32 protein-coding genes, 1 tRNA gene and 1 riboswitch are annotated in these 42233 nt (G+C 68.8%); of the genes, 14 read left to right on the top strand and 19 right to left on the bottom strand.

Translation table 11 applies throughout. From position 1 onward, the window contains the following. Positions 1–146: 146 nt before the first annotated feature. A riboswitch (S-adenosyl-L-homocysteine riboswitch) is annotated at positions 147–244 on the top strand. A gap of 16 nt (positions 245–260) precedes the next feature. From ahcY to NON22_RS01275, 4 genes are all read left to right on the top strand, one after another. Continuing rightward, positions 261–1688 carry an adenosylhomocysteinase gene (gene ahcY, locus NON22_RS01260; protein WP_257385076.1) on the top strand — a complete coding sequence of 476 codons (1428 nt, stop codon included), beginning with the start codon at positions 261–263 and terminating at the stop codon, positions 1686–1688. A gap of 241 nt (positions 1689–1929) precedes the next feature. Beyond that, the gene (locus NON22_RS01265) at positions 1930–3348 is read left to right on the top strand and encodes a circularly permuted type 2 ATP-grasp protein (protein ID WP_306673579.1); all 1419 of its coding nucleotides are present in this window, start codon (positions 1930–1932) and stop codon (positions 3346–3348) included. Then, the gene (locus NON22_RS01270) at positions 3348–4340 is read left to right on the top strand and encodes an alpha-E domain-containing protein (protein ID WP_257385078.1); all 993 of its coding nucleotides are present in this window, start codon (positions 3348–3350) and stop codon (positions 4338–4340) included. Before NON22_RS01265 ends, NON22_RS01270 begins: the two co-directional genes overlap by 1 nt. Positions 4341–4465: 125 nt before the next feature. Next, complete coding sequence (locus NON22_RS01275; RefSeq protein WP_257385079.1) at positions 4466–5200, top strand: proteasome-type protease; 735 nt, start codon at positions 4466–4468, stop codon at positions 5198–5200. 55 nt (positions 5201–5255) lie between these two features. Here NON22_RS01275 and NON22_RS01280 read toward each other — a convergent pair whose 3' ends face one another. From NON22_RS01280 to NON22_RS01295, 4 genes are all read right to left on the bottom strand, one after another. Next, positions 5256–6713, bottom strand: coding sequence for a choice-of-anchor Q domain-containing protein (locus NON22_RS01280; RefSeq protein WP_257385080.1), 1458 nt, complete (start codon positions 6711–6713; stop codon positions 5256–5258). 282 nt (positions 6714–6995) lie between these two features. After that, on the bottom strand, positions 6996–8033 hold the full coding sequence (locus NON22_RS01285; RefSeq protein ID WP_257385081.1) for a hypothetical protein: 1038 nt from the start codon (positions 8031–8033) through the stop codon (positions 6996–6998). Further along, a complete protein-coding gene (locus NON22_RS01290; protein WP_257385082.1) occupies positions 8033–9409 on the bottom strand; it encodes a DUF2235 domain-containing protein in 1377 nt (458 codons plus the stop codon). The genes NON22_RS01285 and NON22_RS01290 overlap by 1 nt, the downstream gene beginning before the upstream one ends. 101 nt (positions 9410–9510) lie before the next feature. Beyond that, complete coding sequence (locus NON22_RS01295; protein WP_257385083.1) at positions 9511–10629, bottom strand: GGDEF domain-containing protein; 1119 nt, start codon at positions 10627–10629, stop codon at positions 9511–9513. Between the two features lie 107 nt (positions 10630–10736). On the opposite strand from NON22_RS01295, the gene NON22_RS01300 reads away from it, so the two are divergent. The 3 genes from NON22_RS01300 to NON22_RS01310 all read left to right on the top strand — a co-directional run bounded on the left by NON22_RS01300 (position 10737) and on the right by NON22_RS01310 (position 13841). Beyond that, positions 10737–11399 carry a phosphoribosylanthranilate isomerase gene (locus tag NON22_RS01300; protein ID WP_257385084.1) on the top strand — a complete coding sequence of 221 codons (663 nt, stop codon included), beginning with the start codon at positions 10737–10739 and terminating at the stop codon, positions 11397–11399. Positions 11400–11518: 119 nt separating this feature from the next. After that, positions 11519–12385, top strand: a complete 867-nt coding sequence (gene metF / locus NON22_RS01305; protein WP_257385085.1) for a methylenetetrahydrofolate reductase [NAD(P)H] — start codon at positions 11519–11521, stop codon at positions 12383–12385. 205 nt (positions 12386–12590) lie between these two features. After that, a complete protein-coding gene (locus NON22_RS01310) occupies positions 12591–13841 on the top strand; it encodes a zinc-dependent metalloprotease (protein WP_257385086.1) in 1251 nt (416 codons plus the stop codon). Between the two features lie 57 nt (positions 13842–13898). On the opposite strand, the gene NON22_RS01315 is transcribed toward NON22_RS01310, so the two are convergent. Then, positions 13899–14510 carry a hypothetical protein gene (locus tag NON22_RS01315; RefSeq protein ID WP_257385087.1) on the bottom strand — a complete coding sequence of 204 codons (612 nt, stop codon included), beginning with the start codon at positions 14508–14510 and terminating at the stop codon, positions 13899–13901. A gap of 137 nt (positions 14511–14647) precedes the next feature. Between NON22_RS01315 and NON22_RS01320 the strand changes: the two genes are divergently transcribed. Next, complete coding sequence (locus tag NON22_RS01320) at positions 14648–14935, top strand: DUF6916 family protein (protein WP_257385088.1); 288 nt, start codon at positions 14648–14650, stop codon at positions 14933–14935. On the opposite strand, the gene NON22_RS01325 is transcribed toward NON22_RS01320, so the two are convergent. The 6 genes from NON22_RS01325 to NON22_RS01350 all read right to left on the bottom strand — a co-directional run bounded on the left by NON22_RS01325 (position 14928) and on the right by NON22_RS01350 (position 25819). Beyond that, positions 14928–15473: a GNAT family N-acetyltransferase gene (locus NON22_RS01325; RefSeq protein WP_257385089.1), complete on the bottom strand. Its 546-nt coding sequence runs from the start codon at positions 15471–15473 to the stop codon at positions 14928–14930. The two genes, NON22_RS01320 and NON22_RS01325, sit on opposite strands and share 8 nt — an antisense overlap. Beyond that, on the bottom strand, positions 15473–16045 hold the full coding sequence (locus NON22_RS01330) for a hypothetical protein (protein ID WP_257385090.1): 573 nt from the start codon (positions 16043–16045) through the stop codon (positions 15473–15475). The genes NON22_RS01325 and NON22_RS01330 overlap by 1 nt, the downstream gene beginning before the upstream one ends. A 69-nt stretch (positions 16046–16114) precedes the next feature. Then, positions 16115–16639, bottom strand: coding sequence for a phage tail protein (locus NON22_RS01335; RefSeq protein ID WP_257385091.1), 525 nt, complete (start codon positions 16637–16639; stop codon positions 16115–16117). An 11-nt stretch (positions 16640–16650) separates the two neighbouring features. Continuing rightward, positions 16651–17154, bottom strand: a complete 504-nt coding sequence (locus tag NON22_RS01340) for a phage tail protein (protein WP_257385092.1) — start codon at positions 17152–17154, stop codon at positions 16651–16653. A gap of 10 nt (positions 17155–17164) precedes the next feature. Then, complete coding sequence (locus NON22_RS01345) at positions 17165–17671, bottom strand: phage tail protein (protein ID WP_257385093.1); 507 nt, start codon at positions 17669–17671, stop codon at positions 17165–17167. Positions 17672–17740: 69 nt separating this feature from the next. Next, the gene (locus tag NON22_RS01350; protein ID WP_257385095.1) at positions 17741–25819 is read right to left on the bottom strand and encodes a tandem-95 repeat protein; all 8079 of its coding nucleotides are present in this window, start codon (positions 25817–25819) and stop codon (positions 17741–17743) included. Positions 25820–26139: 320 nt separating this feature from the next. On the opposite strand from NON22_RS01350, the gene NON22_RS01355 reads away from it, so the two are divergent. After that, positions 26140–27063 (top strand): branched-chain amino acid transaminase, encoded by a 924-nt coding sequence (locus NON22_RS01355; protein ID WP_257385096.1) that lies wholly within the window; start codon positions 26140–26142, stop codon positions 27061–27063. A gap of 29 nt (positions 27064–27092) precedes the next feature. Here NON22_RS01355 and NON22_RS01360 read toward each other — a convergent pair whose 3' ends face one another. From NON22_RS01360 to rimK, 6 genes are all read right to left on the bottom strand, one after another. Then, positions 27093–28391 carry a sensor histidine kinase gene (locus tag NON22_RS01360; RefSeq protein WP_257385097.1) on the bottom strand — a complete coding sequence of 433 codons (1299 nt, stop codon included), beginning with the start codon at positions 28389–28391 and terminating at the stop codon, positions 27093–27095. A 95-nt stretch (positions 28392–28486) separates the two neighbouring features. Then, a complete protein-coding gene (locus tag NON22_RS01365; protein ID WP_257385098.1) occupies positions 28487–29173 on the bottom strand; it encodes a response regulator transcription factor in 687 nt (228 codons plus the stop codon). Between the two features lie 398 nt (positions 29174–29571). Then, positions 29572–31347, bottom strand: a complete 1776-nt coding sequence (locus tag NON22_RS01370) for a M56 family metallopeptidase (RefSeq protein WP_257385099.1) — start codon at positions 31345–31347, stop codon at positions 29572–29574. Continuing rightward, positions 31347–31745: a BlaI/MecI/CopY family transcriptional regulator gene (locus NON22_RS01375; RefSeq protein ID WP_257385100.1), complete on the bottom strand. Its 399-nt coding sequence runs from the start codon at positions 31743–31745 to the stop codon at positions 31347–31349. Before NON22_RS01375 ends, NON22_RS01370 begins: the two co-directional genes overlap by 1 nt. Before the next feature lie 111 nt (positions 31746–31856). Further along, positions 31857–32333, bottom strand: a complete 477-nt coding sequence (locus NON22_RS01380; protein ID WP_257385101.1) for a hypothetical protein — start codon at positions 32331–32333, stop codon at positions 31857–31859. 200 nt (positions 32334–32533) lie between these two features. Beyond that, positions 32534–33430 (bottom strand): 30S ribosomal protein S6--L-glutamate ligase, encoded by an 897-nt coding sequence (gene rimK, locus NON22_RS01385; protein WP_257385102.1) that lies wholly within the window; start codon positions 33428–33430, stop codon positions 32534–32536. 464 nt (positions 33431–33894) lie between these two features. Between rimK and NON22_RS01390 the strand changes: the two genes are divergently transcribed. Further along, entirely contained in the window at positions 33895–34656 is a 762-nt protein-coding gene (locus tag NON22_RS01390) for a TerC family protein (RefSeq protein WP_257385103.1), read from the top strand. Here NON22_RS01390 and NON22_RS01395 read toward each other — a convergent pair. Then, positions 34635–36050, bottom strand: coding sequence for a toll/interleukin-1 receptor domain-containing protein (locus NON22_RS01395; RefSeq protein WP_257385104.1), 1416 nt, complete (start codon positions 36048–36050; stop codon positions 34635–34637). The two genes, NON22_RS01390 and NON22_RS01395, sit on opposite strands and share 22 nt — an antisense overlap. A gap of 346 nt (positions 36051–36396) precedes the next feature. Here NON22_RS01395 and paoA point away from each other — a divergent pair, with 346 nt between their 5' ends. Genes paoA through paoC form a run of 3 tightly spaced genes read left to right on the top strand, consistent with a single transcriptional unit; the run spans position 36397 to position 40198 of the window. Further along, on the top strand, positions 36397–37047 hold the full coding sequence (gene paoA, locus NON22_RS01400) for an aldehyde dehydrogenase iron-sulfur subunit PaoA (protein WP_257385105.1): 651 nt from the start codon (positions 36397–36399) through the stop codon (positions 37045–37047). Continuing rightward, positions 37044–38000 carry an FAD binding domain-containing protein gene (locus NON22_RS01405; RefSeq protein ID WP_257385106.1) on the top strand — a complete coding sequence of 319 codons (957 nt, stop codon included), beginning with the start codon at positions 37044–37046 and terminating at the stop codon, positions 37998–38000. The genes paoA and NON22_RS01405 overlap by 4 nt, the downstream gene beginning before the upstream one ends. Beyond that, positions 37997–40198, top strand: coding sequence for an aldehyde oxidoreductase molybdenum-binding subunit PaoC (gene paoC / locus NON22_RS01410; RefSeq protein ID WP_257385107.1), 2202 nt, complete (start codon positions 37997–37999; stop codon positions 40196–40198). Before NON22_RS01405 ends, paoC begins: the two co-directional genes overlap by 4 nt. A gap of 102 nt (positions 40199–40300) precedes the next feature. On the opposite strand, the gene NON22_RS01415 is transcribed toward paoC, so the two are convergent. Further along, positions 40301–40374 (bottom strand) — tRNA-Gly (locus NON22_RS01415). A 218-nt stretch (positions 40375–40592) separates the two neighbouring features. Here NON22_RS01415 and NON22_RS01420 point away from each other — a divergent pair. Continuing rightward, positions 40593–42233 (top strand): DUF6600 domain-containing protein (locus NON22_RS01420; RefSeq protein WP_257385108.1); only part of this gene is annotated, 1641 nt, incomplete at its 3' end.

Raw genomic sequence — 42233 nt, forward strand, 5'->3', positions numbered from 1 at the left:
GCCGTCGCCGCGGCGCCGTCCCGCTCCGGCCGGCGGCCTCGAGCCGCCGCGAAGCGCCCCGGCGGTCGTACCGCAGGCCCGCACGGACCAGCCCGCCTGCAACATATCCTTCCATCCGGAATCGGCGATATAATCCGCGCCCTCTCGCCGCCGAGGGGCGCTGCAAGTCCGTTCGCTGGGTCATCGCGAAGCGGAATCAGGCTCGGCGGAATCGGGTTCCAATCCGACACCGCGCCCGCCCTAAAGCACTGGAGTTCACCATGAATGCCGTCGCAAAGCCGCAGCACGACTACAAAGTCGCCGACATGTCCCTGGCCGACTGGGGCCGCAAGGAAATCGAGATCGCCGAGCACGAGATGCCGGGCCTGATGTCGATCCGCAAGAAGTACGCCGCGGCCAAGCCGCTCAAGGGCGTGCGCGTGACCGGCTCGCTGCACATGACCATCCAGACCGCGGTGCTGATCGAGACCCTGGTCGACCTCGGCGCCTCGGTGCGCTGGGCCTCCTGCAACATCTTCTCCACCCAGGACCATGCCGCCGCCGCGATCGCCGCCGCCGGCGTGCCGGTGTTCGCCTGGAAGGGCGAGACGCTCGAAGAGTACTGGGACTGCACGCTCGACTGCGTGATCCATCCGAACGGCAAGGGCCCGGAGCTCGTCGTCGACGACGGCGGCGACGTCACCCTGCTGATCCACAAGGGCTACGAGCTCGAACAGGGTTCGGACTGGGTCAACACCGCCTCGTCCTCGCATGAGGAACAGGTCATCAAGAACCTGCTCAAGCGCGTCGCCAAGGAGCGCCCGGCCGGCTTTTGGACCGCGATCGTCAAGGAATGGCGCGGCGTCTCCGAAGAAACGACGACCGGCGTGCACCGCCTCTACCAGATGATGGAGGCCGGCAAGCTGCTCGTGCCGGCGATCAACGTCAACGACTCGGTCACCAAGTCGAAGTTCGACAATCTGTACGGCTGCCGCGAATCGCTGGCCGACGGCCTCAAGCGCGCGATGGACGTGATGCTCGCCGGCAAGGTCGCCGTCGTCGCCGGTTACGGCGACGTCGGCAAGGGCTCGGCCCACAGCCTGCGCGCCTACGGCTGCCGCGTGATCGTGACCGAGATCGACCCGATCAACGCGCTGCAGGCCGCGATGGAAGGCTTCCAGGTCGATACGCTGGAATCCTCGCTCGGCATCGCCGACATCTACGTGACGACGACCGGCAACAAGGACGTCATCACCGTCGCGCACATGCAGCAGATGAAGGACCAGGCCATCGTCTGCAACATCGGCCATTTCGACAACGAGATCCAGGTCGACGCGCTGAACACGCTGCCGGGTGTCAGGAAGGTCAACATCAAGCCGCAGGTGGACAAGTACGTCCTGCCGAACGGCCGCGAGATGTTCCTGCTGGCCGAAGGCCGCCTCGTGAACCTCGGCTGCGCCACGGGCCACCCGAGCTTCGTCATGTCGAACTCGTTCTCGAACCAGACGCTCGCGCAGATCGACCTCTGGGCCAACAAGGATGTCTACGAGAAGACCGTCTACCGCCTGCCGAAGAAGCTCGACGAGGAAGTCGCGCGCCTGCATCTGGAAAAGATCGGCGTGAAGCTGACCAAGCTCACGGCGGAACAGGCCGCCTACCTCGGCGTCGACGTCGACGGTCCGTACAAGCCGGAGCACTACCGCTACTGAGGTCGCCGCAGGCCGCCGCCTGCCGCGCCGCACGATGCGAAGCCGCCGGGAAACCGGCGGCTTTTTCGTATCGGCGCCTTCGCATCCGCACCACCGCCGGCGGCCGGCAACCGCACGACGGCCGATGCAGCCCCTACTAATAGCCAAGCCCCTGCTGCATCGCAACATCTAGGCAGGCCGCCGTCGCCGTGCTATCACGAAGCCGGAGGGTGCGCCTCCGCTATCGATCGGGGGCATGGGGATGCCGAACGGCTTCGATGAAATGCACGACCGCGGCGGCGGCGTGCGCACGCACTACCACGCGTTCGACCATTGGCTGCAGTCCACGCCCGAACCGCAGATCGAACGCAAGCGGCGCGAGGCCGAAATCGCCTTCCATCGGGTCGGCATCACGTTTTCGGTCTACGGCGAGGAATCCGGCAACGAGCGGCTGATTCCGTTCGATCTCGTGCCGCGCATCGTACCGGCCGCGGAGTGGAGGCAGCTCGAGGCCGGGCTGCGCCAGCGCGTGCACGCGCTGAACCTGTTCCTCGACGACGTCTACGGCGAGCAGCGCATCCTGCGCGAAGGCCTGGTGCCGCGCGAGCTCGTGCTGCACAACAGCGAATACCGCCGCGAGATGTGCGGCATCCGCGTACCCGGCGGCACCTGGTCGCACGTGTCGGGCATCGACCTCGTGCGCGCCGGCGACGGCGAATACTACGTGCTCGAGGACAACCTGCGCGTGCCCTCGGGCGTGTCCTACATGCTCGAGAACCGGCGCATGATGGCGCGGCTGATACCGGAGCTGTTCAATCGCCAGCAGATCGCGCCGGTGGAGCGCTATCCGGACGCGCTGCTGGAAATCCTGCGCGAGGCCGCGCCGGCCGGCATCGACAATCCGGTCGTCGCCGTGCTGACGCCGGGCTCGGCGAACTCGGCCTATTTCGAGCATGCGTTCCTGGCCCAGCAGATGGGCGTGGAGCTCGTCGAGGGCGCCGACCTGTTCGTGCGCGACGCGGCCGTATATGCGCGCACGACGCGCGGACCCCAGCGCGTGCACGTGATCTACCGGCGCATCAACGACGACTATCTCGATCCGACCGTGTTCCGGCCCGATTCGCTGCTCGGCGTGCCGGGCCTGTTCGACGCCTACCGCGCCGGCCGCGTGACGCTGGCCAACGCGCCGGGCACCGGCGTCGGCGACGACAAGTCGGTCTATCCCTACGTGCCGGCGATGATCCGCTTCTACCTCAGCGAGGAGCCGATACTGCACAACGTGCCGACCTACCAGCTGCGGCGCGAGGACGACCTGCGCTACACGCTGGAACATCTCGCCGAGCTCGTCGTGAAAGAGGTCCACGGTGCCGGCGGCTACGGCATGCTGGTCGGCCCGGCCGCGAGCAGCGCGGAAATCGAGGCCTTCCGAGCGCGCATCCTGGCCGCGCCCGACAACTACATCGCGCAGCCGACGCTGTCGCTGTCGACCTGCCCGACCTTCGTCGAGAGCGGCCTCGCGCCGCGGCACATCGACCTGCGCCCGTACATCCTCTGCGGCCGGCGCATCCACGTGATTCCGGGCGGACTCACGCGCGTGGCCCTGCGCGAGGGCTCCCTCGTCGTCAATTCGTCCCAGGGCGGCGGCACCAAGGACACCTGGGTACTGGAAGGAGGCGCCTGATGCTCTGCCGCACGGCCAACGACCTCTACTGGGCCTCGCGCCACATGGAGCGCGCGGAGAACACCGCGCGCCTGATCGACGTGACCCTGCGCATCGCGCAGTTGCCCGAACGCTACGACCGCGGCAAGGCCGAGGCGGCGCCGTGGCGCCGCGCGCTGGAAGCGCTGGGCATGGCCCAGGCCGTGCGCGCGCGCTACGGCGGCATCGACGCGGAAACCGTGCTGCAACATCTGCTGCTCGCCGCGGACAATCCCTCGTCGATCTACAACTGCCTGCGCGCGGCGCGCGAAGCCGCGCGCGCGCAGCGCGTCGCGATCACCGCGGAAATGTACGAGGATCTCAACACGTCCTGGCTGGACATGCGCGGCAACAGCTGGGCGCGCATCCACGGCGAGGGCATCAGCAACCTGCTCGAATGGGTCAAGAGCCGCTCGGCTTCGTTCCGCGGCGTGACCATAGGCACACTGGGCCGCGGCGAGGGCTATCACTTCCTGCAGCTCGGCGCGTTCATCGAACGCGCCGACTGGGCCATACGCCTGCTCGACATCGCCGGCAGCGAGGACGCCGAGGGCGGCGACGGCCAGGATGCGATCGACTACTTCCGCTGGAGCGCGCTGCTGCAGTCGCTGTCGGCATTCGAGACTTACCGCCGGCTCTATCGCGAATCGGTCAGCGCCGCACGCGTGGCCGAGCTCATGCTGCTGCAGGAGACCAATCCGCGCTCGCTGGCGACCTGCACCCAGACCCTGCACCAGGTGCTGCAGACCCTGGCCGGCGGCCAACCGCTGGAGGCGGTGCGCCGGGCCGGCGCGCTGGCCGCGCAGTCGCGCTACGCGCGCATCGACGAAGTCCTCGCCACCGGCCTGGAGGCCTGGCTGCAGGATGCGATGGGCAGACTGATCCGGCTCGGCGAGGAAATCCATCGCCAGTTCATGGTGTCCACCGATCTCGCCGCTCCGCTGCCGGCGCAGCAGAACCAGGGGGCGGGCTGAGCCGTGGCGCGAAGCCGCCGCGCACCGCGGCCGGAGCGGACCGCTCCGGCCCGGCATTCCCTTTCCGCCGCCGCGGCGGGGCGGCAGAATCCGCCTCCGCCGCTTCCTGAGCCAGTGTCGAATCCATGACCTACTGCATAGGCCTGAATCTCGAACAGGGACTGCTGTTCGCCTCCGACTCGCGCACCAACGCCGGCGTCGACGATGTGCGCCGCGCGAGCAAGATGCGCGTGTTCGCCGTGCCGGGCCAGCGCCTGATCGTGACCTTGTCCGCGGGCAACCTGTCGCTGACCCAGAACGCGATGAACCTGCTCGAACACCGCGCCCGGCACGCGCCGGAACAGTCCTCGGTATACAACGCGAGCTCGCTGTTCGAGGTCGCCGGACTCGTCGGCGACGCGCTGCGCGAGATCCGCAAGCGCGACGAGCCCTATCTGCGCTCCAGCGGCATCGATCCCAGCGGCTCGTTCATCGTCGGCGGACAGATAGCCGGCGAGGCGCCGCGCCTGTTCCTCGTCTATTCCGAAGGCAATTTCATCGAGAGCAATCCGGACACGCCGTGGTTCCAGACCGGCGAGATCAAGTTCGGCAAGCCGATCCTCGACCGCATCGTGCGCTACGACACCTCGCTGGCCGAGGCGACCAAATGCGCGCTGGTCTCGCTGGATTCGACCATGCGCTCCAATCTCTCGGTAGGCCCGCCGATCGATCTGCTGCTGTACCGCCGCGACACGCTGACGATCACCCAGCAGCAGCGTCTCGGCGACGACGACGCCTATCTCAATCTCGTGCGCCGGCAATGGAACGACAGCCTGCGCGCCGCGCTGCTGGCCCTGCCCGGGCCCGACTGGACCATCTGACCGGCGCCGCGCAGGCCTGCCGCGCGCGGGCCGGCATCGTTTCCGGCCGCGCCGTTCAGCGCCGCGAGCAGCCGTAGCTGCCCTCCGGGTGGTTCTCGAAGTCGCCGAGGAAGATCGTGTCGGCGCGGTACTCGTAGGCGCCGACATCGACGACGCCGTAGCGACGCGCGAACGGCGCGCCGCGTTCGTCGTAGGACAGGCCCGTCGTGTCCTCCCCGCGCTCGCAGGCCGGGCTGCCGACACCGAGCGCGTGGGTCGGCACCGCACCGCCGTTGCCGGCGAGCGGCAGCAGCAGCGGGTCCACATCGACAAGGTTGTCGACGCTGACGCCGTTGAGCACGCCCGCTTCCGGCGCGACGCGGATCAGGCTGCGCCGGGCCGACAGCAGGCTCGGCGGACCGTCGATGTCCACGCCGCGCGCGAGCTCGCTCGGCAGCAGGGCGGAGCCGCGCGTATTGCCGGCCACGACGGTGCTGATCAGCTCCAGCGTGTGCCCGCCTTCGCCGACGTAGACGCCGCCGCCGATGCCGATGCCGTCGCCGGCCGCGTCGGCGGCCGGCGCCCGGTTGTACGCGACCGTGCTGTTGCGCAGCTGCAGCCGCCCGTGCACGAGAGCCACGCCCGAGCCGTGTCCCGCCTCGTGCCGCACCGTGTTGCCCGACAGCGTGCTGTTCTGCACGAGCAGCGCACCGGCATCGGTGACGCCGAGCAGATAGGCGCCGCCGCCGGCGTATTCCGCCGCGTTGCCGCTGAGCGTGCTCGCGGTGATCCCGACGTCCGGCACCGACAAGGCCAGTCCGCCGCCGGAATGGGCGGCCGTATTGTTCTCGACGCGGCTGGCGATCAGGTCGAAACGGGTGGTCACGCCGGTGGCGCCGGCGGCGCCGCCGAACGCGGCGTCGTTGGCGACGAACACGCTGCGCTCCACGCGCACCTGGCTTTCCTCCGCCGCCAGCGCGCCGCCGACATCCGCGGCCGCGTTCTCGCGCAGCACCGAGTCGAGCAGGGTCAGCCGGCTCTGGTACACGTACAGCGCGCCGCCCGAGGCCTGGGCGCGATTGCCGGCGAACACGCAGTTCTCCACGCGCGCTCTGGCGAAATCCAGCACCGCGACCGCGCCGCCGCCGGTGTTGCCGCTGCTGCCGCCGGTGAACGAGAGCCCGCGCAGCACGACGTCGACGGCGTCGGGATGGTTGATGTCGCCGACGATGCTCAGCGCGCGCGACGCGGCGCCGGGGTCGATCCCGCTCGTCGCCGGTCCCAGCCCCTGGATCTCGAGCGCGCCGGTGATCGTCAGCTCGCCGGCGGTCAGCGACACCGTGCCGCCGGACGCGATGAAAATGCGGTCCGCGCCCGGTGCCGCGTTGGCCGCGGCGACGGCCGCACGCAGCATGCCGGGCTGCGGTGGATTGCTGTCGTCCAGGCGCGTGACCTGGAAGTCGGACGCATGGACGCAGGAACATCCCAGCAGCAGGCCGAAACCTGCCGGGGCGAAAAGACGGGAAGCACGCATGGAACAGAAATCCTTGTTTCGATGACACCCGGGATGGCGGCACGACCGCCGCCATCGGTGCATTGCAGCGAGGCGCCGCCGGCGCTGCTTGATGCGGATTTCAAGGATTTCTCAAGCTTGGCAAGGCAGTGATCCGAAAGCCGGTTTTACCCGAGCAGCGAGAATCCCGGCGGCGCCGGCCCACCGCCCGGAATCGCTGCGCGAGCCGGGACGCGCAGCCGCCGCGCCGGCAGCGCGCCCGAGTCCCGTGCGCCTGGCTGCCGGCGAACCGGCTGGCGGCGCCTACGACTTCGCCGGCTCGGCGGGTCTGGTTCCGCTGCCGCGCAGGCCGACTACCTTGGCCAGCAGGCCGAACCAATACGGAGCGCCGAGAGTTCCGGCGAGCGCCGTCACGGCCCAGCCGAGCAGCTTCACGAGCCAGTCCGACAAGGTCCACTGCTTCGCGCGCCGGGCGAACTCGTCGCCGCAGGCCCGCGCCGCGTCCTTCAGCACGTTGCCGTCCGGCGTCGCGTTGCCCTCGGGCTTGACCGAACCGACGACGTTCGCCGCGGCGATGCAGGCATAGCCCAGCGGAATCTGCCCGGCGCCGAGCGACAGCGCCCACCGGGCCAGTTCCTGCGCCTGCTGCGGCGTGAGCGTGCCTTCGGCGATCGCGGCCCCGTCGACCGGGCCGAGACGCTTGTCGCGCACGGAATCGGCCACCTGGCCGGCGATGCGGGAAGTCAGTTCGGGGGCGCCGTCGAGCGCGCGGAAAATCGCGATCGCATCGACGTTGAACAGCGCTGCCGCCAGCAGGCCGACGACGAACAGCCGGCGCTGCGCGGCCGCCTTGTACCAGCCGCTGACACGTTTCATGCCCGCGCCGAACCAATCCTCCAGTCCCTTCAACGCGGCGGCCAGTTCGCCGTTGGCGCGATCGAGGATGGGCAGCAGGGAGTCCGCCAGCGGCGAGTTCTGGCGGGCCAGCGCCTGGGTCGCGTCGACCAGACCCTGGAACGTCAACGTGGTGGAGGCGCCCCCCGACGTCGCGGCGGCGCGGCGCAGCACCACGGCGGCCAGCGCGAGCGAGAAATTGGGCGGCTCGACGTACGACGGCGGCTTGCCGCGCGCCGCACGGTCCCGATAGAGGCCGCCGATCAGCGGATGCTGCAGCAATCGGTCGGAGATCGCCTCGTCGTCGATCAGGCGCTTCACGCCGAGCAGCAGCCATTTTCCGCGCAGGCCGCGAAACTGCGCCCACCACTCCAGGATGCCGCTGACGACGATCGAGAACACGAGGAACACGAAGACCAGGCAGGTCAGCAGGTTGAGAATGGCCATCACACGGCTCCCGCGCTGACGACATAGTTCTTTCCATCCGGAGCCGGGTCGGAAACCGCGTTGAACGAGACGTCGGTGCGGCCGGCCTGGGCGAGATTCGGCGGGCGGTAGTCGTCGTCGGCGCGCCATTTGGCGAACGCCGTCGGATCGACGGTCTGGTTGATGCCGTCGAGCCGCACGAGCATGCGCCGGTACACCGGACCGCCGCCGACGAACGGCAGCGAGCGCATCGCCTTGTAGGTTCCGCCGAGGAAACTCGCATAGCTGTCGTGCACGGGAGACAGGTGCTCCCTGCCGTCGAGCTCGAAGGACGCCGGCGCCTGCGCCAGGGACGGCGGGATCTGTCCGGCCACCGCCGTGCGCCGGTCGTTGAGGAATTCCAGGCCGCATTCGGCCGCGCGGTCGGCGATCCACTTCAGCGGCGGCGCCGGCAGCAGGCAGTTCTCGTAACCGCCGCCGACATCGGCGTGCGCGCCGGGAAACCAGCGCTGCTCCACGGCTTCGGTCGTCGGCGCCGCGTCGGTCCACAACGCCGGCGTGTACGGCAGGCGATGCTCGTCGATGGCCAGCGCATGAAACGCATTGCGCACACCGGCACCGAGGCGGGTGTCGTGAAATTCGTAGCGGTTGGAAAACCGCCACAGCCAGTCCTCGTCGAACACACGCGGAATGCCCAGCGCGCCTACCGTGTCCCAGACGCCGACGAAATGGATCCGCACCGGGTAATGGCAGTTCTGGCGAAACGCGTCGAGCCGCTTCGCGTAGGTGTCGGTGAGCCTGGCGCCGGGCTTGGGCCGGGTGCGATAGAGCTCCCACGCGTCGCGGATCTGCGGATCGTCCGCGAGGGCCAGGCTCGCGGCTTTCCTGTTCCGGCCGAGCTGCCTCGGAATGCCGAGAAAGTTGATCAGCCCGGCGAGGCTGCGCGCGGTGAACGCGCCGCGCGAAAAACCGAACAGGAAAATGTCGGGACCGGTCACGAACTCCAGTCCCTCTCGCGGCTGCGGCGTGGACGGCAGGTCGCCGTTGGCCAGGCGCTGGATGCCGGTCGCCGGCCGCGTCGCGCAGCTCGCCGCGGCGACCGGAGCCGGCGCGGGGGAGCGCACGGGCGTGGGCTGCGCGGTGAATTGCGTGGCGAGCCAGGCGTAGCCGGTGCGGATGTTGCGATCCATGCCCATGCCGAAGGCACCGCCGCGGATCCGGTCGAACTGGCCAGTGCCGACGCCCTCGTCGTAGAACTTCCGCTGCGACGCCAGCCCGCAGGTTTCGTCGGCGATCTGCGCGTACAGGTTCGATACGTTGGTATGCGATGCGAGGCTGTTCCAGGTGCCGTCGAAACAGAGCACCAGGCGCTCGCGCGTGGGATTGACGACGCCCATGTTCCTTCCCCCAGCAGACGTTGTGCAGGGAAAGTGCATCGAGGCAGCCGTTTCTCCCAGGCTGCGCGCCGGCAGGCCGGCACAGCGGTCGGGCGCCGCGCTCAGCGCTCGACGCGGCAGACGCGGTTGCGGCCTTCGGCCTTGGCGCGATAGAGCGATCGGTCGACCGCGGCGAGGAAATCGTCGCTGCGCTGGCCGCGCTCGGCGCGCAGTTCGCCGACGCCGATGCTGACCGTGACGGCGCCGCGCTCGGCGTTCGGCGCGAGCGGTGCGCGGGCCAGCCGCCGGCACAACGCCAGCGCCGCGGCGGCCGCGGCGTCTTCGTCGGCGCCGGCCAGCAGTACCGCGAATTCCTCGCCGCCGATCCGCGCGAGGCGCGCGCCGCGGCCGTCGAAGTGCTCACGCAGCTGGTCGGCGAACGCGGTCAGCACGGCGTCGCCGGCGGCATGGCCGTAGCGGTCGTTGATCAGCTTGAAATGGTCGATGTCGATCAGCAGCAGCGACAGCGGTCCGTCGGCGATCAGCGCGCGTTCGAGGTTGAACGCGAACTCGCGCCGGTTGTCCAGGCCGGTCAGCGCGTCGGTCCGGCTCTGCTTTTCGTAGAGGTCGCGCTGGTGCAGCAGCGCGAGCTCCAGCAGCAGCTGGCGCTCGTACTGCTGCCGGCTCTGGCGCAATGCCGACAGCAGGTAGACCAGGAACACGCTCAGCGCGAACGCGACGCCGCCGAAGCCGACGACGAACCAGGACAGCACGACGCTCGGCAGGAACAATAGCGCTATCGCGAGCAACGCGTAGTGCCAGCGCATCGCGAACGTGTGCGCGAACGCGGTCGCATAGGCCACGGTGCAGATCAGCGCGACGAGCCGGGCCGGCTGCATCTGCGGGTCAAGCAGCACCCAGACGGCCAGCCCGCCCCAGAGCGCGGCCGTGGTCAGCAGCAGCAGCCACCAGGCCGACAGCAGCGGCGCGATCGGCTCGGCCTGCCCCGCGCTGCGGCGGCCGAGCGCGAGACGCAATCCGGCGAGCAGCAGGAACAGGCCGGTCAGGCCGGCCGCGAGCAGCGGCCGCGACCGATGCAGACCGGCGCCGTAGGCAACGACGAGCCAGCCGAGCACGTAGAACGCACCGCCGAGACCGCCGCGCGCCGCAGTTTCGGCGAGCTCGCGCCGGCGGCGGAACTGCGCGTCGCTGGAAACGCCTTCGGCGGTCGGACTCGACATGACCGCATTGTGCAGCAGCCGCGGCGCGACGAAGTGTCAACGATGCGCGCTTGGAACCTGCCGGTCCGCGCGGCATGCTGTGCGCCCTTTTCGAACCGGGCCTTCCCATGTCCCAGCCGCCGCCGCGCATCAAGATCTGCTGCATCCGCGACCCGGCCGAAGCCGCGCTGGCCATCGGCGAGGGCGTGGACGCGCTCGGGCTGGTCTCGGCCATGCCGAGCGGTCCCGGCGTCATCGACGAAGCCGCGATCGCGGCGATCGCGGCGACGGTGCCGCCGCCGATCGCGACGTTCCTGCTGACGTCGTCGACCGACGCCGACGCGATCGTCGCGCAGCAGCGGCGCTGCCGCTGCAATACCGTGCAGCTCGTCGACGCGGTGGCGCCGGGCACTCACGCGCGACTGCGCGAGGCGCTGCCGGGCATCGCACTGGTCCAGGTCGTCCATGTCGTCGATGCCGCATCGGTCGACGAGGCGGTCGCGCTCGCGCCGGCGGTCGACGCGCTGCTGCTGGACTCGGGCAATCCGGCGCTCGCGGTCAAGGAGCTCGGCGGCACCGGACGCGTGCACGACTGGGCCCTGAGCCGCGCGATCGTCGAGCGCTGCGGCAAGCCGGTGTTCCTGGCGGGCGGCCTGCGCCCGGACAACGTCGCCGACGCGATCCGCACGGTCCGGCCGTTCGGCCTGGATCTCTGCAACGGCGTGCGCAGCGACGGGCGCCTCGATGCGCGGAAGCTCGCCGCGTTCATCGGCGCCGTGCGGGCGGCCTGATCCAGCATGGCCGCCGGCAGCTATCTATCTCTGTATCCGGAAGTCGAGATATATTGCGCGTCCGCGTGTCCGTTCCCGGTCCGCGCCCTTACCCGCCCTTTCCGTCCAGGACTCCCGCAATGCCCGCGACCGCCCCGTCCCGCCTGCCGATTCCGGTTTCGCTGGAATTCTTTCCGCCCAAGACGGACGAGCAGCGCGAAACCCTGGACAAGGCGCTGCCGGCGCTCAAGGCGCTGAATCCCGAATACGTCTCGGTGACCTTCGGCGCCGGCGGGTCGACCCTGAGCTACACGCCCGACACGGTCTGCCAGCTGCGCGAGCAGCACGGCCTGGACGCCGCGCCGCACCTGTCCTGCATGGGCGGCACGCGCGCGGAGATCCGCAGCCTGCTGCAGCTGTATCGCGAAAAGGGCTGCCGCCGCATCGTCGCGCTGCGCGGCGACCTGCCCTCGGGCATGGCCAGCTACGGCGACTTCCGCTACGCGAGCGACCTCGTCGCGTTCATCCGCGAGGAGACCGGCGATTTCTTCCACATCGAAGTGGCCGGCTATCCGGAAATCCATCCGCAGTCCGACGACGCCCAGGCCGACCTGCTGCATTTCAAGCGCAAGGTCGAGGCCGGCGCGAACGGCGTGATCACGCAGTATTTCTACAACCCCGACGCATATTTCCGCTTCGTCGACGACGCGCGCCGGCTCGGCGTCAAGGTGCCCATCGTGCCGGGCATCATGCCGATCACGAACTATTCCCAATTGCGCCGTTTTTCCGAGCTCTGCGGCGCGGAGATCCCGCGCTGGGTCGCGCGCCGCCTGCAGTCCTTCGGCGACGACCACGACGCGATCCGCGAATTCGGCGCCGACGTCGTCACGGCGCTGTGCCGCCGCCTGATCGCCGGCGGCGCGCCGGCGCTGCATTTTTATACCTTGAACCGGGCTCGTGCGACGACGACGGTCGTCGAGCGCCTGCAGGCCGATCCCGCCGCCTGAGCCGAAACGCACGCGTTTCCCGAGTAGCCTGGAATCCAAGATCCGCGGTGTCCTGGGGAGGCTCCGCAACCTTATTCGCCGCCGCGTCCGCGCGGCGGCGTCCGAGGGGGTTGGGGGAATCCGGCTGCTTTCGTGACCCGATAGGCGCGCGACTCCTTGCCGCGCCGGATTCGCATCGCGCGCTCGTCGTGGGGAGAGATGCGGAATGAAACGGTTCTTACTCTGGAGTGTGACGGGAGCGGGTCTGCTGGCGTCGGGAATGGCCGCAGCGCAGGGATCGCCGTCGTTGTTCGCGCCGGTGCCGGCGGTCTATCGCGCCGTGCAGGGCGATGCCGCGTTCGACGCGCTGGCCGCCGAGCCGGCCTCGGCCCGGATCGACGTGGTCCTGGTCAATGCGGCGGCGCTGCAGGCCGATACGAAGAGCCTGACCCTGGACCTCGACATCAACGGTCCGGTCAAGCTGACCGCGCAATACAGCAACAGTTACTACGCCGAGGACGGCAGCCTGATCTGGCAGGGCAGCATCGCCGAAACGGCGCTCGCGCGGGAGATGGGGCCGGACGAGATCGCCGAGGACGCCATGAACTCGGTCATCCTCGTGCGCAACGGCGACAAGATCACCGGCAACGTCCGCGTCGGCGGCCAGTTGTTCAAGATCCGCCCGCTGCACGACGCGCGTCACGTCGTCGTCGAGACCGACGAGCACGCGCTGCCGCCGGATCATCCGCCGGCCGATTATCGCAAGCTGTTCCAGCAGGCCGCGCCGCTGCCCGCCGGCAGCAAGGCCGTCAACGCGAACACGGTGATCCGCGTACTCGTGAACTACACGCAGAAGGTCGCCAGCGTGTCCGGCGACATCAACGCGCTGATCAACCTGGCCGTGGCCGAGTCCAACCAAGGCTACGCCAACAGCGGCGTGCAGATCACGATGCAGCTCGCGGCCAAGTCGCAGGTGACCTATACCGAGACCGGCAATTTCGACACCGATCTCGCGCGCTACCGCGGCACGTCCGACGGCTACATGGACGCGATCCACACCCAGCGCAACAGCGTCACGGCCGACGTCGCCGTGCTGATCGTCAACAACACGGCCTATTGCGGCCTGGCGTCGGCGATCGGTGCGAGCGCGAGCACGGCGTTCGCCGAGGTCTACTGGGACTGCGCGACGGGCTACTACTCGTTCGCCCACGAGATCGGCCATCTGCAGTCGGCGCGGCACGATCCCGCCAACGATCCGACCAATACGCCCTACGCCTACGGACACGGCTTCCAGTCCACGGCCGGCGGCTGGCGCACGATCATGGCCTACGCCTGCTCGAGCACGACCTGCACGCGCATCAACTACTGGTCGAATCCGAGCAAGACCTACGGCGGCCGCGCCATGGGCACGACGAACCGCAACGACAATGCCCGCGTGTTGAACAACACGCGCGCCACGGTCGCGGCGTTCCGCTGAGTCCTTCGTACGTTTCGGAGCAGCGGCGCGGACCTCGCAGGGCCCGCGCCGTCGAAGTCAGCGAACGGCCTGCACGCGATACGGCGGCGGCAACCGGTCGAGCAAGGTGCCGGCGGCCTGCACCGGGTACGCGGTGATGCGATGACGGTACGGCCGGCAGCCGGCTGCGCCGAGCTGGCTCTCGATAGCCACGTGCGAAGTGTGATCGCTGCTCGCGATGAACAGTTTGGAATCCGCCCCGACGATCGCGGCGCGCAGATAGCGCGCCGGACGCGCAGCCGCGCTGGAAATGAAGGCACGGCCCTCGCAGGACGGCGCGTCGAACAGCACGTAGGGTGCGTAAGGGTGGGCGATGCCGTCGGGGCTCAACACGACGTCGACATAGCCGTTGATCGCGGCAGCCGTTTCGTATCGGCTCGCGAAGATGCGATCGAGCAGCGAATCGTCCGTGCCGCCGTAGCGCAGCAGCGCGAACATATCGTCGCCCTGCGGCGCCAGCAGGACCGGCCCTACCGCATTGCCGTTGGCCGCTTCGGCGACGCCGTTATCGGCCGATGCCGCACCGCAGCCGCCGCACAACAGCAGAACGCCGAGTGCCGTCCGCCAACGGCGGACCCGTTGCCGCATGGAAACGCTCATGAAATCCCCCTGATTCTTCGTCACCGCCACGTAGAACGCGTTGCGCCCTGCGCGCTTCGTGTCAGTTTCGCTCCAACGGCGGCGGTCGGGCGCTCGCCGTGTCCGCCGAAACATAAATTCACGTGGATCGCTACCATAGTGCTCCATAGCCAGCGTCCAGGACTGCCATGTTCGATCTCGCCGCCCTCAAGCCCGAACACTTCGAGTCATTGATCGGCACGAAGCTGCCGATCGTCGATACGGATTTCGCCTTCGAGCTCGGAGCCGTCGAGCGGCTCGTATCGCCTTCGCCGCGCGGCACGGCATTCTCGCTGATCCTGCTCGCTCCGCCACAGACGCGCGGCGATCAGGGCATTTACCACCTGCAGCATCCCGAGCTCGGCGTCCTGCCGCTGTTTCTCGTTCCCATCGACGTGCAGAACGGACGTACCCGCTTCGAAGCCGTGCTCAACTGAGCGCGGCAGCCGCGGGCCAGCCGAGGAAGTCGTAGACGCCGCGGTTCTCGATCCGTGCGAACCCGAGCCGTGCATAGAGCCGCTGCGCCGGATTGTTCGGCTCGACGTGCAGGGTCAGGCGCTGACCGCGTCGCGCGACTTCCTGCTGCAGCGCGACGACCAGCGCCGTGCCGATGCCGCGGCCGCATTCCGAGGCGAGCAGCGCGATGTCCATGAGCCGGACTTCTTCGTTGCCGGCACGCAGGTAGATGCGCCCGATCGGCGTGACCGTGCCGGCTTCCGCACGTTCGATCAGCAACAGCTCGGCTCCGGGGTAATGCAGGCGGTAGTGGTCCGACTGCAATCGGCTCTGCTGGGCAAGGAACTCGCGCACCGCCGCTTCGGGCCACTGCGCCTGTCGCAGTTCTTCCCAGCGCGTGTCCGTGTAGAGCGCGACGACGAAATCGGCGTCGGCCCCGGTCTCTTCGCGCAGCCGCAGGTTCGCCGCTTGCGCCGCCAGCGCTGCCGCCAGCGGCGTGCGGTAATCGGCAGCCGGCATCAGACCTCGATGGCCCGCACCGTGAACGTCAGGTAGCCGAAGGCCGGTGCGTTGCCGTCCCGCAGCACGACGGCGTCGGCCGGCTGCGCCGGCACGGCCACGTTCGCGAGCGACACGTCGGCGTCGCCGGAACCGATGGCGAGCACGTAACGTCCTGGTGCGATCTCGGTGTGGACGCCGCCGATCAGGCTCGATGCGGCCGTTCCGACCTCGCGGTCGCGCAGACGGCGCTCGATGCGCAAGCCGGCGAGTCCGGCACGTCCGGCCTCGAACCCGAACGGCTTGCTCAGCGCGGAAATCGCGTCGCGGCGGAAGCTCGCCATGCGGAACGGCCGCAGGCCGTTCTCGGTGACGAACATCGCATCGATCGCGACCGACTCGTAACCGTCCGGGAACGCGAGCGCGTCGATATCGATGCGTACGCGTTCCGATCCGGAACAGACGGCCTCGCAGGCCGCCAGTGCGGTCCACTGCGCTGCGGGGCCTTCGCCGACACAGCGCGCCAGGGTGACGCCGGATACCGTTGCCGGTATCGCGGCGAGAAGGGGGAGTGGTATCGACAGCGCAGCCATCGTGCCTGCCCCCCGCAGGCTGTTCTGGAGAAACTCGCGACGTCGCATATGCACTCCCAGTGCGTTTGCTTAGCCTCGCGGCGGAAATACCCCTTGCAGGGCGATACAGAAGTAAAACGTCAGGTACGGCTGCATGTTGTTGTGCGGTTGATCGCCGCCTGCCGGTGCAATGGCATTGGGCGACATGGCACCGAGCGGCGCACCGGCCGGCGCCGTATACGGCAATGCACCGCTGACGCGCGCCGGCGAATAGCCCGCCGGCGTCTGCGCATCGGCCGGAGCACCGCTCGCATTGAACGCATGCGCATGCGACGGGATCTCGGACTCGAGCAGCGTAACCGTTTCGCTGCCCCCTGTCTCGCCGAGGTCGTGCAGCGACAGACCCGGCCCCTGCCCCGGATGCATCGGCGCGCGACCCTGCAGGTCCGGCAAGGCGAAGTTCGATTTGCCGTTGCCGCCATAGGTCGTTCCGAGCAGCGAGAACAACGCGGTGTTCTGCGACAGCGGCAGGAGCTGGCCGTCACACCAGGCCCAGCCGCGCGGTGCGAAGTTGAACGGGAAGATGCGGATTTCGGCGACGAAAGGATCGGCCATGTCAGTTCTCCTCAGGTCGGCGACGGGAAGATGCCAAACAGCGAAATGATGAAGTCGACGCAGAGATACGGCTGGAAGTTCGTATGCGGCTGACTGCCGCCGACCGGCGAAACGCTCTGCGGCGCCATCACGATGGCGCCCGGCGTCGACTGGTAGAAATCGAACGTCGAGGTCTGCGCCACCACCGTACCGAGCGGCGACGTATCGGTCGCCACCGACGCGCTGCCGAGGAACGGATGGGAATGCGCCGGAATCTGTGACGCGGTCAGCGTGATTTCTTCCGCGCCGCCGGTTTCCGCGAGGATGAATCCGTTGCCTTGATGCAGCGGAAGGCGACCGCGCAGGTCGGGCAGGGCAAAGGTGCTCTGGCCATCGCCGCCGTAGGTCGTGCCGATCAGGTTGAACAGGGTTTCGTTTTCGGAGATGGGCAAGAGCTGGCCTTCGCAGAACATCCACCCGGCTGGCGCAAAGTTGCCCGCAAACATGCGGATTTCTCCGACATAGGGTTGTGCCATGTGCTGATCCTCAGGTGGCCGACGGGAAGATGCCCTGCAAGGCGATGCAGAAGCTCAGCGTCAGGAAAGGCTGCATGTTGAGATGAGCCTGCGAGCCGCCGACGTTGGCGAGCGTGCTCGGTGCAAGGGCGACCAGGTTCGTCGCAGGGCCGTAGGCCGGCAGGGCCGGCTTCGCGAAGATGTTGCTGAGCGGAACGGCTGGATTGGCATCGCCGGTCTTGCTCGTCGCATTCATCACATGCGTGTGCGTCGGAATCTCGGAGATGGACAGGGTGTGCGCCTGCTCACCGCCGCGCTCGCCCAGCGTATGACCGCTGCCGACGTGGATCGGCACGCGGCCGCGCAGGTCGGGCAGCGCGAAGTTGACGCGCCCGTCACCACCGAAGGTCGTGCCGAGCAAAGAAAAAAGCCCCTGATTCTGATTGATCGGCAAGAGCTGGCCGTTGCACAGGGCCCAGCCTTTTGGCGCGAACACGAAACTCATGATGCGTATTTCGGAAAGGAACGGCTCTGCCATCGCGTTTCTCCTCCGGGGCTGTGTGGGGAGCCCCGTTCCCCCTGAACGCAATACCGCCCCGGCCGTTGATCAGGGCGGCACAATCGGTGCCGTGAGAGTCAATGCACAACCGGCACTCGCGCTGGTGCTCGTGCTGGCCGGATTGTTGCCGACGAGTTCCGCGTTGGCCGAAGCCGCGCCGGTCGGCGCGCGATCCAGCAGCTCGCAGGTCGACGTGCTGGTCTCGACCAGAGCAAGGCAGACGCCGGTCAGGTCGAACGCGCAACCGCCCGACGGCACCGTGACGCTGTTGGCGGCCACGTCGGCGCGAATCGCATTGCAGGTGCCGACACAGTTGGACTGCACGAGGATCGCCGACAGCGGCAGGTTCGCCGGAAGCGCATCGGTGTTCACGTTGTTGTTGGTGACGGTCGCATCCATGCGGCCGGTGCCGTTGCGGTTCACGACTTCAATACCGCGGCCGTTGCGCGTCTCGCGGATCGTCGTGTTGGTCACGATGTACTGCTTCGTGCCGTTGTCGTTGCCGATGACGCGCACGCCGTTGCCGATCGGCGAGCCCGAACCGACCGATCCGGCCGTGCCGATCTGCACGTTGTCGATGCGGCCGCGCACTGTACCCGTGCTCGGAACGCCCTGGTTCGAGTTGATCGCATGGCTACCCGCAGCGACGGTCGTGTTGACCGTGTTGTTGTTGATGTTGAACGTCATGTTGGAACCCTGCACCAGCGACGCATCGATCGCGAGGATGTTGTTGGTGAAGGTATTGCCGGTCACCGTGACGCTCGGCATCGACGTGGTGTTGTTGCCGACGATCTGCACGCCGATCGAAGCCGCGTTGGCGACGGTGTTGTTCGTCACGTCGATGTCGGTGAACACCGGCGTACCGGTCACGCCTTCGATCAGCACATGATGGTTGCCGTTGGCCGCACTGTTGCTCGTGAAGTTGTTGGCGTTGATGGTCAGCGCCGCCAGCGTGCCCGTCGTGTTCTGGATGTAGACACTGTTGTGCGCCGAGTTCGTGAACGTCGAGTTCGTGACGTTCGCCGTGCCGGCGAGGTCGCTGAACTGCATGCCTTCGTCGGTCGTGCTGTTGCCGTTGTTCGTCAGCACGCAGAAGTCGCAGGTGAAGTTGGTGACGGTGGCACCGTTGATGCCGTCGTCGCCGCTGCCCGAGATATTCATGCGGTTGAGCGAAACGCTGCGCGTCGCCGCCAGCGAGATGCCGGTGGTGGTCGCGTTCGAGATCGTGCCGCCGCTGCCGGCCGTGCCCGTTCCGGTCACGGTGAGGCCCGCGTTGGCGCCGGTGTTGTTGAGGCGGATGCCGTTCGTGCCGCCGGTCGAGTTGATGCTGCGGAACGTGACGCCGGCCGCCGTGATCGTGTTGTTGTCGATCTGCAGGCCCATGCCGGCCGTGGCCGTGGCCGTGTTCGTCGCCCCCGTGACGGCGACGTTGCCGCTGCCGGTTGCGTTGAAGGCCGTACCGGTCGTCGTCGACAGCGTCAGCGCGCCGCCCGTGAACGTCGTCGTCATCGTGCCGTTGTTCGCAAGCTGGACCGCGTTCGCGGTACCCGTCGACAAGGTCAGCGTCGAATTCGGGAACGAGGCCGAACCGGCCGTGTTGCCGTCGATGCGGATGCCGTTGACGGAGTTGTTGTTCTTGGTGATGGCACCCGCGAACGTGAACGTCGGCGAGCTCGAGTTGATGACCACCGTTTCGTTCGTCGGATTCGTGATCGCCGAGGCCGCGTTGCTGAAGTTGATCGTGCCGGCGCTGCCCGCGAGCACGTCGATCGCCGCATCCCCGCCGTTGAGCGTGACGACGCCCGACGCGCTGAAGTTGGAATCGACGTTGTTCAGGCGGATACCCGTACCGGCCGTGGCCGACAGCGCACCGTTCAGCGTCACGTTGCCGGAGGGCTTCGTGTCGATGTCGATCAGCGCACCGGCCGAGGCCTTGGTGATCGTGCCCGCATAGGTGATCTGCACGGTGCTGCCGTTGACGACCGAGAACGCGGTTCCGGTCGCGCCGCTGAGCGCACCGGTGCCGAGATCGACGATGCCGCCGACATTGTCGAGATCGACGTTGTTGACGCCCGCGGTCGAAGTGAACGCGCTGAACACCGAGCCCGGCGAGAACGTGCCGTTGGTCAGATCGAGCGCCTTGTTGTTGGTGCTGATGCGCACGTCGTCGAACACCGTCAGCGTGCCGAAGCCCGTGCCGCTGATCGCCGCCGTGTTCACGTTGCCGATCTGCACACCGCGGATCGTGTTGTTGTTCGTCACGGTGATGGCCGCACCGCTCGCATTGGTGAGCACCGGCGGCGTCTGGTCGACGAGCGGACGCACGATGCTGTTGCTCGGCGGCGTGATCGCCAGCTCGCCGTCGAAGTCGTTCACGGTGGCCGCGTCGATACCGTGGCCGACGAGTTCGACGCCGGACGCGAGCGTGATGCCGGTCGTGTAATTGCCGCTGAACACGAAGATGCGTTCGCCCGCCGCAACCACGCCGGCCGCTGCGGTCAAGGTCGGCAGCGGCTGCAGCAGCGTACCGTCCGGCGTACCGACGACGACGGCGTCGTCATCGACGAACCAGATCTTCGGACCGCTGACGACCAACGTCACGGTCACTGCGCCGCTGCAGGCCACCGGCGTGCCGTCGTCGCAGACCGTGAACGTGAAGGTGTCGTTGCCCGTGAAGTCGGGCGGCGGGTTGTAGGTGAACGCACCGGTCGCCGCGTTGACGGCGAGTTCGCCGCCGTTGGCCGTCGTCGACGGCGCGCCGGTGATCACGAAGTTGCTGCTGTCCGGATCGGTGATCGCACCAGGAATCAGCAGATCGCCCGTCGTGCCGTCGTTGACGCCGATCGCGATGTGCGTGTGCACCGGAATGTTCGGCACGGCCGGCGGAACCGGCGGATCGTTGACGCAGGTGACCGTGATCGTGACCGTGGTCGAGCTGCCGCCCGGCGCCAGCGTGTAGGTGAAGGTGTCGAGCGTCGTGCCAGGCGGGTTGTTGCAGTAGTTCGGGTTCGGCTGGTAGGTCAGGCCCGTGCCGCCCCCGGTGATCGCGACGATGCCGTTGGCCGGCTGCGTGACCGAACCGACGGACTTCGGACCGCCGTCCACGTCGGTGTCGTTCGCCAGCACGTTGACCGCGGTCGCGGCCGCGTCTTCGAGCACGGTCGCGCTGTCCGCCACGGCGACCGGCGCGTCGTCGACGCAGGTCACGGTCACCGTCACGGTGCCGACGCTGCCGCCCGGCGAGATCGTGTAGGTGAACGTGTCGAGCGTCGTACCCGGAGGCGCGTTGCAGTAGTTCGGATTCGGCTGGTAGGTCAGGCCCGTGCCGCCGCCGGTGATGACGACGACGCCGTTGGCCGGCTGCGTGACCGAACCGACGCTGATCGGCGAGCCATCCGGATTCGAGTCGTTGCCGAGCACGTTGATCGCCGTAGCGGCCGCGTCTTCGAGGATCGTCGCCGCATCGTTGACCGCGACCGGATTGTCGACGACGCAAGTCACGCTGACGCTGACCGTAGCCGTGGAACCGCCCGGCGTCAGCGTATAGGTGAACGTGTCGGGCGTACCCGGCGTCGGCGCATTGCAGTAGTTCGGGTTCGGCAGGTAGGTCAGGCCCGTGCCGCCGCTGGTGATCGCGACGATGCCGTTGGCCGGCTGAGTCACCGCAGTGATCGTGATCGCACCGCCGTCGACGTCGGTGTCGTTCGCGAGCACGGGAATGGCCGTGGCCGGATCGTCTTCCGTGATCGTCGCGCTGTCATTGACCGCGACCGGATTGTCGTCGACGCAGGTGACCGTCATCGACACCGTGCCGGTGCTGCCGCCCGGTGTCAGCGTGTAGGTGAACGTATCGGGCGTCGTGCCCGGAGGCGCGTTGCAGTAGTTCGGATTCGGCGCGTAGGTCAGGCCCGTGCCGCCGCCGGTGATCACGACGACGCCGTTGAGCGGCTGCGTGACCGACGCGATCGAGATCGGACCGCCGTCGATGTCGGTGTCGTTGGCGAGCACGTTGACCGCCGTCGCGCCCGAGTCTTCGTTGACGGTCGCGCTGTCGTTGACCGCGACCGGCGCATCGTCGAGCGCATTGATCGTGATCGTCAACGTGGCCGGCGCGGACGTGTCGACGCCGCCGTTCGCGGTGCCGCCGTTGTCCTGCAGGGTGACGGTGAACGTCGCCGTGCCGCTCGCGTTCGGCGCCGGCGTGAAGGTCAGCTGGCCGGCGACCGAGACCGTCGGCAGCGCCGAGAACAGCGCGCCGCCGCTGACGGTCGCGACGTTGAAGCCGAACGACTGGCCGGACTCGTCGGGCGGACCGGACGAAATCGCCGTGGCCCACGCGATGCTCGCGGGACCGGAATCTTCGTTGACGCTCGGATTCGCGCCCGGCGTGTAGCTCGGTGCGTCGTTGACCGCGGTCACGTTAACGACGAAGGTCTGCGGCGCCGAGGTGTCGTTGCCGCCGTTCGCGGTGCCGCCGTTGTCCTGCGCCTGCACCGTGATCGTCGCCGTACCGTTCGCGTTCGCGGCCGGCGTATAGGTCAGGGTGCCGTTGCTCGCGATCGCCGGCGCGGCGCTGAACAGCGCGGCGTTCGTGTTCGCGGTGATGCTGAACGTGATCGTCTGCGAGCCGTCGTCGCCGTCGGCGATGCCGGTCAGGAAACCGGCGACCGTCTGCGCGCCGGCGTCTTCGAGCACGGTCTGCGTCGGACCGACCGTGAACACCGGCGGGTCGTTGACGTTGTTGACCGTGATCGTGAAGGTCTGCGGCGCCGACGTGTCGATGCCGCCGTTGGCCGTGCCGCCGTTGTCGGCGAGCACCGACTGCACCGTGGCCGTGCCGAACGTGCCGTTGGTCGCCGTGAACGTCAGCGTGCCCGTCGCCGACACTGCCGGCGCCGTGCTGAAGGTCAGGCTGCCGGTCGTCGACTGCACCGTCGTCGTGAAGCTCAGGGTCTGGCCGGCTTCGTCGGCCGGACCGGCCGAGATCGCCGTGTGGAAGTTGGCGAAGGTCTGCGGACCGGCGCTTTCGAGGGCCGAGGCGGCGGTGCCGCCGGTGAAGCTCGGCGCATCGTTGACCGCGGTCACGTTGACGACGAAGGTCTGCGGCGCCGAGGTGTCGTTGCCGCCGTTCGCGGTGCCGCCGTTGTCCTGCGCCTGCACCGTGATCGTCGCCGTACCGTTCGCGTTCGCGGCCGGCGTATAGGTCAGGGTGCCGTTGCTCGCGATCGCCGGCGCGGCGCTGAACAGCGCGGCGTTCGTGTTCGCGGTGATGCTGAACGTGATCGTCTGCGAGCCGTCGTCGCCGTCGGCGATGCCGGTCAGGAAACCGGCGACCGTCTGCGCGCCGGCGTCTTCGAGCACGGTCTGCGTCGGACCGACCGTGAACACCGGCGGGTCGTTGACGTTGTTGACCGTGATCGTGAAGGTCTGCGGCGCCGACGTGTCGATGCCGCCGTTGGCCGTGCCGCCGTTGTCGGCGAGCACCGACTGCACCGTGGCCGTGCCGAACGTGCCGTTGGTCGCCGTGAACGTCAGCGTGCCCGTCGCCGACACTGCCGGCGCCGTGCTGAAGGTCAGGCTGCCGGTCGTCGACTGCACCGTCGTCGTGAAGCTCAGGGTCTGGCCGGCTTCGTCGGCCGGACCGGCCGAGATCGCCGTGTGGAAGTTGGCGAAGGTCTGCGGACCGGCGCTTTCGAGCACCGAAGCCGACGTGCCGCCCGCGAAGCTCGGCACGTCGTTGACCGCGGTCACGTTGATGACGAAGGTCTGCGGCGCCGACGTGTCGGTGCCGCCGTTCGCGGTGCCGCCGTTGTCGTGCAGCACGAGCGTGATCGTCGCCGTGCCGTTCGCGTTTGGCGCCGCGGTATAGGTCAGGGCGCCCGTCGGCGACACCGCCGGAGCGACGGAGAACAGCGCCGCGTTCGTGTTGTTGGTGACCTGGAAATCCAGGACCTGCGTGTTGCCGTCGCCGTCGCTGATCGCCGTGGCCCAGCCGGCCACGTTCTGCGCGCCGGCGTCTTCGAGCGAGGTCTGCGTCGGGCCGGCCGTGAAGCTCGGCGCATGGTTGATGCCGGCGACCGTGATCGTGAAGGTCTGCGCGGCCGAGGTGTCGATGCCGCCGTTGGCCGTGCCGCCGTTGTCGGCCGCGACCACGCTGATCGTCGCGGTGCCCGAGGTGCCGGTCTGCGGCGTGTAGGTCAGTACGCCGGTCGGCGATACCGCCGGCGCGGCCGAGAAGGCCAGCGTACCGGTCGTGCCGGTGACCGACGCGGTGAAGCCTACGGTCTGCGCCGATTCGTCGGCCGGGCCCGGGCTGATCGCCGTCGCCCAGGGATTGACGGTCTGCGGGCCGGCATTCTCGAACACGCTCTGGTTCGGACCGGCCGTGAAGCTCGGCGCGTCGTTGACCGCGGTGACCGTGATCGTGAAGACGAACGGCGCGGACGTGTCGATGCCGCCGAACGCGGTGCCGCCATTGTCGTGCAGCACCAGCGTGATCGTCGCCGTGCCGTTCGCATTCGGCGCCGTCGTATAGGTCAGGGTGCCGGTCGGCGAAACGGCCGGGGCCGCCGAGAACAGCGCGGCGTTCGTGTTGCCGGTGACCTGGAAGTCGACAATCTGGGTGTTGCCGTCGCCGTCGTTGATCGCCGTGGCCCAGTTGGTCACCGTGCGCGGGCCGGCGTCTTCGAGCGAGCTCGGGCTCGCGCCGCCGGTGAAGCTCGGCGCGTGGTTGATGGCGTTGACGTTGATCGTGAAGGTCTGCGCGGCCGAGGTGTCGATGCCGCCGTTGGCCGTACCGCCGTTGTCCTGCGCGACGACGCTGACCGTCGCGATGCCGGACGTGCCGTTCTGCGCGGTGAAGGTCAGGGTGCCGGCCGGCGACACCGCCGGCACGGACGAGAACACGAGATTGCCCGTCGTGCTGACGACCGTGGTCGTGAACGACACGGTCTGGGTCGCCGCTTCGTCCGGCGGGCCGGCGAGGATGGCCGTGGCCCAGCCGCTGACGCTCTGCGCACCGGCATTCTCGGGAATCGCCTGGTCGGCGCCCTTCGTGAAGCTCGGCGCGTCGTTGACCGGGGTGATCGCGATCGTCACGGCGGCCGGTACCGACGAACCCTGGCCGTCGCTGGCCGTGACCGAGAAGCCGTCAGGACCGTTCGCGTTCGCGTTCGGCGTATAGGTGATGTCGGCGGTGTTCGTGCCGGTCGAGGTCAGGTTGCTCGTCGTGCCCTTGGTCGGCGGCGTCGCGACGCTGAACGTGATCGGCGCGCCTTCCGGATCGGTGCCGCTCAGCGCAATGACGACGGGCTGGTCTTCGAGCGTCGTCGCGTTCGCCGGGTTGACCGTCGGCGGGTTGTTCTCGAGATCGCGCACGTCGATGCGCAGGAACACGCGTCCGTTCTCGATCGCGCCGAACAGCGCGGTCACGTCGATCGCGCTTTCGCCGCTGGTCGCATCGCCGGCCGGATCGGTGGCCAGCGGCGGCACGCCGTTCCAGTCGCTGACCTGGCCGTCGACGACGAAGTTCGCCGCGAACACCATGCCGCTCGCGACGAAGAACAGCGACAAAGTGCGCCACACCGCCGCGCGACGCGCGCGACGCGCGCCGAAGAAGGCGACGAGCCCGACGAGCATCAGCAGCACGGGGAACGTCAGGAACGGAATCGGCAGGGCCGGCAGGCCGAGAATGATCGGGCCGCCGCTCGCCGTCGTTACCAGATCGTCGGTGCCCGCGGCGCTCTGCGCGACGACGGCCAGCCGAAGGCCGGCGCTGTTGTTGATCTGCAGGGAGCTGATCGCGTCGGAGAGCTCGATGACGTCCGCGCCGCCGACGCCGTTGTTCAGGCCGACGGGATAGCCGCCGCCGATCGCGGCGCCGGCCGGGAAGCTGCTGCCGTTGCAGACCGAGCGGGTGACCGAAACCACCTGCGGGGACGTGCCTCCGCTGACGCTGACGTCGAGCCGGGCATCGGCGCCGGTCATCTGCGGCACGGTGCAGCCGCTGCCCGCGTTGAGATCGCCGTCGACGTAGATCGAGTAGGAATAGGTCTGTGCGCCGACTGCCGTCGCGCAAAGGGCCATCACCAACGCAACGGCCGCGAAGGCCGCTTTCCGGATACGCATGAACCCATCCCCTTGCTGCCAATGCCGCTGTACTGCGGACCGCGCTTCCATTGCCGCGCCGATGGGTAATGCCGAGCCGGTGGCAAGCTCCCCTCGCCTCCCGGTTTCCCCCTCGATCGGCCGCAATTTCGCCCTGCTGCGCCGTATGCTAAACCAACGTCGTGAACAATTGTCTCTTTTCGTGACCGATTTGGCAGATTCGGCACGGTATTGGCCGCCGCTCCCGCCTCGTCTCCCGGGCCTTATTCCGGCCGCCGCGCTAGGCAAGCAGCGCGCGCAGCCGCTAGGCTTGCCGCCTTCGCCCGCCCGGAATACCCGCCATGGCCATGCAATACCCCGAATTCATCTGGCAGAACGGTCGCATCAAGCCCTGGGCCGAGGCGACCACCCACGTCATGTCGCACGCCCTGCACTACGGCTCTTCGGTGTTCGAGGGCATACGCTGCTATGAAACCCCGTCCGGGCCGCAGATCTTCCGCCTGACTGACCATAACAAGCGCCTGTTCCAGTCGGCCAAGATCTACGACCTGGCCATGCCCTACACCCTGGCCGAGATCAACGCCGCCTGCCGCGACGTCATCAAGGCCAACAATTTGCGCAAAGCGTATTTGCGGCCGCTCGCCTATCGCGGCCTCGGCGGCTTCGGCCTGTCGGCGGAAACACCGACCGACGTGGTCGTGGCGACATGGGAAATGGGCCCGTATCTCGGCCCGGACGTGCTCGAACGCGGCATCGACGCCTGTGTGTCGAGCTGGCAGCGCTTCGCGCCGAACACCATTCCGGCTGGCGCGAAGGCCGGCGGCAACTACCTGTCGGGCCAGCTGATCGCGCGCGAGGCGCGGCGCCTCGGCTTCGGCGAAGGCATCGCGCTGGCGTCGACCGGCCTGCTCAGCGAAGGCGCCGGCGAGAACCTGTTCCTGGTCTTCGACGGCGCGCTGCACACGACGCCGGTGGCCAGCGCGATCCTCAACGGCATCACGCGGCATTCGGTCATGACGCTCGCGCGCGACAACGGCATCCCGGTCGTCGAGCGCGACCTGCCGCGCGAATACCTGTATCTCTGCGACGAGCTGTTCATGGTCGGCACGGCGGCCGAAATCACGCCGATCCGCTCGGTCGACGGCAAGCCGGTCGGCGACGGCAAGCCCGGCCCGCTGACGGGCCGTATCCAGGACCTGTTCTTCGGCCTGTTCCAGGGCAAGACCCCGGACCGCCACGGTTGGCTCGAACCGCTGGACGCCTGAGGCGACGGCGACAGCGACGCGCCGCGGCTTCAGCCGCGGCGCAGGCGGAAGTCCAGGGTCGCCGCCGCGCCGCCCTGCGGCCGCGGCCGCAGCGACACCTTCCAGTCATACAGCTCGCAGAGCCGGCGCACGATGGCCAGGCCGAGGCCGGCGCCCTTGCCGGTCGCGCCTTCGCCGCGGTAGCCGCGCTCGAACAGGCGCTCGGCGTCCTCGATCTTGATGCCTGGGCCGGAATCCTCGACGACGACCTTGCCGTCGCCGATGCGCACACGCACTTCGCCCGAGGGCGTGTACTTGAATGCGTTGCCGACGAGATTCGTCAGCGCGACGGCGACCACCGACGACGGCGCGACGACCTCCAGCGGCCCGTCGACCTCGAGCACGACCTCGACCGGCTTGTTGGCCAGGTGCGTGCGATTGACCTCGACGACCTGCTCGGCCACGCGCACGACATCGGTGGTCTCGCCGTCGCTGGGCGCTTCGCGCTGGCGCCGCGACAGCAGCAGCAGGGCTTCGGTCAGCTCGGTCGACTGGCGCGAAGCGCGCTCGATGCGCTTGAGACGGTCGCGCGTCTTCTCGCTCTGGTTCGGCGCGGCCAGCAGCAGCTCCACCGTGGTCGCGATGACCGCGAGCGGCGTGCGCAGCTCGTGGCTGACGTCGGCATTGAACTCGCGGTCGCGCTCGACCATCTCGGTCAGGCGGCTGCGGTAGTCGTCCAGCGCCGCGGCCAGCTCGCCGACTTCGTCGTTGGCGTAGTGCGACGCCAGATCTTCCGCCGGCGCGCCGTTCTTGAACGCGCGCAGGCGCTCGGCCAGATCGGCGACCGGCCGCATGACGCGGCGCGCCGACCAGTAGCCGAGCAGGAACGCGAGCAGCGAGAACACGAGCACCGCGGCGACCAGCGCGGTCACGAGCTGGCGTTCGCCGAGCTCTTCCTTGGCGACGTCGTAACGGTAGAACGCCCAGAGATCGGCTTCCTTGCGCACCGCCAGCTTGTACGGCCGCTCGCGGCCGTGCTCGTCGGGCTCGCGGATGTCGTAGACGCCGGTGCCGTACTTCTGCCAGGCGAACGGCACGTTGGCGAACTTGCGCTCGCTGACGATCAGCGCCGTGACCGCCGAGAACGGGAACTGCGCGCCCTCTTCCGGGTGCTCGCGCTTGAAATCGAGGAACTTGTTGACGCCGTCCTGCAGCGACGCATTGATCAGCTGGTCTTCGAGCGTGCCGCGCAGGCCGATGACGGCCAGCGCGAACAGCGCCGTGAGCGCCATGCCGAACAGGCCGAAGGAGATGACGATGCGGCTGCGGAGCCGGCGGCGGTAGCGCACGGACGAATCTCTGTATGAAGCGGAACCTGCTTTTGACCCGGCCGGCGGCCGAGGTCAAGAGCCCGGCGGCGGCGCGGTCTCCCCCGATGATCCGGTCAGCTGCTGGCGGCGTCGGGGTCGGCCATGCGATAGCCGATGCCGTGGCGGGTCTGGATCAACGGCTTGTCGAACGGCTTGTCGAGCGCCGCGCGCAGGCCGTGGATGTGCACGCGCAGCGAGTCGCTGTCGGGCAGTTCCTCGCCCCAGACGCGGTGTTCGAGATCCTGGCGCGTGACCACGGACGGGCTCGCTTCCATGAGGAACTGCAGCAGCTTCAGGCCGATCGGGTTCAGCGGGATCTGCTTGCCGGCGCGGGTCACCGTCAAGGTGTCGAGATTGAAGCTGAGGTCGGCGACCTGCAGCACGCGGCTCTGCGGGCCCTTGCCGCGCCGCGCGAGCACGAGCAGGCGCGCTTCGAGTTCCTGCAGCGCGAACGGTTTGGTCATGTAGTCGTCGGCGCCGGAATCGAAACCGGACAGCTTGTGGTCGAGTGCGTCGCGCGCGGTCAGCATGAGCACCGGCGTCTGCTTGCGCGCCTCCTGGCGCAGCTTGCGGCAGACCTCCAGACCGTCCATGCCTGGCAGGGTGAGGTCGAGCACGATTGCATCGAATTCGTTGACGACGGCCAGATGCAGGCCCGTGACACCGTCGCCGGCGAAGTCGACGACGTGGCCCTTGTCTTCGAGGAAGTCGCCGATGTTGGCCGCGATGTCCCGGTTGTCTTCGATCACGAGTACGCGCATGGGCCTAGCTTAACGAACTCCATTTCGGAAAGGGATGCGCCGGTTCGGAAGGAATGCGCCGGAACGCGGGAGGAAGTGTACGGGGGGAGCGACGAGCGGCGCGGACGGCCATAAAAGATTGGCCCAAGGAGGTGCCATTGGGGGAACGCACCTCGCTTGGGCCAAATAGCTACTGCCCCGATTACCGTAGTCTGCTAGTCACGACCTGACCAGGAGTGTTCGCAGGAGTACAGTGGGTGCAACTCTAGAAAAACGCGGCTTAAATCGGCGTTAAGTGCCGTTGAGAGACACGTTAAGTATCAATGCGCTGGCGTAGCGAGCCGCGATGACGGCTGAAGTTCCGACGCGCTGCATCGGGCGGCCGGCTCCGGCAGGGCGCCGGGCCGGCCGCGAGGCGCTCAGTTCAGCGCCGGGATCTCGGTGACCGGCGAAGCGCTGTCGCCGGCACGGCGGCAGATGCGCGAACCGGTGATCGTGCGGCAGTCGCCGGCTTCGAGGGTCGTCGCTTCCTCGATCGCACTGCCGGCCGGCAGAGGCGCGCCGCCTTCGAGCGCGAACACGAACAGGCGCGAATAGCGGCGCGAGCCCGCCTCGAAGCTGCCCGGCACGAAGCGCCATTTGCGCAGCGCGCTGAGGGCGGCCGAGTCGAATACGGTCGGCGGGTTGGACTGTTCCACGCGCACGTCGCGCACGCGGCCGTCCTCGTCGACGTAGTAGGACAGACGCACGCTGCCCTCGATGCCGCGCAGCAGCGCGCGCTCGGGGTATAGCGGCTGCACGGCGTGCGCGGCCATCGGTTCGCGGATCGCCACGACCGTATCCAGGGTCTGCGGCGCGGCCGGCGTCGCGTCGGAGGCCGGGCTCGGAGCCGGCACGGCGGCCGGCAGCGGCTTGACCGGCGCGGTCTCGACGAGGCTGGCCACGGCCGGCGCCTCGCTCGGCGGCGCGGTCTGCGTGATCGGCAGCGCGGCGGGCGGTGCCGCCGTGAGGGCCGGCGCGACGGGCTCGACGACGGCCGGTTCGGCCAGGATCGGCAGACGCGGCAGGCGCACCCCGCGGCGGTCACCGATCATGTCGGCGACGGCGATCGGCGCGGCAGTGATGCCGGCCTGGTCGCGCAGCAGCAGTTCGCGCAGCGGCTGCGGAGCAAGCAGCGCGAGCATGTTTGCGTTTTCCCAGGCGGAGCGCTGCGCATAGCCGAGCACGATGACGGCCAGACCGACCACGAACAGCGGCAGCAGGCGCACCGGTGCGCGCAGGTCCAGCCGCGTCGTCGGCAGCTTCGCGATGTGCTGCACGCGTTCGAGCAGTACGCCGCCGGTGGCCTGCAGCGCGAGCGCGCCGGGGCCGTCGAGGCGCAGTTGTTCGAGATCGGCCAGGGTCGCGACGTAATCGCGCGGATTGGCCTGGCTCATGCGCAGCACGAGTTCGTCGCAGCAGATCTCGCGCTGATCGCGCAGGTCGCGCGAGATCCAGTGCACGACCGGGTGATAGAACAGCACCGTCTCGACGACGACCTGGGCCAGATTGACCAGGTGGTCCCAGCGGCGCAGATGGCCGAGCTCATGGGCCAGGATCAGCTCGATCTGGGCTGCCGGGAAGCGCAGCGCGACGGCGGCCGGCAGCAGGATGACCGGGCGTATCCAGCCGACCAGGGTCGGCGTCTCGATCTTCGTGGAATACAGCAGGCCGACCTTGCCGAGGCCGAAGCGGGCGCAGAGCCCGGCCAGGCGCCCGCTCCATTCCGGCAGCGGCGAGCCTTCGCGGATCAGCCGATTGAGACCCTGCCAGTGCAGCAGCGCGCGCAGGCTCAGCACGACGACGCCGCAGCCCCAGAGCGCGACGAGCCAGGGCAGATAGTCGGTCCACTGCTGCAGCAGGCCCTGCGGCTCGGCTGCGAACGTCGCCGCGGCGGCGGCCGGCGCCGCGGTCAGCGCGGCGAACGGCTCGGTCGCAGCAGCATCGGCATACAGCACGAACGCAGTCACGATCGGCGCGACGGTCAGCAGCGCGAAACCGACGAGACCGAGCGTATAGCGCGGCGTGCCGGCGGCCAGGTGGCGGCGCAGCAGGCCGTAGGCGGCGCCGATCAGCGCGCCCTGCCAGAGAAAATGCAGCAGCACCAGGCCGAGCAGGTGCACGCCGGATGCCAGTCCCCCGACGGCGGCGTCCATCACTTGGACTCCCGGTCCAGGCGATTCAGCAACTGACGGATTTCCTTGAGTTCTTCACGCGAGGCGCTCTGGCTGCCGAGCGCATGCAGCACGAGCTGCGAAGCCGAACCGTCGAACACGCGGTCGACGATGTCGGACAGAAAGCGTTTCTGGGTGCGTTCCTTGCTTACGACGGCACGGAACACGTGTGCGCGCTGGGAGTCGTCGCGTTCGACCAGCCCCTTGGCGTGCATGACCTGCATGAGCTTCAGCGCCGTCGTATAGCCGCCGCCTTCATGGGCGTAGAGGGCCTCGTGCACGTCGCGGACCGTACCGCTGCCGCGGTCCCAGAGGACGCCGAGAATGGCCAGTTCGGCCTCGGTAGGCTTGGGTAGATCGGAAACGCGGCGGGTCGTCACGGCGGCCACCTCAACGAATGACTTCGTACAGCATGCCGCAGCCGGCGACGTCGGGCAAGCAGGAAAAAAGAGGGCGGCGGCCGGTCGTGCCGGCGCCGCCCTTGCCCGCCATCAATTGGTGCGGACGCCGTCGTCGCCGGTGCTGCGCAGGAAGTCCCGCGCGTCGCGGCGCTGGCGTTCGCGCTCTGCGAACGTGGAACACTGCTTCTGCTTGCGGTTGGAACCGGTCGGCGCGACCTGCTGGCAGATCAGGCGGCGGCCGTCCTTCTTGGTCAGGACCGCGTTGACGTCTTCCTGGGCCTCGAGCAGCTTGCCCTTGTCCTCGCGGCTCATCTCGTCGACCGAGTTGCTCTTGGCGAGCAGCGCCGCGATCTCGTCGAGACGCGTGTTGACCTGGGCGCGCTCGGCGGTGTCGACGAACTCCCAGCGACCGCCGGCCTTCATCTGCTGGCGGATCGCCGCGGCCTGGTCGTCGAATTTTTCCTTGGTCACGGCCTGCAGGGCCGGATCCAGCTTTTCCGCCGCCATGGAGCCCATGGCCAGCGACATACCCACAGCGAACACAACAGCCTTGGCAAAACGCTTCACGTCGCTCACTCCGTCTCAACCGTCAGATACCCATGCCCCCTGCCTACCGTCTTCGGATATCAGCATGAGACAGCGGCCGGGCGATGCTAGGTAAGGCGGCCGGCGCTTGTCAACGGCAACCTTCGTACGATGACATTCATTGACGAAAGAAAAGCGCCGCGCACGACCAATGGCACATGCGGCGAAGCCGCGTCGCTCGATCAGACGCCGCGACGCTTGCGCCGCAGCGCGGCCGCGCAGACGTAGTCGATGATCGCGCCGGCGACGTCGACGGAAGTCGCCGCCTCTATGCCTTCCAGGCCCGGCGAAGAATTGACCTCGAGCACGAGCGGACCGCGCTTGGAACGCAGCAGGTCGACGCCGGCGACGTTGAGCTGCATCGTTCGCGCGGCGAGGATGGCGACCTCCTGCTCGCGCGCGGACAGCTCCACCTCGCTCGCGCTGCCGCCGCGGTGCAGGTTCGAGCGGAACTCGCCGGCGCGCGCCTGGCGCCGCATCGCCGCGACGACCTTGCCGCCGACGACGAAGCAGCGGATGTCCGCGCCCTTGGCTTCCTTGATGAACTCCTGCACGAGGAAGTTCGCATACAGCCCGCGGAACGCCTCGATCACGCTCTGCGACGACGAGCGCTTCTCTGCCAGCAGCACGCCCTGCCCCTGCGACCCTTCGTTGAGCTTGATCACGTGCGGCGGGTCGCCGAGCAGCGCGAGCAGATCGGCCGTGTCGTCGGGGTTGTCGCCGAACACGGTGTCGGGCATGCCGACTTCCTGGCGCGCGAGCAGCTGCAGGCAGCGCAGCTTGTCGCGCGCGCGCAGCACCGCGTCTGAGCCGTTCGGCGTGTAGACGCCCATCATCTCGAACTGGCGCAGCACGGCCGTGCCGTAGAACGTGATCGACGCGCCGATGCGCGGGATCACTGCGGCGTAGTCGGCCAGGCGCTTGCCCTTGTAGTGGATGCTGAATTCGCCCGGCGCGATACGCATGTAGCAGCGCAGCGGATCGAGCACGCGCACGCGGTGGCCGCGCTCGCGCCCGGCCTCGACGAGCCGTCGCGTCGAGTACAGCTTTGAATTACGCGACAATATTGCAATGTTCATACGAAATCTTCCGAGCGCCGACGACCCGCGAGGGCGCGTCGGAACCGCGCAGGCGTTGCGAGAAGGCGGCGATCCTGCCGCGGTACCGGAGCCGGAGATGGATTCCGCGGCGGCGCTGCGACAGGCTGCATCCCACCCGGCGCGGCCGCGGCGACGCGCGACGATAGCAAGAATGCGGTTGCCGGAGCTATCGCCGCGCGACGGCCGCGGACCGGCGCCGCGGCGCTCCGCGGCCCAGGCCGCGTCCGCCATCCTCGCGAGGACTTCACACCGGCCGATGCTAGGCTGCCGGCGCGGGGAATCCGGGTCGACGCAGCGCCGCCGCAGGCGGCAGCGGACGTCGGCGGCGCGGCCGGTCGCGGCGGCGCAGGACTCCCGTCATCCACGAACGTCGCCCGCACCACGCATCCCGCGTGCAGCGCGGGTCTGTGTGCCCTGCCCCGTCATACCGCCCGGAGAGCGTCATGGAAATGCTGGCCCACCCCGAAATCTGGATCGCGCTGGCCACCCTGACGGCGCTGGAACTCGTGCTCGGCATCGACAACATCATTTTCATCTCGATACTCGCGGGCAAATTGCCGGTCGACCAGCGCGACCGGGCCCGCCGCCTCGGCATCGCGCTGGCCGCGATCACCCGTCTGGCCCTGCTGTTCGCGATCTCCTGGATCGTCAGCCTGACCGCGCCGCTGTTCGCCGTGTTCGGCCACGCGATTTCCTGGCGCGACCTGATCCTGATCGGCGGCGGCCTGTTCCTGATCGGCAAGGCCACGCACGAGATCCACCAGAAGCTCGAAGGCGCGTCCGAGCACGTCGGTCCCGGCACGGCCGCGGCCAGCTTCGGCGGCGTCATCGTGCAGATCATGCTGCTCGACATCGTGTTCTCGCTGGATTCGATCATCACCGCCGTCGGCATGGTCGAGCAGCGCTGGGTCATGTTCGCGGCCATCCTGATCTCGATCGCGTTCATGTTGCTGTTCGCGCGGCCGATCGGCGAGTTCGTCGAGCGCCACCCGACGGTCAAGGTGCTCGCGCTGAGCTTCCTGATCATGATCGGCCTCGTGCTCATGGCCGACGGCTTCGGCCAGAAGATTCCGAAGGGCTACATCTACGCGGCGATGGCGTTCTCGGTCTTCGTCGAGCTGATCAATCTCTGGATACGGCGCCGCGCGCAGCAGCCGGTGGAACCGGTCAAGCTGCACGAACGCTACGAGGCCGACGAAGGCTGAGGCGCGACGGGCGGTTCTCCGGCGTGATCGCAGGTACCGGAGGACGCGGCGCCGGAACCCCGCACCTGCAGGCTGTCGCGCAGGCGCGGCAGCAGCAGCGCGACATCGACGTATGCCGACGACGACGGCGCGACGCCGTCGTCGCGCATGACGGCCGCCAGCCAGAGCTGGGCACGGAACGGCGCGTCGCGCACGCCGGCCGAAGCGAAAGCCGCGGGCCGGCCTTCGAGCAGCGCATCGAGCACATTGGCGCTCAGCTCGAATCCGTCGAGGGCGGCATAGCGCAGCGCGAGAGCGCCGTAGCTCAGGCGCTCCCGATCCGCCCCGGTTCCGGCGAGCGTCGACAGCACGCGCCACTGCTGCACGAGTAGGCTGCCGTCGCCGACGCAACGCTCCAGATAGCGCCGCTGCGCCGCATCCGTCGCGTCGAGCGCGGGCAATACCAGCACCTCGGCGATCGTGACGGACGCGTCGCCGACAGCCTGGATGCGGCACGGCTCGCCGAACCGGCATTCGCCTTGCCCGAGCACCGGCTTGCCCGCGCCGAGCTGGTTTTTCAGGCGCACGAGAAACGTGCGGTTCCAGCCGGTCATCGCCGCATAGCTCTCTGCGACGTGGCTCGCATTGGTCCGGCCAAGCTGGCGCCCCTGCATCTCGCCGTACGGACTCGGCTGGCAGACCTCGCTGGCGTCGCCGGTCTGGCGAAAGCACAGCAGCGGCACGGGCAATCTCCAGACGCCTTCGGCCTGCGGGTTCCAGGCCTTGCCGTCGGGCGCGGTCGCGCGGATCTCGGCGAGCACGAACACCCCGCCGGGCATCGTCAGATCGGTCGGAACCGGATCCGCACCGGAGCTCGTGCGCCACGGCAGGCCGAAGCGCAGCACGAGCGGCAGCAATGCGGAAGCGGCCGCGGCCAGCAACCGGCGTCGGCGCCGGCGTCGCACCGCATCGGACCGGGCCAGATCCTCGGCGACCGCGACGAGGCCGGCGGCGATCGCCGCGAGCACGGCCGCCCGGTCTTCGGCCAGATCCAGCGGCACGCCGTCGACCGGCAGCGCATTGAGCTTGCCGAACGGCGCGCCGCGCCAGTCGCAGCGGCGCAGGATCACCGGCACGACGACGGTGCCGCGTTTGCGCCGGTTGTCCAGCGCGCGCCACATCTCGCGCGCGCATTCCTCGGAACCGAGAAACGCCTCGCTGACGAGCAGCACGACGATGCGAGCCCGCTCGAGCGCCGCGGCGATGTTCGGAAAGATGTCGTCGCCGGCGATCATGCGGCGGTCGTGCCAGACGTCGAGCAGTCCGCTTCCGGCCAGCGGCTCCAGCGCATCGGTCAGCTCCTGCCGGTACGCCTCGTCCTTGTGCGCATACGAAATGAACAGCGTTGCCGCCACCGGGCTGCCTCCGGCCGTGATGGACGGCCCCGTCTTGCAACTGCTGCAAGAGCGGCGGTTATCTCAGGCGCAAGCCGCGAGGGCCGTCCGGCGCCGGCCACGACGTGGCACGACGTCGTCACGCGACGCGTGCGCCAACGGCCTCGGCTGGCGGCGTCCCGCCCGGCGTCTTCGAGCGCGCGCCGCCGGCGCGAATGGCGGGCCGGACAATCGCCGGGCGCGGTGCCGCCACGCCTGGCTGGAAAACTCCGGTGAGGACCGGTCCGAAGAACGGACCAGACGATCACGACCCACTAACGAGCCGCGTGATAACTGCTTCGCGCGGTAGCGTCAGGAGATCGATCCGATGGACGAGAATTCTCCGTTGAAGATGACGCGCCGGCAGGTGCTGATCGCAGGCGGCGCATCCGCCGCGGCGACCGTCCTGCCGGGCGCGGTCGTGCTGGCCGCGCAGACCACGGCGCCCGCGCCGGCGACGGCGCCGGTGCTCGTCGACGTCACCCTCGCCGTCAACGGCAGCCGGCACACGCTCGCGCTCGACACGCGCACGACCCTGCTCGACGCCTTGCGCGAACGCCTGCACCTGACCGGCACGAAGAAGGGCTGCGACCACGGCCAGTGCGGCGCCTGCACGGTCATCGTCGAAGGACGGCGGCTCAATTCCTGCCTGACGCTTGCAGTGATGCACGATGGCGAGCGCATCACGACGATCGAAGGACTCGGCACGCCGCAGCGCCTGCATCCGCTGCAGGCTGCGTTCGTGAAGCACGACGGCTATCAATGCGGCTATTGCACGCCGGGCCAGATCTGCTCGGCGGTGGCCGTGCTCGAGGAGATCAGGAACGGCATACCGAGCCATGTCACCGAAGACCTGACGGCGGCACCACCGCTGAGCGCGGCGGAAGTCCGCGAGCGCATGAGCGGCAACCTCTGCCGTTGCGGCGCCTACTCCAACATCCTCGACGCGATCGACGACGTCGCCGGAGGGCTCACGTGAAAGCCTTCAGCTACGAACGCGCTCGCACGCCGGCCGAAGCGGCAGCGGCCGTCGCCGGCACGCCCGGCGCGAAATTCATCGCCGGCGGAACCAACCTGCTCGATCTCATGAAGCTCGAGATCGAGACGCCGGCGCATCTCGTGGACGTCAACGGCCTTGATCTCGACACGATAGCCGAGACCGGCGACGGCGGCCTGCGCATTGGCGCACTCGTGCGCAATACCGACCTCGCGGCCGACCCGCGCGTGCGGCGCGACTACGCGGTGCTCGCGCGGGCCGTGCTCGCAGGCGCGTCGGGACAATTGCGCAACCGCGCGACGACCGCCGGCAACCTGCTGCAGCGCACGCGCTGCCCGTACTTCTACGACACCGACCAGGCCTGCAACAAACGCCATCCCGGCAGCGGCTGCGCCGCGCTCGGCGGCTTCAGCCGCCACAACGCGATACTCGGCGTCAGCGACGCCTGCATCGCGACGTATCCGGGCGACATGGCCGTCGCGCTGAGCGTACTCGACGCGAGCGTCGAAACCGTCCGCCCGGACGGACAGACGCGCACCATTCCGATCGGCGAGCTGCACCGGCTGCCGGGCACGACGCCGCAGATCGAGCACACCTTGCAGACGGGCGAACTGATCGCCGCGGTCGTCCTGCCGAAGCCCGCCGGCGGCCGGCAGGTCTATCGCAAGGTCCGTGACCGCTCGTCCTACGCGTTCGCGCTGGTGTCGGTCGCCGCAGTCGTCCAGCGCGACGGCAGCGGCCGCATCGCGCTCGGCGGCGTCGCACACAAGCCCTGGCGCGTCGATGCGGCCGACGCGGCGCTGCCGCGCGGCGCGAAAGCCGTCAGCGCCGCCCTGCTCGACGGCGCGAGGACCACGCCCGACAACGCGTTCAAAAAGCCACTGGCCGAACGCACGATCGCCGCCGTGCTCGTGGACGCCCGGAGGCCGGCATGAAATTCGACAAGCCCGCCACGACGAATCCGATCGATCAGGGCAAAATCGTCGGAAAGCCGACCGACCGCATCGACGGTCCGCTGAAGACCACCGGCACCGCGCCGTATGCCTACGAGCGCCATGACGTCGTGCCCGACCAAGCCTACGGATACATCGTCGGCGCCGGCATCGCGAAGGGCCGCATCGATCTGCTCGACGACAGCGCCGCGCGCAAGGCGCCGGGCGTGCTCGCCGTCGTCACGGCGAAGAATGCCGGCAAGCTCGGCAAGGGCAATTTCAACACGGCCCGGCTGCTCGGTGGCCCGGAGATCGAGCACTACCACCAGGCGATCGCGCTGGTCGTGGCGGAAACCTTCGAGCAGGCGCGCGCGGCCGCGCAGACGATCCGCGTCGATTACGTGCGGAGTAAAGGCGCCTACGATCTCGCGCGGGCGAAGGACTCGGCCGTGATGCCGACCGGCAAGAACGAAAAAGACACGGCGGTCGGCGACTTCGCCGCCGCGTTCGAGCGCGCGCCCGTGCAGTTCGACGCGACCTACGGTACGCCCGACGAATCGCACGCCATGATGGAACCGCACGCGTCCATCGCTGCCTGGGACGGCGACAAGCTCACCGTCTGGACGTCGAACCAGATGATCGCCTGGGGCGTCGGCGACATGGCCGCGACGCTCGGCATTCCGAAGGGAAACGTGCGGCTGATCTCGCCGTACATCGGCGGCGGCTTCGGCGGCAAACTGTTCCTGCGCGCCGACGTGCTGCTCGCCGCGCTCGGCGCCCGGGCGGCGAAGCGCCCCGTCAAGGTCGCGCTGCAGCGCCCGCTGATGATCAACAACACTACACACCGGCCGGCGACGATCCAGCGCGTGCGCCTGGGCGCGACCAGGGACGGAAAGCTCACGGCGATTGCGCACGAGAGCTGGTCGGGCGACCTGCCCGGCGGCGGCCCCGAAGTCGCCGTGCAGCAGACGCGCCTGCTCTATGCCGGCGAGAACCGCGTGACGCGCCTGCGGCTCGCGACGCTCGACCTGCCCGAAGGCAACGCGATGCGCGCGCCCGGCGAGGCGCCCGGCCTCATGGTGCTCGAAGCGGCAATGGACGAGATGGCGGAAAAGCTCGGCATCGATCCGGTCGAGTTCCGCATCCTCAACGACACGCAGGTCGATCCGGAAAAGCCCGGCCGCCCGTTCTCGCAGCGGCGCCTCGTCGAATGCCTGCGCACCGGCGCCGAGCGTTTCGGCTGGAGCAAGCGCAACGCCGCGCCGGGCAAGGTGCGTGACGGACGCTGGCTCGTCGGCATGGGCATGGCCGCCGCGTTCCGCAACAACCTGCTGACGAAATCCGGCGCCCGCGTGCGCCTCGGCGGCAACGGCATCGTCACCGTCGAGACCGACATGACCGACATCGGCACCGGCACGTACACGATCATCGCGCAGACAGCCGCGGAGATGATGGGCGTCCCGCTCGATCGTGTGGTCGTGCGCCTCGGCGACTCGGCGTTTCCGGTGTCGGCGGGCTCCGGCGGGCAATGGGGCGCGAACAACTCCACGTCGGGTGTCTATGCGGCCTGCGTGAAGCTGCGCGAAGCCGTCGCGCAGAAACTCGGGCTCGACGCCGGCACAGCGGAGTTCGCCGACGGACAGGTGATCGCCGGCGAGCGCCGCTCGGCCCTCGCGCAGGCGGCCAAGGACGGCGAACTCGTCGCCGAGGACGCGATCGAATACGGCGAACTCGACAAGCGATACCAGCAGTCGACGTTCGGCGCGCATTTCTGCGAGGTCGGCGTGGACGCGCACACCGGCGAGATCCGCGTGCGCCGCATGCTCGCGGTGTGTGCGGCCGGCCGCATCCTCAACCCCAAATCGGCGCGCAGCCAGGTCATCGGCGCGATGACGATGGGCGTCGGCGCGGCGCTGATGGAAGACCTCGTCGTCGACAAGCGCCTCGGCTTCTTCGTCAACCACGACCTCGCGAGCTACGAGGTGCCCGTGCACGCCGACATTCCGCACCAGGACGTGATCTTCCTCGACGAGACCGATCCGATCTCCTCGCCGATGAAAGCCAAGGGTGTCGGCGAACTCGGCATCTGCGGCGTCGGTGCCGCCGTCGCCAACGCCGTCTACAACGCAACCGGCTTCCGCGTGCGGCACTATCCGATCACGCTCGACAAGCTGCTCGATCATCTGCCGACGGTCGGCTGACGAGGCCAAAGCCGGCTGCACCGACTTCCGGTCCCGCCGGACTGCCCCGGGCTGAGCGTGTCGTGCGCCGCAGACGTTTTCGGTGACCGGGAATTGCCGAACTGGAGCGGGCGATGGGAATCGAACCCACGTCAGTAGCTTGGGAAGCTACAGCTCTACCATTGAGCTACGCCCGCGGCCGCGGTATTTAGCCATAGCCGCGGCAGCGGGGGCAATGCGGCCGCGAGGGGATACCGGTCGGGAAAGGCGGCGCTAAAGCGTTGTTGAACGGTGGAAAACCCGGCGGATTGTTCGCCGGGGCGGCAGGTATGCGTTCAGCAAGCGTACGCTCAGATAGTCGCGCCGCAGCGGCTCCCGTGGGGATCCGCCGGCGGCTCATTCGGAGGAGACTTTCATGTCGATGTTCACGCGGTTCGCGGCGATCCTGGGCGGCGCACTGCTGGCGCTGGCTGCGGTAGGCGCCCACGCCGAATACGTAGATCCCCCCAGCCGCGTCGCGCGGCTGAGCTTTACCCGCGGCGAGGTCAGCTTTTCGCCGGCCGGCGAGGACCAATGGGTCGCCGCCGTGCGCAACCGTCCGCTCATCCGCGGCGACCGGCTCTGGACCGACCGCGGCGCGCGTGCCGAGCTGCAGGCCGGCAACGCGACCTTCCGCGTCGATGAAGGCACCAGCCTGCAGATCCTCAATCTCGACGATCGCACGGCACAGCTGGAAATCACCCAGGGCACGCTGAATCTGCGCGTGCGGCGCATCTATGCCGAGCAGATCTTCGAAGTCGACACGCCGACCCTCGCGTTCGTCATCTCACGTCCCGGCGAATACCGCATCGACGTCGACCCGCGCGGCCGCCACACGACCGTCGCCGTCTGGGACGGCGGCGGCGAAGCACACGGCGAGCGCGCGAACTTCCGCGTCCGCGAAGGCGAGGCGATCCGCTTCTACGATACGGCGCTGCAGGACTATGAAGCGTTCGACATCCCGCGTCCGGACGATTTCGACCGCTTCTGCCTGGACCGCGACGAACGCTTCGACCGCTCGGTCTCGCGCCGCTACGTGTCCGAAGACCTGATCGGCTATTCAGATCTCGACGAGTATGGTTCCTGGAGCGAAATCACCGAATACGGCAACGTCTGGTTCCCGAGCCGCGTCGCGGTCGACTGGGCGCCGTACCGCGACGGCCGCTGGATCTGGCAGGACCCCTGGGGCTGGACCTGGGTCGACGCCGCCGACTGGGGCTTCGCGCCGTTCCACTATGGCCGCTGGGTCCACGTGCGCAACCGCTGGGGCTGGATCCCGGGCCCGGTCAGCGTGCGTCCGGTCTACGCGCCGGCGCTGGTCGCGTTCGTCGGCGGCAGCAACTTCAGCATCAGCGTCAGCACGGGCCGGCCGATCGGCTGGTTCCCGCTGGGTCCGCGCGAGGTCTACGTGCCGCCGTACCGCGCGAGCCGCAACTACTTCACCAACGTCAACATCACCAACACGGTGATCAACAACACCTACATCACGAACGTCTACAACGACTATTCGGGCGGCCGCGACCTGCGCCGTCTGAACTACCTCAATCGCGACGTGGCCGGCGCGGTGACCGCGGTGTCGAGCGACACGTTCGTCAATTCGCGTCCGGTGCGCCAGCAGATGGTCGCGGTCAACCGCGACATGGCGGCGCGCGCCGAGGTCACGCCGATCGCCGCCTTCGCGCCGAATGCGCGCAGCGTGATCGGCAGCGAACGCGCGGCGACGGCCAAGCCGCAGCGCGAAGTGTTCGAGCGTGCCGTGGTCGCGCGCACGGCGCCGCCGGCCGCGCCGGTGCCGTTCGCCGAGCGTCAGGCCGTGCTGCAGCGCACGCCGGGTCGCGGACTCAGCGAGGACGCGATGGCCAATCTGCGCACGCCGCGCGAAGGTCCGGCCGCCCGCGCGCCGGAGCGCATCCGCGTCGTCGGCGAAGGTGCTGCGAACACGCGCAGCGCCGACGCGGACCGCGTCGAACGCGGCGGCCCACAGCGCGAAGGCCGCACGACCGGCGCTGCGCCGGGC

Origin of the sequence: Tahibacter caeni (assembly GCF_024609805.1) — a bacterium.
Classification (GTDB): Bacteria; Pseudomonadota; Gammaproteobacteria; order Xanthomonadales; family Rhodanobacteraceae; genus Tahibacter; species Tahibacter caeni.

Excerpts from the sequence above, each read along its gene's own strand:
- NON22_RS01300 (WP_257385084.1), top strand. The coding sequence starts at position 10,737 with ATGTCCCAGCCGCCGCCGCGCATCAAGATCTGCTGCATCCGCGACCCG.
- NON22_RS01345 (WP_257385093.1), bottom strand. The coding sequence starts at position 17,671 with ATGGCAGAGCCGTTCCTTTCCGAAATACGCATCATGAGTTTCGTGTTC.
- paoC (WP_257385107.1), top strand. The coding sequence starts at position 37,997 with ATGAAATTCGACAAGCCCGCCACGACGAATCCGATCGATCAGGGCAAA.
- NON22_RS01275 (WP_257385079.1), top strand. The coding sequence starts at position 4,466 with ATGACCTACTGCATAGGCCTGAATCTCGAACAGGGACTGCTGTTCGCC.
- NON22_RS01265 (WP_306673579.1), top strand. The coding sequence starts at position 1,930 with ATGCCGAACGGCTTCGATGAAATGCACGACCGCGGCGGCGGCGTGCGC.
- NON22_RS01310 (WP_257385086.1), top strand. The coding sequence starts at position 12,591 with ATGAAACGGTTCTTACTCTGGAGTGTGACGGGAGCGGGTCTGCTGGCG.
- NON22_RS01335 (WP_257385091.1), bottom strand. The coding sequence starts at position 16,639 with ATGGCCGATCCTTTCGTCGCCGAAATCCGCATCTTCCCGTTCAACTTC.
- NON22_RS01340 (WP_257385092.1), bottom strand. The coding sequence starts at position 17,154 with ATGGCACAACCCTATGTCGGAGAAATCCGCATGTTTGCGGGCAACTTT.
- paoA (WP_257385105.1), top strand. The coding sequence starts at position 36,397 with ATGGACGAGAATTCTCCGTTGAAGATGACGCGCCGGCAGGTGCTGATC.
- NON22_RS01285 (WP_257385081.1), bottom strand. The coding sequence starts at position 8,033 with ATGGCCATTCTCAACCTGCTGACCTGCCTGGTCTTCGTGTTCCTCGTG.
- NON22_RS01355 (WP_257385096.1), top strand. The coding sequence starts at position 26,140 with ATGGCCATGCAATACCCCGAATTCATCTGGCAGAACGGTCGCATCAAG.
- NON22_RS01295 (WP_257385083.1), bottom strand. The coding sequence starts at position 10,629 with ATGTCGAGTCCGACCGCCGAAGGCGTTTCCAGCGACGCGCAGTTCCGC.
- NON22_RS01365 (WP_257385098.1), bottom strand. The coding sequence starts at position 29,173 with ATGCGCGTACTCGTGATCGAAGACAACCGGGACATCGCGGCCAACATC.
- NON22_RS01280 (WP_257385080.1), bottom strand. The coding sequence starts at position 6,713 with ATGCGTGCTTCCCGTCTTTTCGCCCCGGCAGGTTTCGGCCTGCTGCTG.
- NON22_RS01390 (WP_257385103.1), top strand. The coding sequence starts at position 33,895 with ATGGAAATGCTGGCCCACCCCGAAATCTGGATCGCGCTGGCCACCCTG.
- NON22_RS01370 (WP_257385099.1), bottom strand. The coding sequence starts at position 31,347 with ATGGACGCCGCCGTCGGGGGACTGGCATCCGGCGTGCACCTGCTCGGC.
- NON22_RS01320 (WP_257385088.1), top strand. The coding sequence starts at position 14,648 with ATGTTCGATCTCGCCGCCCTCAAGCCCGAACACTTCGAGTCATTGATC.
- NON22_RS01350 (WP_257385095.1), bottom strand. The coding sequence starts at position 25,819 with ATGCGTATCCGGAAAGCGGCCTTCGCGGCCGTTGCGTTGGTGATGGCC.
- NON22_RS01325 (WP_257385089.1), bottom strand. The coding sequence starts at position 15,473 with ATGCCGGCTGCCGATTACCGCACGCCGCTGGCGGCAGCGCTGGCGGCG.
- NON22_RS01270 (WP_257385078.1), top strand. The coding sequence starts at position 3,348 with ATGCTCTGCCGCACGGCCAACGACCTCTACTGGGCCTCGCGCCACATG.
- ahcY (WP_257385076.1), top strand. The coding sequence starts at position 261 with ATGAATGCCGTCGCAAAGCCGCAGCACGACTACAAAGTCGCCGACATG.
- metF (WP_257385085.1), top strand. The coding sequence starts at position 11,519 with ATGCCCGCGACCGCCCCGTCCCGCCTGCCGATTCCGGTTTCGCTGGAA.
- rimK (WP_257385102.1), bottom strand. The coding sequence starts at position 33,430 with ATGAACATTGCAATATTGTCGCGTAATTCAAAGCTGTACTCGACGCGA.
- NON22_RS01290 (WP_257385082.1), bottom strand. The coding sequence starts at position 9,409 with ATGGGCGTCGTCAATCCCACGCGCGAGCGCCTGGTGCTCTGTTTCGAC.
- NON22_RS01330 (WP_257385090.1), bottom strand. The coding sequence starts at position 16,045 with ATGGCTGCGCTGTCGATACCACTCCCCCTTCTCGCCGCGATACCGGCA.